At 67.6% G+C, this 57,671-nt stretch carries 48 protein-coding genes and 2 pseudogenes (1 of these 50 running past the window's edge); 18 read left to right on the top strand and 32 right to left on the bottom strand.

Annotated features, from left to right (window positions below; genetic code table 11):
* On the top strand, window positions 1-2,250 hold the 3' portion of the coding sequence (locus tag MJ777_RS05165) for a hypothetical protein (RefSeq protein ID WP_239373601.1). The gene continues 2,100 nt to the left of window position 1, outside the view; only the last 2,250 of its 4,350 coding nucleotides appear in the window; its start codon lies beyond the left edge, outside the window; its stop codon occupies window positions 2,248-2,250.
* Window positions 2,251-2,273: 23 nt separating this feature from the next.
* Window positions 2,274-3,293, top strand: a complete 1,020-nt coding sequence (locus tag MJ777_RS05160) for a nucleoside hydrolase (protein WP_239373599.1) — start codon at window positions 2,274-2,276, stop codon at window positions 3,291-3,293.
* 281 nt (window positions 3,294-3,574) lie between these two features.
* Here the strand turns inward: MJ777_RS05160 and MJ777_RS05155 are convergent, their stop codons facing one another.
* The gene (locus tag MJ777_RS05155) at window positions 3,575-4,021 is read right to left on the bottom strand and encodes a hypothetical protein (protein WP_239373598.1); all 447 of its coding nucleotides are present in this window, start codon (window positions 4,019-4,021) and stop codon (window positions 3,575-3,577) included.
* Between MJ777_RS05155 and MJ777_RS23015 the strand changes: the two genes are divergently transcribed.
* Window positions 3,909-4,868 carry an SMI1/KNR4 family protein gene (locus tag MJ777_RS23015; protein WP_370652649.1) on the top strand — a complete coding sequence of 320 codons (960 nt, stop codon included), beginning with the start codon at window positions 3,909-3,911 and terminating at the stop codon, window positions 4,866-4,868. The two genes, MJ777_RS05155 and MJ777_RS23015, sit on opposite strands and share 113 nt — an antisense overlap.
* Here the strand turns inward: MJ777_RS23015 and MJ777_RS05145 are convergent.
* Window positions 4,832-5,206: pseudogene (locus tag MJ777_RS05145) on the bottom strand (LCP family protein); the annotation flags it as partial. The gene MJ777_RS23015 and the pseudogene MJ777_RS05145 sit on opposite strands and share 37 nt — an antisense overlap.
* Before the next feature lie 28 nt (window positions 5,207-5,234).
* Between MJ777_RS05145 and MJ777_RS05140 the strand changes: the two are divergent.
* Window positions 5,235-6,053, top strand: a complete 819-nt coding sequence (locus tag MJ777_RS05140) for a glycosyltransferase (protein ID WP_239373594.1) — start codon at window positions 5,235-5,237, stop codon at window positions 6,051-6,053.
* 40 nt (window positions 6,054-6,093) lie between these two features.
* On the opposite strand, the gene MJ777_RS05135 is transcribed toward MJ777_RS05140, so the two are convergent.
* Window positions 6,094-7,653 carry an MFS transporter gene (locus MJ777_RS05135; protein WP_239309120.1) on the bottom strand — a complete coding sequence of 520 codons (1,560 nt, stop codon included), beginning with the start codon at window positions 7,651-7,653 and terminating at the stop codon, window positions 6,094-6,096.
* 204 nt (window positions 7,654-7,857) lie between these two features.
* Between MJ777_RS05135 and MJ777_RS05130 the strand changes: the two genes are divergently transcribed.
* Together MJ777_RS05130 and MJ777_RS05125 are read left to right on the top strand one after the other, a co-directional pair.
* Entirely contained in the window at window positions 7,858-9,126 is a 1,269-nt protein-coding gene (locus MJ777_RS05130) for a cytochrome P450 (RefSeq protein WP_370652648.1), read from the top strand.
* A 62-nt stretch (window positions 9,127-9,188) separates the two neighbouring features.
* The gene (locus tag MJ777_RS05125) at window positions 9,189-10,424 is read left to right on the top strand and encodes a cytochrome P450 (RefSeq protein WP_239373592.1); all 1,236 of its coding nucleotides are present in this window, start codon (window positions 9,189-9,191) and stop codon (window positions 10,422-10,424) included.
* Between the two features lie 13 nt (window positions 10,425-10,437).
* On the opposite strand, the gene MJ777_RS05120 is transcribed toward MJ777_RS05125, so the two are convergent.
* The 5 genes from MJ777_RS05120 to MJ777_RS05100 form a co-directional block, all read right to left on the bottom strand.
* Entirely contained in the window at window positions 10,438-11,439 is a 1,002-nt protein-coding gene (locus MJ777_RS05120) for an SPFH domain-containing protein (RefSeq protein WP_239373590.1), read from the bottom strand.
* Between the two features lie 217 nt (window positions 11,440-11,656).
* Window positions 11,657-12,049 carry a type II toxin-antitoxin system VapC family toxin gene (locus MJ777_RS05115; protein WP_239309114.1) on the bottom strand — a complete coding sequence of 131 codons (393 nt, stop codon included), beginning with the start codon at window positions 12,047-12,049 and terminating at the stop codon, window positions 11,657-11,659.
* Window positions 12,046-12,282, bottom strand: coding sequence for a hypothetical protein (locus tag MJ777_RS05110; RefSeq protein WP_239346118.1), 237 nt, complete (start codon window positions 12,280-12,282; stop codon window positions 12,046-12,048). The genes MJ777_RS05115 and MJ777_RS05110 overlap by 4 nt, the downstream gene beginning before the upstream one ends.
* Before the next feature lie 69 nt (window positions 12,283-12,351).
* Window positions 12,352-12,864: an NUDIX hydrolase gene (locus MJ777_RS05105; protein WP_239309112.1), complete on the bottom strand. Its 513-nt coding sequence runs from the start codon at window positions 12,862-12,864 to the stop codon at window positions 12,352-12,354.
* 70 nt (window positions 12,865-12,934) lie between these two features.
* Window positions 12,935-14,590, bottom strand: a complete 1,656-nt coding sequence (locus MJ777_RS05100) for an acyl-CoA synthetase (protein ID WP_239373588.1) — start codon at window positions 14,588-14,590, stop codon at window positions 12,935-12,937.
* Between MJ777_RS05100 and nagA the strand changes: the two genes are divergently transcribed.
* Complete coding sequence (gene nagA / locus MJ777_RS05095; protein ID WP_239373586.1) at window positions 14,589-15,809, top strand: N-acetylglucosamine-6-phosphate deacetylase; 1,221 nt, start codon at window positions 14,589-14,591, stop codon at window positions 15,807-15,809. The two genes, MJ777_RS05100 and nagA, sit on opposite strands and share 2 nt — an antisense overlap.
* On the opposite strand, the gene MJ777_RS05090 is transcribed toward nagA, so the two are convergent.
* The 3 genes from MJ777_RS05090 to MJ777_RS05080 all read right to left on the bottom strand — a co-directional run bounded on the left by MJ777_RS05090 (window position 15,799) and on the right by MJ777_RS05080 (window position 21,678).
* Complete coding sequence (locus MJ777_RS05090; RefSeq protein WP_239373584.1) at window positions 15,799-17,187, bottom strand: right-handed parallel beta-helix repeat-containing protein; 1,389 nt, start codon at window positions 17,185-17,187, stop codon at window positions 15,799-15,801. The two genes, nagA and MJ777_RS05090, sit on opposite strands and share 11 nt — an antisense overlap.
* A gap of 635 nt (window positions 17,188-17,822) precedes the next feature.
* On the bottom strand, window positions 17,823-20,405 hold the full coding sequence (locus tag MJ777_RS05085; protein WP_239373582.1) for an Hsp70 family protein: 2,583 nt from the start codon (window positions 20,403-20,405) through the stop codon (window positions 17,823-17,825).
* A gap of 79 nt (window positions 20,406-20,484) precedes the next feature.
* On the bottom strand, window positions 20,485-21,678 hold the full coding sequence (locus MJ777_RS05080; RefSeq protein WP_239373577.1) for a hypothetical protein: 1,194 nt from the start codon (window positions 21,676-21,678) through the stop codon (window positions 20,485-20,487).
* Window positions 21,679-21,953: 275 nt separating this feature from the next.
* On the opposite strand from MJ777_RS05080, the gene MJ777_RS05075 reads away from it, so the two are divergent.
* The 5 genes from MJ777_RS05075 (at window position 21,954) to MJ777_RS05055 (ending at window position 31,714) form a co-directional block, all read left to right on the top strand.
* Window positions 21,954-22,937 (top strand): MoxR family ATPase, encoded by a 984-nt coding sequence (locus tag MJ777_RS05075; protein ID WP_239373576.1) that lies wholly within the window; start codon window positions 21,954-21,956, stop codon window positions 22,935-22,937.
* Between the two features lie 18 nt (window positions 22,938-22,955).
* The gene (locus tag MJ777_RS05070) at window positions 22,956-24,083 is read left to right on the top strand and encodes a DUF58 domain-containing protein (RefSeq protein ID WP_370652647.1); all 1,128 of its coding nucleotides are present in this window, start codon (window positions 22,956-22,958) and stop codon (window positions 24,081-24,083) included.
* On the top strand, window positions 24,059-26,410 hold the full coding sequence (locus MJ777_RS05065) for a transglutaminaseTgpA domain-containing protein (protein WP_239373574.1): 2,352 nt from the start codon (window positions 24,059-24,061) through the stop codon (window positions 26,408-26,410). Before MJ777_RS05070 ends, MJ777_RS05065 begins: the two co-directional genes overlap by 25 nt.
* 80 nt (window positions 26,411-26,490) lie before the next feature.
* Window positions 26,491-29,433, top strand: coding sequence for a PKD domain-containing protein (locus tag MJ777_RS05060; RefSeq protein WP_239373573.1), 2,943 nt, complete (start codon window positions 26,491-26,493; stop codon window positions 29,431-29,433).
* Window positions 29,434-29,512: 79 nt separating this feature from the next.
* Entirely contained in the window at window positions 29,513-31,714 is a 2,202-nt protein-coding gene (locus MJ777_RS05055; RefSeq protein ID WP_239373572.1) for a PKD domain-containing protein, read from the top strand.
* An 88-nt stretch (window positions 31,715-31,802) separates the two neighbouring features.
* Here MJ777_RS05055 and MJ777_RS05050 read toward each other — a convergent pair whose 3' ends face one another.
* Window positions 31,803-31,940, bottom strand: coding sequence for a hypothetical protein (locus MJ777_RS05050; protein WP_239373571.1), 138 nt, complete (start codon window positions 31,938-31,940; stop codon window positions 31,803-31,805).
* A 113-nt stretch (window positions 31,941-32,053) separates the two neighbouring features.
* Here MJ777_RS05050 and MJ777_RS05045 point away from each other — a divergent pair, with 113 nt between their 5' ends.
* From MJ777_RS05045 to MJ777_RS05025, 5 genes are all read left to right on the top strand, one after another.
* Entirely contained in the window at window positions 32,054-32,281 is a 228-nt protein-coding gene (locus MJ777_RS05045; protein WP_239373570.1) for a hypothetical protein, read from the top strand.
* Window positions 32,282-32,293: 12 nt separating this feature from the next.
* Window positions 32,294-32,764 carry a hypothetical protein gene (locus MJ777_RS05040; protein ID WP_239373569.1) on the top strand — a complete coding sequence of 157 codons (471 nt, stop codon included), beginning with the start codon at window positions 32,294-32,296 and terminating at the stop codon, window positions 32,762-32,764.
* Between the two features lie 175 nt (window positions 32,765-32,939).
* Window positions 32,940-34,193 (top strand): septum formation family protein, encoded by a 1,254-nt coding sequence (locus tag MJ777_RS05035; protein WP_239373568.1) that lies wholly within the window; start codon window positions 32,940-32,942, stop codon window positions 34,191-34,193.
* A gap of 320 nt (window positions 34,194-34,513) precedes the next feature.
* A complete protein-coding gene (locus MJ777_RS05030; RefSeq protein WP_239346070.1) occupies window positions 34,514-35,452 on the top strand; it encodes a hypothetical protein in 939 nt (312 codons plus the stop codon).
* A 629-nt stretch (window positions 35,453-36,081) separates the two neighbouring features.
* Window positions 36,082-36,855, top strand: coding sequence for an SH3 domain-containing protein (locus MJ777_RS05025; protein ID WP_239373567.1), 774 nt, complete (start codon window positions 36,082-36,084; stop codon window positions 36,853-36,855).
* 207 nt (window positions 36,856-37,062) lie between these two features.
* Here MJ777_RS05025 and MJ777_RS05020 read toward each other — a convergent pair whose 3' ends face one another.
* The 8 genes from MJ777_RS05020 to MJ777_RS04985 form a co-directional block, all read right to left on the bottom strand.
* Window positions 37,063-37,605, bottom strand: coding sequence for a DUF6036 family nucleotidyltransferase (locus MJ777_RS05020; protein WP_239373566.1), 543 nt, complete (start codon window positions 37,603-37,605; stop codon window positions 37,063-37,065).
* Window positions 37,602-38,105: an excisionase family DNA-binding protein gene (locus MJ777_RS05015; protein WP_239346075.1), complete on the bottom strand. Its 504-nt coding sequence runs from the start codon at window positions 38,103-38,105 to the stop codon at window positions 37,602-37,604. The genes MJ777_RS05020 and MJ777_RS05015 overlap by 4 nt, the downstream gene beginning before the upstream one ends.
* Window positions 38,106-38,293: 188 nt before the next feature.
* The gene (locus MJ777_RS05010) at window positions 38,294-39,871 is read right to left on the bottom strand and encodes an ATP-binding protein (RefSeq protein WP_239373565.1); all 1,578 of its coding nucleotides are present in this window, start codon (window positions 39,869-39,871) and stop codon (window positions 38,294-38,296) included.
* A 162-nt stretch (window positions 39,872-40,033) separates the two neighbouring features.
* Window positions 40,034-41,089, bottom strand: a complete 1,056-nt coding sequence (locus MJ777_RS05005; RefSeq protein WP_370651670.1) for a type III polyketide synthase — start codon at window positions 41,087-41,089, stop codon at window positions 40,034-40,036.
* A gap of 481 nt (window positions 41,090-41,570) precedes the next feature.
* Window positions 41,571-42,515: a UbiA family prenyltransferase gene (locus tag MJ777_RS05000; RefSeq protein ID WP_239373555.1), complete on the bottom strand. Its 945-nt coding sequence runs from the start codon at window positions 42,513-42,515 to the stop codon at window positions 41,571-41,573.
* Between the two features lie 3 nt (window positions 42,516-42,518).
* Entirely contained in the window at window positions 42,519-44,993 is a 2,475-nt protein-coding gene (locus tag MJ777_RS04995) for an ATP-binding cassette domain-containing protein (RefSeq protein ID WP_239373553.1), read from the bottom strand.
* 308 nt (window positions 44,994-45,301) lie between these two features.
* Window positions 45,302-46,870: a dynamin family protein gene (locus MJ777_RS04990; RefSeq protein ID WP_239373544.1), complete on the bottom strand. Its 1,569-nt coding sequence runs from the start codon at window positions 46,868-46,870 to the stop codon at window positions 45,302-45,304.
* Window positions 46,867-48,717 (bottom strand): dynamin family protein, encoded by a 1,851-nt coding sequence (locus tag MJ777_RS04985; RefSeq protein ID WP_239373542.1) that lies wholly within the window; start codon window positions 48,715-48,717, stop codon window positions 46,867-46,869. The genes MJ777_RS04990 and MJ777_RS04985 overlap by 4 nt, the downstream gene beginning before the upstream one ends.
* Window positions 48,718-49,228: 511 nt before the next feature.
* Between MJ777_RS04985 and MJ777_RS04980 the strand changes: the two genes are divergently transcribed.
* A complete protein-coding gene (locus tag MJ777_RS04980) occupies window positions 49,229-49,870 on the top strand; it encodes a response regulator transcription factor (RefSeq protein ID WP_239373540.1) in 642 nt (213 codons plus the stop codon).
* Window positions 49,871-50,061: 191 nt separating this feature from the next.
* On the opposite strand, the gene MJ777_RS04975 is transcribed toward MJ777_RS04980, so the two are convergent.
* The 12 genes and pseudogenes from MJ777_RS04975 to MJ777_RS22850 all read right to left on the bottom strand — a co-directional run.
* Window positions 50,062-51,231, bottom strand: coding sequence for an RNA polymerase sigma factor (locus MJ777_RS04975; protein WP_239373626.1), 1,170 nt, complete (start codon window positions 51,229-51,231; stop codon window positions 50,062-50,064).
* A gap of 8 nt (window positions 51,232-51,239) precedes the next feature.
* Entirely contained in the window at window positions 51,240-51,647 is a 408-nt protein-coding gene (locus MJ777_RS04970) for a YciI family protein (RefSeq protein WP_239313092.1), read from the bottom strand.
* 258 nt (window positions 51,648-51,905) lie between these two features.
* Window positions 51,906-52,061 (bottom strand): annotated as a pseudogene (locus MJ777_RS23010) (3-oxoadipate CoA-transferase); the annotation flags it as partial.
* A gap of 282 nt (window positions 52,062-52,343) precedes the next feature.
* Window positions 52,344-52,643 carry a hypothetical protein gene (locus tag MJ777_RS04965; protein WP_239373538.1) on the bottom strand — a complete coding sequence of 100 codons (300 nt, stop codon included), beginning with the start codon at window positions 52,641-52,643 and terminating at the stop codon, window positions 52,344-52,346.
* Between the two features lie 337 nt (window positions 52,644-52,980).
* Window positions 52,981-54,504 carry an ISL3 family transposase gene (locus MJ777_RS04960; protein ID WP_370652650.1) on the bottom strand — a complete coding sequence of 508 codons (1,524 nt, stop codon included), beginning with the start codon at window positions 54,502-54,504 and terminating at the stop codon, window positions 52,981-52,983.
* Between the two features lie 259 nt (window positions 54,505-54,763).
* Window positions 54,764-55,051, bottom strand: coding sequence for a type II toxin-antitoxin system RelE/ParE family toxin (locus tag MJ777_RS04955; RefSeq protein WP_239347477.1), 288 nt, complete (start codon window positions 55,049-55,051; stop codon window positions 54,764-54,766).
* Window positions 55,048-55,347, bottom strand: coding sequence for a type II toxin-antitoxin system Phd/YefM family antitoxin (locus MJ777_RS04950; protein ID WP_239347479.1), 300 nt, complete (start codon window positions 55,345-55,347; stop codon window positions 55,048-55,050). Before MJ777_RS04950 ends, MJ777_RS04955 begins: the two co-directional genes overlap by 4 nt.
* Before the next feature lie 194 nt (window positions 55,348-55,541).
* Window positions 55,542-55,754, bottom strand: coding sequence for a hypothetical protein (locus MJ777_RS04945; protein ID WP_239373536.1), 213 nt, complete (start codon window positions 55,752-55,754; stop codon window positions 55,542-55,544).
* Window positions 55,755-55,952: 198 nt separating this feature from the next.
* Window positions 55,953-56,216 (bottom strand): type II toxin-antitoxin system RelE/ParE family toxin, encoded by a 264-nt coding sequence (locus MJ777_RS04940; RefSeq protein ID WP_239347481.1) that lies wholly within the window; start codon window positions 56,214-56,216, stop codon window positions 55,953-55,955.
* Window positions 56,213-56,503: a type II toxin-antitoxin system Phd/YefM family antitoxin gene (locus tag MJ777_RS04935; protein ID WP_239373534.1), complete on the bottom strand. Its 291-nt coding sequence runs from the start codon at window positions 56,501-56,503 to the stop codon at window positions 56,213-56,215. Before MJ777_RS04935 ends, MJ777_RS04940 begins: the two co-directional genes overlap by 4 nt.
* Before the next feature lie 185 nt (window positions 56,504-56,688).
* Window positions 56,689-57,075: a hypothetical protein gene (locus MJ777_RS04930; RefSeq protein ID WP_239373532.1), complete on the bottom strand. Its 387-nt coding sequence runs from the start codon at window positions 57,073-57,075 to the stop codon at window positions 56,689-56,691.
* On the bottom strand, window positions 57,075-57,671 hold a 597-nt coding region (locus MJ777_RS22850; protein ID WP_305039364.1), incomplete at its 5' end, for an RHS repeat-associated core domain-containing protein. The genes MJ777_RS22850 and MJ777_RS04930, both read right to left, overlap by 1 nt.

Raw genomic sequence — 57,671 nt, 5'->3', positions numbered from 1 at the left:
CAGTCCCGGCAGCTCGCGGCCGTGGAGCACGAGGTGCACGTGCAACGCGGCATGCGCTATCTCGACCTGGAACACGAACTCGACCACGTGCGCCAGATGACCGACCCGCGGCGCTTCCCGGATGGGCCCCTGCCGACCGAGATCGTCGGCAAGCCCAAGATCATTCCGCCGCAGTTGAAGAACTGGCAGAACGCCATCGTGGAGTACCACGTGCGGCTGACGGAGTTCATCCGGCTGGCGGAGCGTGGCGTGGACCCGGAGATTCTCGTGAAGCACATGAGCGGGGTCGACGAATGGCGAGGAATCTACCAGAAGACCGGTATCGACGGAGGGCGCGCGAGCAAGCAGGTTGCCTGGACACGGGAGCACTTCCCCGACATCCGCGATCTTGAGGCCCGGGCGAACGAGCTGCGTTCGGGCCGAGGCCCCGAACCGGGCAGGCCGATCGCGCTGGAACGCGGACCGGCATCCACCAACGACGACGGCGGCCTGCTGCAGAAGAGTGCGGGTGCGCCGTCCGGCGGCGATGGCCCCCCGCGGCCGCCGGGCGACGGGCTGCCGCACCTGCCCGAGGACGGCGGGGCCATCCCGCCTCAGCCGTCGCCGGATCCGGCCGGGCCGGCGCCACCGCACGAGGCGCCGCACGACCCCGCTCCGCTGGCGTCGCTGGAGGAGCCCATCGGCGCGGACGTACCGGTTGTGAGCGCGGACCAGGTCAGTTTCCGCGATGTGGCGCCGGCCCAGCCGGCCGAACCCCGGGCGCTGACCCCCGAATGGGTGCGGGACACCCTCGCTGCGCCGAAGATGCCCGAGCAGATCGTGCGGTGGGTGCGGGAGCACCTCATGGAGCCGGCCGAAGACGGCACGATGGTGCCGAAATCCGCGGTGGAGATTGACGCGACGATCGCCCGGCTCCAGGCCGAGGCGGCGCAGGCCGTGGCCGTGCGTCCGGCGTCCGGGCCGGACGCACCGCCACCGGCCCCCGATACGCCGTCTGCCGGAGAGCCTGGTCACGATGGTGGATCTCGTGGACCCCACCCACCAGCCGTTGGTGCCGTCGCCGACCGGTTGGGCATCTCCGATCCGACGGCGCTGGAGGCGCTGGACAGGGCGTATCACGTCGCATATGAGTACAGCGCCCCCTTCATCGTCGACGTCGCACAGCGCATGTTGACCGATCTACGCATGGACGTGGCTCACAACCCGGAGACCGTTGTCGTCTTCGTGGGGCGCGACGGACATAGCCTTGCGGTCGCCCTCGAGCGCCTCGACCCAGACTTCTTCCACTCACACGGTAAGGAGGTCGTACTCTCCAGGGCGCTCGTGGAGTCAGCTGTCCTGGACGTCGAGCAAAATCTCGAGGTCGGCTATCCGCAGTTATCCGATTTCCGGCAGGCCGCCGGAAAGGTCGATCCAGCCGACATTCCAGGCGCTCGTGCCCGGCTGACGGAGTATTTGCAGAGCCGCGGGATCCCGGTAGGGGAGGAGGGCAGCAAGCTAGTCCTCATCGACACGAGTTACAAGGGCACCGTGCAGGAACTGTTGGCCGCGCTCTATCCGGAGACATCGTTCACCGGCCGCTACGCGTTCTTCGGGGAGTCGCCGCTCGATCCACACCCGGGAAGCAAGGTAGGTTACGCTGTGAACCTTCGCGTGCCGGACAGCAACAGCGGTCGCCCAGTGTCGACATTGCTCGGTGATCCTGCTCTCACGTTCTCGCATCAGGACGCGATCGGGAGCATTGAGGAGACGCTGCACGGCGGGCTCGGCAGCCCGCGGGGGTTCGGTTCGGACAGCGTCCCGCTGCAGCGGCCACAACATCTCGAGCCGGATCCGCTCAAGGGACTCAATCCAGCCAAAGTCGCGCCGCCGTTCACTGACCCGCTCGTTCGGGAGGCGGTGAAGGATATCAACCTTATTGCAGTGCTCAACTTCGCCGAACACATTGTTGCCGTCCGCGACTCCGGCGGCGACTGGCTTGGAGAGCTCAATCATGGATCGCATCGGTACCGCGATCAGATCCGCAATTGGATAGCCAATTCTGGACGGGCGGACCCTGTTTTCGTCGAAGTTATGAACTCCTTCGTACGGCGGGCCGACAAGGCTGTCGTGGCACGGTTGGCGGATCTGTTGCAGCGGTCTGACCGCACACCCGAGCAGATACTCGATACGTGGCGTCGCTACGATCAACTCCCTACGCTGGATGAACGGAAGGCATTCGTTGACTCGTTGTCGGCGGATCAGCCTTGATCTACATGGTGAGAGGTGCAGCAGTGGCGCAGAGCGAGTGGGACCGAGTGGAAGCGGAGCGTGAGGAACTGGCCGCGCGCGCCGAACGGTATGCGAATTTGGGCCTAGGTATTCACGCGGAATTGCTGCGTGCCGGTGGTCCGGTCCCGCCGTCGTTGACGAACCGGCCGATCATTGTCGATACCGACATAGGTGGGGATCCGGACGATGCCGTCGCTATGGTGGCCGCGGCGTTGACCGTGCCGGAGCTGAAGCTGGTTGTGACCGGGGACGAGATCGGAGGGGAACGAGCGCGGTTTGCCCGCTACCTGCTTGATCTGTGTGGGCGGCCGGATGTCGTCGTGGTCGCTGGACGGCAGCTTCGTGAGGGGGCGTACTTCACAGCTTCGGGTCTCGTCCCGGATTCTGTTGCCAGCGCGGATACCGATGTGCTGCGGATGGCTGAGGCTGCGTGTGCTGACGGCGGCCTGGTCCGGTGGGTCGGGATGGGGCCGTTGTCGAACCTGGCGGACGTGTTGGACGTACGACCGCGACTGGCCCGGAGTTTTGTGCTCACCCAGATGGGCGGTGCGGTGAGGTACCGGGATCCGTCCCGTGCCGAGCACAACATCCGACTTGATCCACAGGCGGCGCGCGATGTGCTTGCCATCATATCGAGACCGCGGTTCGTGACATCCGATGTGACGTTCACCGCGGAGATCGAGATTGACGCCCGGTCCGGTCTTTACCGGCGGTTCGCCGCGCCAGGGGCGCCTGCGTGGGCGGAGGTGCTGCGGGCACACTTTGACCAGTGGTTTGCAAGGTACCACCCGGGTTCCATGCAGCACGACGCCCTGACCCTCAGCGCCGCCCTTCAGCTACCGTTTGTCGACTTCCACATGCGGCGCATTGCGTTTGACTCGGCGGGGCGGATGACCGTCGGCGATGGGAAGGAGGTGTTCCTCAGCCGCAAGGCCGCGTACGCTCCCTTCCTCCATTGGCTTGAGCGGGGGCTTTCGGCCTCGACCGTCCGTACGCCCCAGAGCCACAAGCCACCACACTGAGAAGGATATCGAGCGTCGCGACGCCGGTCAGCGCCGCCGACGTAGTGACGCCGGGCGAGCCGTTAGAGCATACGAGTGGCCAGGTCGTCCCCTGCGTAACTCCGAGCACCCGTCCATGGGCGGCACGGTGCTGCACCGCAGTGCGATCGACTCGACCAACCCTGCACACAGCCTGGAGCACCTTCTGCCCCTGGACGCCGAAGGCGCTCCCCAGGTCGATCATCGCCTTCGCCTGCGGGGACGCGGTCGGGCTTCGCGGACGACCCGTCGGATTCCCTGACTCAGGTCGCAGAGCGAGTCGGGATCGGGCGGGCCGTGGCGGTCAGCGTCGCCTCGCACGTCGGGAGGATCGACGCCTTCTGATCGACGATTTCACCATCGACTGTGAGGATGCACTGCACCTGGGGGAGCCCGGTGCCCAGCGGGGCGGGCGCCATTGGAGTCGCGACGGCATTCCCTGAGATCGCCACCAACATGACATCGGGATACCGCACGGTGACCTGCTTGGCCCACGACGGCGCGGTGGACTCCTCGTGCTTCTGCCTCCCTGTGGAGTCGGTGTAGTTCAGCGTGATCATAAAATTGGACCCGCCCTGCGCATACAACTGGTAGAGGATGACGTGCTCCACCGTCTTCGCGGGTTGTGGACCTGACTCGCCCCCTCCGCCGAAGGTGCCGCAGCCGGCCATGAACACCAGCGTCGTGGCGACTGTCAACAGCCGTCGCATCGAGCCTCCTTACCTACTAGCTTCAGCGTGGAAACGGCTGGCATCGGGACAGTTTCAGCCTTCCATGCGGGCGGCTGAGAAGGAGAGTGACGGTGTACTTCAAGGAACCGTTCCACCGTCGCGGCGACCCGGCATGATTCCCGGCGGCCGATACGCGTTCCAGATCGTCCATGCAGGCTCGCCGATGCTGCGCATCCGGTACCGTGACGGCATTTTGGCCGGGCCGCACGGCTTCCCCGACTGGATCCCGTACGCACGCGCCGTCGTCCAGCTGCCCCCCTGCTCACCCGATCTCGGCGTGGACGAGGCGCGCGTGGTGGACGTGCTCACCGCCAACAACACCATGGCCGCCGGCGGAGATACGCTCTGGGCGGACGTGTGCCCGGGCGCCACCCCGGCCGGGTGGACCTGGGCGCACCTGCCGGCGGTGTGGTCGCGGACACGCCGGATCGCCCTCGTCCCCGTCGAACTGCACGGCGCGTACAGGCATCTGGGTGGTGTGAGCACCGGCAGCGCCGATCGGGCCAGGCGGGGTCTGGCGATGCACGGCGGGACACCACCGCGGATCCGGCTCACCCACCGGCTGTCCGGCGAGGTGCTGGAGAGGCTGGAGGAGCGTCTCGGGTACGGCCTGCCCGCCGGGTACCGGTCGTTTCTGCTTCGGACGAACGGCGGATGCCCAGCCTGGCCGGCCGTGCATCCCGGCTTCGGCTTCGTCGCCGATCAGCCGTTCTTCGGCATGGCCCGCCAGGACTGGCTCCAGGACCTGGCATACGCGAACGCCTGGTTCGGCGACCGGCTCACATCCGAGTCCCCGTCGGGGAACGCGAAGCGCTCACGCGCGTAGTCCAGCGCAGCCGCGCCATCCATGAGCTGTTTACCCTTGGCGAACCCACGCCGACCGGACGGATCGAGGGAGTGGGTGGAGGTGAAGCTCTGCTCAACGTCGATCTCGACGCCGTCCAGCGCGTCGACGATTTCCTTGAATCCAGCGAAGTCGACGAGTACGACGTGATCGATGCGTACGCCGGTGAAACTCTCCACCGTCTGCACCGTCAACGGCAAGCCTCCCCAGGCGTAAGCTGCGTTGATCTTAGCGTCGGTGTTGCCATACCTACCATCCTTCGACCGGGGAACGTGTACCCACGTATCGCGGGGGATGGAGATCAGCTGCGCACTCGACCGCCAACCCGTGAGCAACGAGCGGCTGCGTGTGGCGTACATCCTTCTCGGAGCGCCCGGTTACAGCGAGACCTTCATCTCGGCGGAGGTCCACGCGGTCCGCGCGGCCGGCGTCGAGGTTGAGCTCTTTGCCATCCGTAAGGGCGACGGCGGTTCCCGCCTTGCGCAGGCCGCTCTCGTGTCGTGCGCGTTGGTCCGTCGTCCGCTGAAGGTGTTCACCCATGCGTTCGGACTCGGCCCGTCATACGGGGCGCGGGCTTTTCTCGCCGGAGCGTCCGCCGTGTCGCTGCTCAGGGACATCGCAACATTCGATCCAGACGTCGTTCACGCTCATTTCGTGAATCTCCCCACGGCGGTTGCCGTTCTGACCGCCGACGACCTCGGCAAGCCGGCCACGGCTACCGCACACGCAGCCGACTTCATGCTGGAGCGGAAGCCGGGCGCTCTCGAACGGCGGATCAGGCGGCTGGACCATCTGTTCGCCGTCTCGGCGGCTGCCTTCCGGCAACTGAATGACCGTGGCGTGAGCATGTCGGAGGTTCCCCACAGCATCGTCCGAGCCTCGTTCGACGGAGTGTTCGGTGAGACCGCGGGACTCGGTGAGACCGCGGGACTCGGTGAGACCGCGGGACTCGGTGAGACCGCGCTCGTCGACCACACGTGTGGATGGCTTGTACCGCCGATCGATCCCGAGGCCGTGGCCGACGCGATCAGAAATATGATCCGGTCACCTGAGGAGGCCGCACTCCGCGCGTCGGCTCTGCGCTGTCGGATCAGGTCCGAGTTCTCCCCCGAGTTGCAGGCCACCAGGCTCATTGATACGTGGCGCCGCCTTGCTGATAGCACGTGAGCGGATACCCCGGTGACGGCGCGGCCGGTCGGGTCGGTGTTCATCGTCCAGCCGACGGCGGATCCGTCCCGGCCGTGGCGAGACTGAGCGCGGGCGGCTGCGATTCGTCCGGGCCGCACAACGGCGCGGCCTCCAGCGGACAGCGGTGGACGGCGACGGCGGGCGCCCGCGTGGGGGCCGGCCGGCGGATCGTGAGGAAGGCGAGCAGGCCGCCGGTCACGCACATCCCCGCTGTGATCGACATGGCGGTGTGGAAGCCAGCTACCAGCTTGTCGGGGTTGTGGTAGGCGCTTGTCGAGATGCCCGCGACGACGGGCAGCGCGGCCACGGCAACGAGACCGGCCGCGCGGGAGACGTCGTTGTTGACCGCGGAAGCCACCCCCGCGTGTGCGTCGCTGGCGGCGGCGAGGACCGTGGATGTCAGCGGTGCCACCGTCAGCGACAGCCCCAGCCCGAACACGGCCATCGCCGGCAGTACCGTGCCGATGTACGTGCTGGTGACGTCGACCCGGGTGAGCAGCGCCAGGCCGGTACCGGCGACGATGGGGCCGACGGTCATGGGCAGGCGGGGCCCGATGCGTTGGGCCAGGCGCCCGGCCCTGGCCGACAGGGTGAGCATCAGGATCGTGACCGGGAGCAGGGCCGCGCCGGCCTCGATCGGAGAGAACCCGACGGCGTTCTGCAGGACGACCGGAAGCAGGAAGATCGAGCCTCCCAGCGCGGCGTAGACGACGAACGTCACCAGATTGGCGGCGCTGAACTGGCGGGAGGAGAAGATCTCCAGCGGCAGCATCGGATGGGGGCTGCGCCTTTCCACCACGACCATCGCCACCAGGGCCGCCACCCCGCCGACACCGGTGACGAGCACGGTCAGCGATCCCCAGCCCAGGCTGCTGCCCTCGGTGAGCGCATAGATCACGCCGGCCAGGCCCAGCGCGGCCAGGGCCGCCCCGGGCAGATCGAGCCCGGTGGCTGGACGGGGATTGCGGGTTTCCGGCACATGGCGCAGCGCCACCCAGACCACGACGGCGCCGAGGGGCAGATTGATCAGAAAGATCAGCCGCCAGGAGACCGCCTGGACCAGCCAGCCCCCGAGGAAGGGGCCGATCGCGATGGCGACGCCACCCAGGCCTGACCAGGCGCCGATGGCCGCCGAGCGGTCCTCGGGACGAAAGCTCGCCTCGATGATCGCGAGGCTGCCAGGGGCCAGCAGGGCGCCGCCGACCCCCTGCAGCGCCCGGGCCGCGATCAACAGGCCGGCTGTGGGTGCGACCGCGCACAGCATGGAGGCGGCGGCGAACCACAGCACGCCGATGAGGAACACCCTGCGGCGGCCGTAGCTGTCGCCGAGCGAACCGCCGAGCAGCAGGAAGCCGGCGAGGGTGAGCGTGTAGGCGTTGACCGTCCACTGTAGCCCCGACAGGCCGGTCCCGAGGTCGGCGCCGATCCGGGGAAGGGCGATGTTGACGACGGTGGCGTCGAGCGCGGCGATGCTCGACCCGAGCACGGTGGCGAGCAACACCCAGCGTCCGGCCGGCGAAGCGTAGCGAAGGTTGGTATCCGTAGCCCTATTCTCCAGCACATCGACGCGGCCGGCCACTGGACAGCCGGCCACTGGACAACGGGCGTTTGAACGGGCGACGGCTGTTTGGGCAACCGCGGTGCCACAGCCAATCAAGCGATAGCGACCAGGACACGAATCTTGACCATCGGCGCTTGCGGGAGCCAGCATGGCGCGTGTCCTTCGCGAGTACCGCTTTCGGCTGACTACACCGCCGGTTCTTCGCACCGAACGGAGCTGCACGTGGACCTCGCCGGCACTGGGCGCACCGCCACAACCGCGGTGGAAGACATCACCGGGGTTCAGCACGCTGTTATTAACGCTTTTAGCCCCGGCTGGCGGCACGACCCCTACCGAAGCTATGACATTCTGCGGGCGGCCGGCCCGTTTGTCCCGGGGCCGCTCGGCCCGTCGCTCGTTCCCGGCTATGCCGAATGCGACGCGATACTGCAGAATCCGGCCTGGAGCCACGCCGAGGAGTCCGAGCTGCTCCACCCGGACAGTGACGTGGAGCTGCCGGGCTCCTTCCTCTGGATGGAGCCCCCGGACCACACGCGGCTGCGGGGGCTGGTGAGCAAGGCGTTCACCCCCCGCCGGATCGAGGGGATGCGCGGGCACGCCGAGCAGGTCGTGGCGAGCCTGCTCGAGCGGGCGTTGGCCGACGGCGAGGTGGACCTGGTCGAGGCGCTGGCCTACCCGTTGCCGTTGACGATGGTGTGCGAGCTGCTCGGCGTGCCCGCGAGCGAGCACGCCGCCATCCGCCGGATGTCGGCCGGTATTGCCCGCGGGCTCGATCCCGACGCCCTGATGTCCCCGGACGAGCTCGCGAACCGGACGGCCGCCGTGGGGGAGTTCCTGGATTTCTTCGGCGCGCTGGTCGCGGACCGCCGGGCCCGGCCCCGCCAGGACCTCATCAGCGCACTTGCGCAGGTCGAGGCCGAGGACGAGGACGACCGCCTGACAGCCGCGGAAATGCTCGGCACCCTGCTCGTGCTGGTCGTCGCCGGGCACGAGACCACGGTCAACCTCATCAGTAACGGGATACTCGCGCTGATCCGCCATCCCGACCAGTTCGAGCTCCTGCGCCAGAGGCCGGGCCTCGCGCTGCCGGCAGTGGACGAGATGCTGCGTTATGACGCTCCCGCGCAGCTGACGACCCGCACAGCACGCCAGGAGATCACCCTTTCCGGGCACACGTTCGCTCCCGGGGACAGCCTCATCCTGATGCTCGGCTCCGCGAACCGGGACCCGGACGCCTTCACCGACCCCGACCGCCTGGATCTGACCCGATACGCCCAGCGGGCGCGGGTGAACCGCCATCTGGCCTTCGGGCTGGGGCTGCACTACTGCATCGGTGCGTCGTTGGTACGGCTCGAAGTGGAGGTCGCGCTGCGTGCCATCGCCCGGCGGGTGTCCGCGATCACACTGCTCGCCGATCCACCCCCCTACCGCCCGAACCTCGTGGTCCGTGGCATGTCGGAACTTCCCGTGCGCCTGACCGCGGCCGTCTGAGCACGGCCCACACCGTGTTCGGCTCGGATGGGTCGCCCGAACGACAAGGAGCAGGACTGACAATGACGACGCTGAGTCCCAGTCCCGTCGAGTTCGACGCATTCGATCCCGCCAGCCGCGCCGATCCCTATCCGAGCTACCAGCGGGTCCGGGCGGCAGCCGGGCTGCCGCCTTTCTTTCTTCACGACGTCCAGGTCGCGCTGGTCGGCCGGTACGACGACTGCGCCGCGATCCTGCAGAGCCAGGACTGGGGCCACGGCCACGAGGACGGGCTGAGCCCCTTCTGGGACCAGGCGGCATCCCTGCCCGGCTCCTTCATCCGGATGGATCCCCCGGACCACCGCCGGCTGCGTCGGCTGGTCAACAAGGCGTTCAGCGCGCGCATGGTCGCGGGTCTCGCGCCGATGATCGACGAACTGGTGGGCCGGCTGGTCGACGCGGCACTCGACGCCGGTGAGATCGACGTCATCCGGGACCTGTCGGGGCCGTTGGCGGTCACCATGGTCGCTGGCCGGCTGCTCGGCGTCCCCGAGGCCGACCGGCCGGCGCTGCGGGCCTGGGAGCTGGCGATCGCCCGTGGCACCGACCCGGACGGCCTGCTCTCACCCCAGGACGTCGCCGCTCGGAGCAAGGCCGGCCAGGAGGTCGTCGCCTACCTGCACGCCCTGATCGCCGAGCGGCGGGCGCGTCCCACCGACGACCTGCTGAGCATGCTTGTCGGGGTGGAGGAAGCCGGCGAGGTCCTCACCGCGGCCGAGGTGCTCGGTATCTGCGTGCTCCTGCTGGTCGCGGGTATGGAGACGAGCATCAACCTCATCGGTAACGGCATGATCGCCCTGCTGCGCAACCCCGGCCAGCTCGCGCTGCTGCGCGAGCGGCCGGAGCTGACCCCGGTGGCCGTCGAGGAGATGCTCCGGTACGACACGCCGACCCAGTTCACCATGCGGGTCGCGCTCACCGAGACGACCGTTGGCGAGCACACCTTCGCCCGCGGTGACGGCGTCATTGTCCTGATGGCTTCCGCAGGTCGGGACCAGACCGTCTACACCGATCCCGACCGTTTCGACATCACCCGGTACGCGGCTTCCCCGGCTCCGCGCCGGCACCTCGGCTTCAGCCTCGGGCTGCACTACTGCCTGGGCGCGCCCCTGGCCCGGATGGAGGCCGAAACCGCGATCCGCACGCTCATCCAGCGGGCTCCCGCACTGTCTTTGGCCACTGACACGCTCACCTATCTGCCCAGCCTCATCCATCGCGGGGTGGCATCGCTCCCACTCAGCTTTGCCACCGCCGACTGACTGTCCCGTGGCGCTACCGCTGAGGAGATGTGATCGCGAAACCGGAACCCGGCGCGAAGGTCGTCACCGTCGGTGGAATGGCCTTGAGCTGGTCGATCGCCGCGCATGCCGGGCACTGCGCATAGCCGGCCTGGCGTTCCCGGTTGGCCTCGGCGTCCGCGCGGGCCTGCGCCACCCTTGCCTGTGCCTCGGTGACAGCGGCGAAGGCGGCCTGTGCCTTGTTCACGGCATCCTGGATCTGCTGCGGCAGCGTGATGCGCACCAGGTTGAATTTCAGGTCGACAAGGAAGGGCGCGCTCAGCGTTTCGACGAGGTCCCGAGCGAGCGATTCATTGATCGCGGTCTGTACTTTCGCGAGGTTGGCGTTGTTCGACCCCGCGGCCACGGCCGGCGGCGCGCCGGTGCCGGTACTCTGGTTCGCGCCGAGCTGGACGAGCGCGCAGCTGGAGACGAGCTCGGCACAGTCGAAGGTATTCACCTGCTGCCGCAGGGCGTTGTCAATCACCGGCCGGATGATGGTGTCGAGAAACGCCGACCAGCCCTTGTCACCCTCGTACGCGGCGTAGTAGTCGTTGCCGGCCAGCCTGCGGAACTTGCGGGTGCCGAACTTGTCGTCGAACGTGCGGATTGTGTCGTGGTCGAGGTTGAGGGTGAAGTAGAGAGTTCCCTCGATGCCCATCTCGACGCCGTCCTTGGACGGCACCCGTACCACGTCCTCGCCCGTGCGGTCACCGCGGTTCGGGTCGGCGGTGATCGTGTAGAAACGCTGCTGGGCGGGATACTTGTGGGCATCGGAATACAGCCCGATCCAGGTCCGTGCCGAGGCGGGGTCGAGGATCTGCCTGATCCGGTGGTTGTCGAGCGGACCGCCGTTGCGTATCACCGCGATCTCTCCACCGGTGGTCTTGTCGAACGAGCCGAGCGCGCTGAGGCCCAGCACGAGCAGAGAGACGGTGACGATACCCGCGGTAAGGAAAGCGATAATCCTGACGAAGATCCTCCTCTGCGCGCCCATTCCTGCCATCGGCACCGCCCCCCGATCATGGTTGTGTAGGTATGGGAGTCAACGCCACGCCCGACAGCCCTGGCGGACGCCCAACAGCCCCACCGATACTAGCCGAAAACGTCTGCTTTATACCGGAACTATGTGACGGTGGGGTGAGCCCCGCGGGTGTGAGCGGTGATCAGCGCGGGGGATATGTTCGTCCGGAGGGCCCGATGAGCCGGGGCGGTTACGGGGTCGCAAAGGCGCAGCGCGGTCCCGCGGCCTTCGTCAACCGGAGGTCCAGCGTGGCGAGCCTCGCGTCCAGCGACTCGGCGAGTGCCACGTACCAGCTGTCGTAGGCGGTGACATTCTCCCGCAGCTCCCACACCCTTGTGGCGAACGGCTCGTAGGCGAACAGCTCGACCCGCAGACTCAGCAGGTCCGCATGGGCCAGGGCCGCGGTATCCGCCGTGATCTCGCCGGCCATGACAGCTCGCCGCAGCACATTGGCGGCCTCCACCGGCATGAGATGGGGCGCGGCCAGGTCATCGGTGGCGAGTAGGTGGTCCGCCCAGGTTCCAACATGGCCGCTGTCGACGAGTGCCGTGACCACGAAACCGGAGTCGATGACGAGGGTCACCGGCGGTCGGCGTCACGGTGGCCGAGGATCGACTCCGCCGACAGCCGGCTGCCAACGCGCTGCTTGCGATCACGGATCCGTGCAAGCAGCACCTCCGCGTCCGGCCGCCGGGCCAGTTCGATCAGCTGAGAACGCACGTACTCCTGCAGCGAACGGCCGCTGAGCGCAGCCCGGGAGGCAAGCTCGTCGCGAGTCTCGTCGGGCACGTCCCGAATGGTGATCGCAGTGGCCATAGCAGCACTATGCTGCTAGCGGCAGCCAATGGCAAGCGAGCGGTAGGTGACCATCGACTGCGGCGGTGGTCAGTCCGTCGGGGCCTGCGGTGGCCGTCCGTGCTGGAGGTACACGGTCCGACCCGTGCGCAGGGCGTGCATGCAGGCACGGATGCGCCGGGCCATGTACGGGGCGAGGAACTGGTCGTACTCGTCGGGGGCGCACAGCCGCCAGGCGGTGAGCTCGTCCGCCTGCAGGCACAGACCGTGTTCAATGTCGTCTGCCGTGAGCGGTCCGCCGTCGAACAGGAAGTTGACCAGCGCCGGCCTGCCGTCCTCCTGAGGCGGTACCCAGTCGACTCCTACCAGCCGTCCAGGGCGGACATCCAGCCCGAGTTCTTCCTTGATCTCCCGCCGTGCGGTGTCCCACGGGTACTCACCCGGATCCATGTGGCCGCCGGGGATGAGCCAGGTGTCGTCGCGGTACGACGGCTGGACGAGCAGGACCCGGCCTTCGGGATCGTGAAAGAGGGCAGCGGCCCCCGCGATCGAGTGGGGGAGCGTCGCGTAGAACTCGGCCGGTGGCAGTCGTCCGCTGGTCATGCCCTATGACCCTAGTTGCCCCATGACCATTGGGCCGCCGGTGGTGGGAGCCCCGGATCCTGAAACCGGATTACGTCGTGCGGGCGTCGTTCTGTCCGGCACGACGAAGTTCGATACGCCGGATCTTGCCGGTGAGGGTCTTCGGCAGGCTGTCGACGAAATCGATCAGACGTGGGTAGGCGTAGGCGCTGAGCCTGTCACGGACATGCTGTTGTATCCCCCTGGCCAGCTCCGCCGAGGGCTCGTGACCGTCGGCGAGCACGACGAAGGCCTTGACAACGTGGCCTCGGCGTTCGTCCGGGACGCCGATCACAGCAGCCTCGGCGACCGCCGGATGCTCCAGGCAGGCGGACTCCACCTCGAACGGCCCGATCCGGTAGCCGGCTGCGATGATCAGGTCGTCGGCGCGCCCTTCGAACCAGAAGTAGCCGTCCTCGTCGAGGCTGGCCGCGTCACCGGTGTGGAACCACTCGCCGCCGAACACCCGCTCGGTGTCGTCCGGGCGGTTCCAGTATCCGAGCGGGTAGTGCGGGTTGGAGCGTGACTCCAGGCAGATCTCGCCACGCTCGCCCGGGCCCACCGGACGCCCGTTCTCGTCGAGGATCGCCACCTTCCAGCCGGGCAGCGGTTTGCCCATGGAGCCGTCCCGAACATCCATGAACGGGTAGTTACCGACCATCGGATAGCTCTCGGTCATCCCGTAGTAGTCGAGGACGGTGACGCCGTACTGCTCTCGGAACCAGCGGATCGCCTCCGGGTTGAGCGGCTCGCCAGCGGAGCACACGATGCGCAACCGCTGGGGATAACGCGTGCCGGCGTCGGCGATGCCCATCATCGACCGCATCGCCGTCGGCGTGGTGAACACGTTCGTCACCTCGTGCCGGGCGAGGAAGCCCAGTTGCCTGTGCGGGTCGAAACCGCCTTCGCGCTGGTAGACGCACTGCACCGCGCCCAGGCGCCAGGGGCCCAGCAGCGGGGCGATGCCGGCTGCCCACGCCCATTCACCCATGCCGTGAAAACGTTCACCGTCGCGCACGTCGTGGCAGTGGACGAACTCGTTGTGGGCAAGGAGGTAGCGGTGCGCATGCACAATGCCCTTGGCCACGCCGGTTGTGCCGGAGGTGTAATACAGCTGCGCCGGGTCGTCCGCATGCGTGTCCACCGTCTCGTGTTCGGTGGGGTGGCCGGTGAGCAGGTCGTCGTCCAGGACGAGGACACGCACGCCCATCCCGGCGAAGCGGGGTGCGTTGGCCCTGTTGGTGATGAGCACGGCGGCCTGCGCATCCGTGAGCCGGTGGCGGATCCCGTCGTCGCCGTAAAGAACGCTCATCGACAGCAGGAGCGCACCGAGCTTCCAGACGCCGAAGAACACCCCGGCGGTTTCCGGCGATGGGGGCAGGACCACGGCCACGCGGTCCGTGCGTGCGACCCCTGCCGCGGTGAGGGCGTGCGCTGCCTGAGCCGCGAGGTCCTGCAGCTCGCCCCAGGACACATCGGCGCGGTATCCGTCGAAACGTTCGTAGACCATCGCCAGCTTGCCGCGGGGATGTTTGTCGCAGACGTCGGCCGCGATGTTGTAACGCTCGGGAACGTCCCAGCGGTGCTCGGCACATGCCTGCGCGTACGACATCCGAAAGGTACCGGCCATGGATGTGTCTCCCTCGGTTGACGATGTGCCAGCGTCCAGGTAGTCGACCTTGACCGGTACGGTTTTGAGGATGCCCATGAGTATGTCACGGTGTGTGCTGGCCGGAGCCCGAGTGGTGACTCCGGAGGGTGTCCTGGATCCAGGCTGGGTCGAGGTTGACGGAGGGCGCATCGCCGCGGTCGGCGCTGGCAGACCGGCGGGCCGGGCTGGACAGCCGGTCGTAGATCTTGGCGGTGCCTGGTTGTTGCCGGGGTTCATCGATCTGCACGTGCACGGTGGCGGTGGTCACGACGTCGCCACCTCAGCGGCGGAGATGGCCGCGGCGGTGGCGTTCCACCGCGCGCACGGCACCACCCGCACGCTCGTGTCGCTGGTGACCGCGCCTGCCGACAGGCTCGCGGAGCAGCTGTCATGGGCTGCCGGCCTGGTCGGGCGCGGTGCGTGCGCGGACGGCCATGTGGTCGGGGCGCATCTGGAGGGGCCGTTTCTCTCGGCCGCGCGCTGCGGTGCGCAGGCCCCGGAACATCTGCTCGCCCCGGATCGGGCGGTGTTCGCCAGCTTGGTCCGGGCGGCCGGGGGCGCGCTGCGGGCCATCACGGTCGCGCCCGAGCTGCCCGCCGCCCTCGACATCATCACCGATGCCGTGGCGGGCGGGATCGTGGCCGCCGTCGGGCACACCGACGCCACCTACGAGCAGGCAGCCGCCGCGTTCGCGGCCGGCGCGAGCCTGACCACTCATCTGTTCAACGCTATGCGGCCGCTGCATCATCGGGAGCCTGGCCCGGTCGGAGCCGCCCTCGATGCCGGCGTCGCCTGTGAGCTGATCAATGATGGTGTCCATGTGCACCCGTCCGTCGCGCGGATGACCGCCCGCGATCGGCACCGGCTTGTCCTGGTCACCGACGCCATAGATGCGGCTGGCGTCGGTGACGGTGACTACGTCCTCGGTGGGCAGGCTGTGCGGGTACGCGGCGGCCAAGCGCGGCTCGCGCGTTCGGGCGTGCTTGCGGGCAGCACGCTCACGATGGACGAGGCGGTGCGCCGCACGGTCATCGACACGGGCCTGCCGGTCGAGGCGGCCGCGGCCGCGGCGGCGACGAACCCGGCCCGTGTGCTCGGCCTGGCCGACAGGTGCGGAGCGATCGCCGCCGGGCTGGACGCCGACCTCGTGGTCCTCGACGCTGGTTTTCGCCTTGTCCGGGTCATGGCCCACGGGGTGTGGTCGCAGCCCCGGGGTTTCGTGCCCCGCGGTTCCACCAGCCCCGCGGCGGCGGACGGCGCTCCGGTCATGGATTGACGCAGGTCACGTCCTTGGAGGCGAAACCACTACCTCCGGTCACCTTGTTGGACGCGCAGTCAATTTTGTTGTTTGTCGTTTTCGGATTGTGAATCCAGAAGCCGACGCCGGTGGCTCCGCCGAGGTCCACGATATTGTCGGCGAAGACGTTTCCGTCGCCGGAGCCCAGTGACTCACCGTTGGTTGTGATCACATGGGTCTGGAAGCCGTCCTTGAGTGCCGACGGCCCGCTTACCGTACCCCTGTTACCGGTAATCATATAGTTGTTGCCTTTCACGTCTACCCAGGAGTCCGCCCAGCTCCCCGACATGCCGACCGCGTCGAAGGAGTTGTTCTGGATCACGCCGCCGGTCGTGCCCTCCTTGATGTCGATGTTCTCGGCACCGGTGTGACGGATGGTGTTTCCGATCACCTGGTTGTAGTCGGACGTATCCGGCTTGCCACCCGTGTAACGACCCCAGTTGGAGACGGCGGAGCCCAGGTAGATGCCCTCGCCGAAGCTGGGGGTCTTTACCCCCGTGTTTTCCACCAGGCAGTTGGTCACCACGTTGTAGCTGGAAAAAGCCCGCAGGTGGATGCCTTCCTGCCCGACGTCGTGAACGTACAGACCGTCGATCGTCACATGGCTGGAACCGTCGAGCACCACACCCTTGGTCGCTTCCGTCACGGTGAACCCCTGGAGCTTCCAGTAGCTTGCTCCCAGGAGGTTCAGGCCGTAACCTCCGCCCGCGCCACCGCCGTCGAGTACGGCGTTACGGGATCCACGCAGTGTGATGGGTGCGGCTTCGGTGCCAGAGACCCGGATGTTGAATCGCCCCGGGCTCGTCGGGGTACCACTAGGCTTGCTCTTGGCATTGTAGTCTTTCGCGTCCTTGCCCGAGTAACGGCCATCGGCCATCGTGATGGTCATTCCCGGGTGTGCGGTGTTGAGCGCGTCTATCAGGCTCGTGACATTGGTCACCGTCACCTCCGTTCCAGGCGCGACTGGGTCCAGCGCCGGCGCGGCCGGCACGGGCGGCGAGGACTGTGACTGGGAGCCGTCTTCCTGGTCCGGGCCCGGTGCTGCCGAGGGCGTGGCCGTCCCGCCGGCTGTGCCTTCGCCTATCCGGAAGTTCGCCCGGGAACGGTGTGTCCGCCGGGACTGGTCCCCGTCCTTCTCGTAGGTCTCCGCGATCAGCGAGTGCTTGCCCTCGCCCAGGCCAGCCACCTTCACAACTCCAGGATTCACCGTGGTGAGGGATTTCCCGTCAAGCGTGAAGCGGATGTCCGCTCCGTCATCTGTGCCCGCGAGCCCCGCGTAGAAGGTCGAAGCGGCAGGAAGGGCCTGGTTGTCGAGGCTTTTAACGTCGCTCGACAGGTCGCCGGAACCGGAGAACACCAGCTGCGCTTCCCCCGCGGATGGCTGGGCGGGGAGCTGAGCGGATGGCTGGACGGGGTTCCGGCATGCGGTTACCAAAAGTAGTATTGCTCCTACGAAGAGCAATGATGCGGATTGGGCCGTCCGCTGGACCAAGCTCCCGCCCGTAAAAGCCGCGAACATACACGTCCCTCGCATCTCGATGTGTTGAGGCAGGGAGAGTATAGGTGTTCCATGCGATGGGCGATCGCATCCCTCAATGGGATGCCTCTTTGATCTGCTTCGGGCGAACGATACGCACTGAACCACGGAGTCGATGGCCGGGTTCGTTCAACAACGTTCTGTTCAGCTGGTCGAGCCGCCAGCCAATGTTATTGGTATCGTACGGCTGGCTGGTCAGATATTTGCGTCATGTGGCACACCATAGGTGCGCCACATGGACATCTGCGCGGCGCTTGGGCCGATGTAGCCGCGGAACTTGGCCAGCAGCTGCCGCTCGGGGCCGGGCTGGCCGTGGCGCTCGGCCCACCACGACGGCAGCAGGCATGGCCGCCACCTGTTTCACCTGCGCCAGCTGTGGCTCGGATGTGGTGCTGCCCGACAGCCTGCCCCCGCTGCCCCCGCCCGCATCGACCGCCATCCCGCTGATGCCCTCCTCAGCGGGGCTGGTCGATCGCGATGGTCCATCCTGACGCTCTGGGCATGCCAGCGGCGTCGGAAGTGCCGGCCGCGACGATGGTTGCGCCGGTGACCGATGCTGTATTGAGCCTGATGTCATTGCGCGTGGCGTCCGGTGTTCCGGGCGGCGCGATGATGTCCTGCCGTTGACAGTCCCGCAGCTGCTCGTCACAGAGCCAGACAACCGGCCGGCGCCTGCCGGGGGTGTCGAGGATCGACCCGCCGGCAAGAACACGGCGGTCCGCCGTGGCAGCCAGGAGCGTGACGACCGCGTCGGCGGGCAGGCCGGTTTGAACGTCCTGCCAGCTTCTCCCGTCCGCTGACCGCCGGAAGTGGGCTGACGTACCTGCTCCCTCCGGCTCCTGACCCACCGCGAGCAGCACGCCACCGGGCAGGAGCACGACCCGGTCGAATATCTGGGTGCCTGGCCCCCCGGCTCCGGTCACCGTTTCCCGCCGCCAGGCCAGGCCGTCGGTGGAGCGCCACACGGCGCCGTCTCCGTCACGATCAGTACCGCGGTCGATGCCGACAGCCAGCAGCCCGCCGGTCACCGCCACCACATCGCGCAGCTGCCCCGGGCTGCCGGTGAGATCGCCACCGACCACCCGCCAGGCCCGCCCGTCCGGGGAGTCCCAGGCTGTCGGCACGGCCTGGGACGGCCCCGAGCCCGCCGGCGCTGTCCACCCGACCGCCGCGAGCCGGCCACCGACGCTGGCGACACCGGTGATCGCGCCCGGCCCGGAACCGGCGGGGGAAGTGATCGCGGCGGGGGCCCAGCCCGAAGCTCCGTCTGTGAACCACGCCGCCGGTCCGCCGTCAGGCCCGCTGACGGACCCGCCGCCGGGATCTCCGGGCCCGCTGCCGACAGCCACCCGAGCGCCGTGCGGGCTGCCGGTGAGCCCGTACACGGCTGTGCCGGGCGCGGCATCCGGCGTCAGCGGGCCTCCCGTGAGCCGGGCGACCGTCGAGGACGCGGGGGCCGGCACCGGTGCGCCGCCGCCAGGGCTGGGGGCAGGCTGGACGGGTGGTGCCGACCGCCCGCTCACCGCGACAGCAGCGGTGATCGCCGCGATCGCCACCAGCGCGACCAGCGCACCCACCCGGGCCACCCGCCGGCTCTGTTTCCGGTAGACCTCGTCCGACGCCCCGATGCGCACGCGCAGCGGCTCGTCCCGGTCGGTGAGGCGGCCGGCACGGGCGCGCACCCGCGCCGGTACCAGGGGCTGGTCGTACGGTTCGTCGAGGCCCGCCTGAGCGAGGTCGACCTCGACGGCGACGGCTGGCCGTCCAGCGTGCGGAAGCGGCGCCAGCAGGCCGGCGGCCAGGTCGGCGATGGTGTCGCTGCCCGCGCCGGCGCTGCCCGCGTCGGGGACGGGGACGGGGTTGGCCTCGGCCTCGACATCGACATCGACATCGGTCCGGGGAGCGGAGGGCTGTGTCACGGGCCGGAGTCCCGGCGGTTGTCGTGACAGCCGGGACCCGCCGGCGATCGCCGCGCCGAGGCAGACAGCGAACTTTGGATGCGCGTCCAACGCCACCGGCACGCGGAACTCCCGCTCGACCATGCGGGCGACCAGGGGAATGCGGCTTGACCCACCGACCAGCAGGATGCGCTTGAGGCCCATGGGCTCCACCCCGGCGGCCCGGCAGGTCCGCCGGAACGTATCGAGGGTCCGCAGCACCATGATCCGGATGGATTCGTCCAGATCGTCACGGGTGATCCGGACAGTGCGGTTGCAAGCCGGGATGATCACTTGGATCTCGGCCTCGGTATCGACGGACAGCGTCTCCTTGGCCATCACGGCCGAAGCCTCGACCTGGGCAACCGCCCGTGCCGTGGTGGGATCGGTGAGGTCCTGGCGTTGCCACGCCGGGCCGATCGTCCGCGCGATGTGCGCGAGGACAGCGTCGTCGATGTCGATACCGCCGATGTCATCGTCACCGCCGGGTTCGCCGCACAGCTCGAAGCCGCCGTTGGTCTTTCGCAGCACCGTCGCGTCAAACGTGCCGCCGCCGAGATCGTAGACACCGAGCAGATCGCCGGGGTCGAGCCTGTCCTGCGCGGCGTAGTGCCCGGCCGCCGCCACCGGCTCCGGGAGCAGCCCGACTTCGGTGAGCCCGGCCAGGCCGGCGGCCTGTTCCAGCAGGTCCCGACGGTGGCCCGACCAGGTGGCGGGACACGTCAGGATGACCCGGGCCGGCGCCTGCGACTCCTGTTCGACGACCTTGCCGACGACAAACCGGATCATGTCGGCGACGAGCGCGGGCAGCTCCACCTGGGTGTCGGCGAGATGTACCGGTACGTCATCGCCGAACCTGCGTTTGAACTCCCTGGCCACCCGGGACGGCTCGGTGATGGCGCGCTGTTCCGCGGCTTCTCCGATCAACATCACCCCGTCGGCGCGCAGGAACAGCACGGACGGTATGGCTCGGGCACGTTCACCGAGGTCGACGACCTCGGCTCGGCCATCCCGCCAGAGCGCGGCTGCGGTGAACGTGGTGCCGACGTCGATCCCGAGCGCATAGGCCGTGCGGCGGGCGCTGCCGGGGCGCACAGTCATGAGGCGGCGGCCGAGGCGAGCATCGTAGGGAGTGTGAGCGAGTGAGGAGCGCAGCGGCGGGCGCTGCCGGGGTGCACAGTCATGAGGCGGTGTCCACGACGATGCAGTAAGCGTTCTTCATGGATTGCCGAAGCGCAGGCAGCGCTTTCGCGCAGTAACCCGTCGCGTCCGCATAACCGGCGAATCCGTCTTTGAGGACCACGTACTCGCCCACACCGGGTTCGCCGGGCGGTTCGTGAAGCCGCTGGGACCGGCGGCTGTCCATCAGCTGAACTTTTCCCACGCCGGGCACCTGCTGTATGTCGCTGGTGAACTGCTCGGCGGCCTGTCTGTCGGTTGCCGCCTTGTCGTCGGTTGGGAACGTGCGGAAGATGACATAGGCCCCTTGCGGCTCTATTGGTTCAGCGGCGTTGGTCGAGCTGGCACTGGCCGTCGGAGCGGCACCGGGGCTTGCGGTGGTCGGGCCGGCAGGCGCGAAGGACGCGGTCATCCGTGCGGCTGGCTCCGATGTCCTGGTCGCGACTCGTCCGAGCAGGACCGCGCCCGCTGCCGCGGCCACGCCGACCAGCAGCGCCACCCCGGCCACTCTGACCGCGGCCCGGGGCAGGACCGGGAGCTGTTCGAAGGCGGCGTCAAGCCAGCCCTCGGCACTCTGTTGATCGGTTTCGTCCATCCGGGCGTAGCCGAGGCGGACCGGGTGGCGTGCCACGGTGCCGCGCAGGAATGGGCGTACCGCCCGTGCCTTGAGAAAGGCTTCGCCGTACCCGCCGGGTGCGATGTCGAGCTGTTTTGGGGCGAGGGCGAAGCCAAGCGCGCCGTCCCCGTCCGGAACAGACAGGCAGAGCCGGGCCGGGGCGGTGCCACGATTATCGAACCGCGCGATCCAACGGGCTGTCCACCGTCCACGCCGCACCTTTACCGTGGTGATCGCGGCCGTGATCTCGTGAAGCGCGCTGACCGCGATGTCGCCTTCTTCGACAGCCACCCAGCCGCGGTTTTCCCGTGAACGGCACCGTAACGCGAACGGCACGTTTCCCACGGGTGCCCCTGGGCCGGCCGGCGGCCGGAACAGCAGGCGAACGGTGTATTCGACGCCGGGGGTGACCGAGACTTCCCGCGGGACGACGTCGGCCCACCGCGCCGCCGCGCCCAGCACGTCGAAGGTGTACTGCTCGATGAGGTCGCCGTCGTAGCGGACCGTCGCTGTCGTCTGTGCCTGTTCACCCGGCCGGACCTGTAACCGGGTGTGGTGAAGACGAAGTTCCGGATCCATACCAGCTCCGCCCGTGCCGCCCCGCCCGTTACCGGCGATGGAATGACTCGACCATACGGCCGCGCGACGCCGCTGGCAGGCGCGGGCCGGCATCGGTCACCTGCCGGTACCACGGGAGCACCCGACAGCGCGCGTAACTGTGCCCTTTTGGCTTCTGCCGCACGGCTGGGACGGCTCCTACACTTCCGGGGTCTCCGCGTGCGTGAAAAAACCGTGATCGCGTACTCGCTGGCCTGCTAACATCGCGTTGTCTTGTGATTCTTGGGGGGAAGTCCATGACAGACCCGTCGGCGAGTGCGTCCGAAGTCGCCTGGTTCGCCGAACGGTACGAGGAGCTCGTTCGTAACGTCGAGCTTTTCGTGCGGGGCAAGCCAGAGGTGATCCGCCTTGCTCTGGTGTGCATGGCGGCCGAGGGCCACCTGCTCATCGACGATGTTCCCGGGGTCGGTAAGACCTCCCTTGCCAAGGCCATCGCGAATTCGATCGACGACGGGAGGATGCGCCGGATTCAGTTCACCCCCGACCTCCTTCCGACCGACGTCACCGGGGTGCAGGTCTGGGACGAGCGCACCCGGGAGTTCGAGTTCCGGCCCGGCGCGGTGTTCGGGAACATCGTGCTGGCTGACGAGGTCAACCGTGCCTCGCCGAAGACGCAGGCGGCGCTCCTGGAGGTCATGGAGGAACGCCAGGTCACGGTGGACAGCACCTCCTACGAGGTGCCCCGGCCTTTCATGGTCATCGCCACCCAGAACCCGGTGGAGCACGGCGGTACCTACGATCTGCCCGAAGCACAGATCGATCGGTTCATGATCCGGACGGGAATCGGCTATCCGCGCCACGAGGCCGAGGTGGAGATCCTGGAGAACCGGGCCCGCGGCCAGACGCTCAACGAAGTGAACCCGGTGCTCTCCAGCGGCGAGGTGCTCCGGATGACCGACATCGCGCGCCGCGTCCATCTCTCTCCGGCCGTACTCGGCTACATCGTCACGATCACCGCGGCGACCAGGCGGCTGCCTGAGCTGCGCCTTGGGGTGAGCCCACGCGGCGGGCTCGCGCTCGCGGTCGCGGCGCAGGCACACGCGGCGGCCGACGGCCGGTCGTTTGTCACGCCGGACGACGTGCGGACGCTCGTCCCGTTCGTGCTGGGTCACCGGATGCTGGTGAAGCCCGAGGCGGAGCTGGCCGGAAGCACCGCGGAAAGCCTTCTCGGCGGGCTCACGGCGTCGGTACCGGTGCCGGATCAGCGAGTGGCTCACTAAATGATCACAAGGTCCGGCGTGGCCGTGGCCGTGGCGGTGGTCGTCCTCGGGCTTTCCGGCGCGCTGCTGGACTACCCGGAGCTGGTCGTGTTCGCGCTCGGGGGCCTCGCCGCGCTGCTCCTCGCGGCCGCTTGGATGATCATGACGCCGGACATCATGGTCGTCCGGGAGATCCAGCCGCTGCGGGTGGCCGAGGGCGAGGGCGCCCGGGGGCTGCTCACCGTGACGAACGCCGCGCGCCGCCGCAGCCCTCCGTTCCTCGCCAGTGAGGCCGTGGGCGAGCGCCACGTCGCGGTGTCGCTGCCGAGTCTGGGGCCGGGGCGCGCGTTCGCGACCGCCTACCCGCTGCCGACGGATCGCCGTGGCGTGTACCAGGTGGGTCCGCTGACGATCGGCCACAGCGACCCGCTGCGGCTCATGCATGTCGGGCGTTCCTACGCCTCCCCGTCAGAACTCACAGTGCATCCACGGTTGCATCTGGTGGCACCGCTGCCCACCGGCGGCTCCCGGGACATGGACGGGCCGACCTCGAGCACGGCGCCGCTCGGCGGAGTCGCCTTCCACAGCCTGCGGGAATACGTCCGCGGTGACGATCTGCGGCTCATCCACTGGCGGTCGACCGCCCGCGCCGGAAAGCTCATGGTCCGTCACAACGTGGTGCCCAACGAGCCGCGGCTGATGGTGGTGCTCGACACCAGCACCGCCCCCTACACCCAGGACTACTTCGAAGACGCGGTGCGCGTCGCAGCCTCGCTCGCGATCTCTGCCCGTGACCACGGCTTTCCGGTCGAGGTACGGACCACCGGCGGGTTGCGCGCGGTGGCTGACCGCGCGGCCATCGATCGGGCGTCGATCCTTGACCTGTTCGCTGATGTGCGCGTCACCGATGACGACCCCGGGCTCGCGGCGCTGCTGGGCATGCTGCCCACGGACGATGGAGTGGCACTCGGTGTGGTGACCGGGCAGGCCCCGGCGGGGATGCTCGCGAGCATTTCCACGGTCCGTAACCGGTTCACGATGGCGAGCCTCGTCCAGGTCGGTGAGGAGCACGCGCGGCCCGGCCCCTCGGTGCAGGGAGCGATGGTCGTGAATGTGCGGACCAGCGAGGATTTCGCAGCCGGGTGGAACGCGAGGGTACGCCGGTGAGCGCGGCACGGTCACCGGTGCCGCCGGTGCCGCCGGTGCCGCCGGCGCGGGGTGAGCCGCGGCCGGCAGGGGCGCGGATCGGCCAGGTTCTGCTTGTCGCGGCTGTGATGCTGCTCGTCGCCATGGTGTTCGGCCCGTTCTTCGCCGGCGCCGGCTATCTTGTACCGCTCGGTGGCGCTGTCCTGCTCGCCGCGGTCGTGTCGGCCCTCGCGTCGGTGCGGATCCGCCGCCTTGATGTCACGCTGGTGGTGGCGACCAGCGCTGGCCTGCTGTTCAGCCTGCTCGCGCTCTTCCCGTCCCAGTGGGGGAGCGGGCTGCCGGGTTCGCTGTTCTCGGCGTTCGGCCGCGGGCTGCGTGACGGCTGGGCGCGCATGCTCACCGTGGGCCTCCCGGCGGACCCGACCGGGGAGCTGCTGACCGTCCCGGCGTTGTTGCTGTGGGTCGCGACTGCCGTCGCGGTCGTCCTCGCGCTGCGGACCGGCGTCGTGCTCGCGCCGCTGCTGCCGCCGATCGTCGCGTTCGCCGCCGGTCTGTTCGCCGTCGCGGCACGCGGGCGGTCACAGGTGTGGCTGGCCGGCGCCATCCTGCTGGCCGGGGGAGCGCTGGCCCTCGTGCGGGCCTCCGGGCACGGCTCCACCGCTTCCGCCGGGGCCGGCGCTACCGGCAGCGGGCGACGCCTGCGCCAGCTGACGTCTGGCCGACTGGCGTTCGGGATCCCGGTGCTGGTCGTCCTCGCCGCCGTCGGCACCCTCGGCACGATGATCCTTCCGATCGCGGATGGCTCTGACCGTTTCGATCCGCGTGACCACCGTCATCCCCCGGTCACGGTGTCCTCGGCGCTGAACCCGTTGGTGAACGTCAAGAGCCAGCTGTTGGCGGAGTCCGTGGAGACGCTGTTCACCGTCCACCTGGCCTCGACCGCGCCCGTGGCGGTGGACCGCATCCGGACGGCCGCTCTCGGCGACTTCGACGGCGCCAGCTGGACAGACGGCGCGACCTATGTGGCGACCGGCCGGACGCTGCCCGACGCTTTGGCCAAGGAGACCACGCACGGCACCACCGTGGACGCCGAGGTCACCGTCGACCGGCTTGACGGGGTGTTCCTGCCCTCGCTCGGACGTCCCGTCAGTATCGCCGGCAGCGGCAGCGGCGTGGGCGCAACGGCGGCGTTCGCGCCGGATTCCGGTGTGCTGGCGATGACGACATCCCCAGCGCCTGGCCTGCGTTACGTGCTGCGCTCGGTGGTTCCCAATCCCACCGCGGCGGAGAAGGCGGCGGCCAGGCCATTGGATGATCCATCCGTTCGCCGTTACCGTACGCTACCGGGAGTCGTCCCGACCGGCCTGACGCAGCTGACCGACGGCATCATTGACAGCGCGAAGAACCCATATGACAGGCTTGTCAGGATTCAGGACTATCTTCGGGACCCGGCCAGGTTTCCCTATGATCTTCAGGCTGCGCCTGGTCACTCCTACGGCGCTGTCGTCCGGATGCTCGATGTCGACACCACACAGTTCCGCCGCAGCTATGCCGAGCAACATGCGGCCGCGTTCGCGTTGATGGCGCGGATCGCGGGTTTCCCGTCCCGCGTCGCCGTCGGCTATGTGCTTGACCAGCGCTCCTCGACCGGGCCGAACACCTTCACCGTGACCACCCGTAACGCTCATGCGTGGCCCGAGGTCAACCTCGCCGGCCTCGGATGGGTGGCCTTCGAGCCGACCGACGTACGTGATCTGCGGCGGATGCCGCCGCCCGATCCGAACCCTTCCGGCGGCGGCGGGGCGAGCCAGACGCCCCCGTCCCCGGCCGAGCCGGCGCCGCCGGTGATTCAGCCAGAACTCTCCCCCGCCGGTGCGCCCGGTGGTGGGGGCGGCGGCGGTGCGGCTCGGACGACCGCCTGGTTCGGGCTCGCCGTTCTTCTTGGCATTGTGTTGTTCTTGCTACTGATTGTGGGCGAGAAAACGCGACGGCGCCGGCGGCGGCAACGCTTCGGGTCGCCGGCCGCCCGGGTCGGGGGCGCCTGGCGTGAGGTGCGGGACAGGTTGTCCGAATGCGGCCTGCCCAGGTCGCGGACTCTGACCACGCGCGACGTGGTGGAGCGGGCCGGCGAGCTGCGCGCCGTGGGCGAGGCGGGGGAGCGGGTCGGGCAGCTGGTGCCGGTGGTGAACGCGGCGCTGTTCGCCGAGATCGAACCTGGTGAGGCCGACGCCCGGCGCGCCTGGGAACTCACCCGGCTCGCCGCCCGCGAGCTGAACCGGGCGGGCGGGCTGCCGCGGCGGGTGCGGGCGCTCTTCGATCCCAGGCCGCTGCTTCCCGGCGGTGGCTGATGGTTGTTTGTCCGACATATTCCGAGGTCCAGATTTTCTGATGGTCAGATGTTCTGACAGGTTGACGTGAGGTGACGGGGATGCGACCGCAACGGCTGATGCGTCCGGCGTGGGGTGCGCGTTGGGTGCCGGCGGCGCTGGCCGGTGTCGTCATCCTGGGTGCGTTGGTGGCTGCCGGCTGGTCGGGGAACGCTCCGGCGCGGTCGGTGGCGTTGGCTGACGGGTCGGCGTGGCTGGTGTCGTCGAACGGTCAGGCCGCGCTGGTGGACGGGTCGTCCGCGCAGGTAGTGGCCCAGGTGAAGGTCGGTGCGGGTGGTGTGGATCTGGCCGCGGCGCAGTCCGGCGCGGACGCGTACGTGTCGAACGCGTCGGACGGGAGCGTGCGGCGGGTCGACGGGGCCACGTTCGCCGTGTCCACCGCTGTCCGTTTTGCTAATGCGGGGCAGGCGGTGGCGGTGTACCCGGGGCGGCAGGCGGTGTATGCGGTGACTGAGCAGTCGGGTCTGGTGACGACGGCTGATCCTGTCACGTTGGCGGTACGGGGGCAGCAGTCGCTGGCCGCGCGGGTACTGCCCGGGGCGGCGCAGGTGGATGCCGCGGGGCGGCTGTGGCTGGTGGATGGCAACACCGGTGATCTGATCTGGCTTGACGGCGGCGGGCGGCACACCCGGCGGGGCGCTGTCGACCCGGCGCGGACGATGCTGGTGCGGTCGGGTGATCAGGTTGTGCTTGTGGATGTTGTCGGGCGGACGGCGCGCCCGTTGCGCGGTGACGGTGGCACCGATGCCGGCGCGTGCGTGGACACGCAGGCCGGCGACAGTACGGTCACGGTGGCCGGGTCGACCTCAGGCGGGCGAGTGTATGCGGCGAGTGGCCGTCGTGGGGTGCTGTTGGTGTCGGATCTGTCGCATGGGTCCTGTGACACGGCGGTGGATCTGCGTGCCGCCGGTCATGAGCTGGGAGCGCCGCGGGAGGCGGCCGGCCGGGTGTTCATCCCGGATTTCACCGCGGGCCAGGTGATCGTGGTGGATGTCGCGGCGCGGCACTTGGTCGCGAATCCTCAGGTGCTCTCGGCGGGGACGCGGTTCGAGCTGGTGTCGCAGGGCTCGTTCGTGTTCTACAACGATCCGCGCAGTGCCCAGGCCGGGGTTGTGCGCCTCGACGGTTCGTTTCACAAGACTGAGAAGTACAGCTCCAAGGATCCTGGCAACGGGGTGGTTCAGGGGCCGGGCCCGGGGAATTCGGCAAATTCATCTACTCAGACACAAGCCACCATACATGCGACGACTCAATCGACCGGTCAGGCACAGCCCAAGGGGGACGTGCGGATCCAGGTGTCATCGACCCAGGTCATGGTCAACCAGCCGGTGATACTGCGGGTCGTCGCGGCTGACGGCGCCATCGTCGCCGCCGTCCAGTGGGTGTTCGGGGATGACGCGATGGGGGCGGGCATCCAGGTCAGTCATTCCTGGTCGAAGCCTGGTGCCTACACTGTGCGGGCGCAGGCCCGGCTCGCCGACGGCCGTCAGGTCACCCCCACCGTCACGATCACCGTGGCCGGTGCCGATGCCAACAACAGGGATGTCAACCACGGTGACCTCGGCGGTGATGCGGGCGGTGACGGAAACACGAACACCGGACGCACGAACACCGGAAACGAGACGCTGGCCGCGCGGCTGACCGTGACTCCGTCGAGTGGCCCCGCGCCCTTGGACGTGACGGCCGATGCGTCCCGGTCGACCAAGGGGACGTCGGAGATCGCGACCTACACTTTCGATTTCGGTGACCGGACCGGACAGGTCGGCCCCCAGCCTGGCGCCACGGCCACCCACCGTTTCACCCAAGCCGGGTCCTATACCGTCACACTGACGGTGACCGACAGCGGTGGCGCGACAGCTGCCCGAAGTGCCTCCGTCGTCGTCGGCGCGGTCGAAACCGGGCCGACCGCCAGGCTCTCGGTCACCCGTGTCGCGGGGAGCGGGCCGTTGGACGCCATAGCGGATGCTTCAGGCTCGACGGCCGGCTCGGCCCGTATCGAGAGCTACGAGTTCTCTTTCGGTGACGGGGCTCAGTCCGGGAAGCAGACGGCTCCGACGGCGGCCCATCTCTATTCCACCCCGGGCACATATAACCCGAGCGTCACGGTGACCGACGCGTCCGGCCGGAAGGACACGTTCACCACCCAGTACATCGCGCAGCAGCTCACGCTCGCGGTGACGGTGACCGGGAACGGGGCCGGCAAGGTGACCGGCCCCGACGAGCTGTTCTGCCCGGACGTGTGCCAGGCGCATCTGAACCCCGGGACTCAGGCGACCCTGTCGGCCGCGGCCGTATCGGGCTCGACGTTCGGCGGATGGTCGGGTGACTGTACCGGGACCGCGACGACGTGCACCGTCACCATGGATAAGGCGCGCAACGTCACCGCCCGCTTCGACACGACCGGGCCGAGTACCTACGGGCTCTCCGTGAACATAAACGGCGGCGCCAGTGATGTCTATCTTAACGGTTCGCTTCTGTGTGAGACCGCCTCATTGACGTACACGAGCGCGAGTTGCGCAACTCGCGTGAATACGGGGGAGCAGGTAACGCTGACGGCCAGGCCCGGAGCTGGGTGGAATTTCAGCGGATGGTCCGGCGACTGTAGCGGGACTGGTACCTGTACTTTCATCATGAATAATGATCATAGTGTAACGGCGACCTTCGCTCAGCAGGACCAGCCGCCGACGGCGAAGCTTACCTGGAGCTACTACAGGAATAACCCGGCGGGCAACGGCTATACCCCGGTCGAGGCCCTCCTTGACGCGTCTGGATCAGCGGACAACGACGCGACGCCGATCCGGGACTACACGTTTGATTTCGGTGATGGCAGCCCTCGGGTGACACAGACTAATCCGACTGTGCCCCACACCTATAATTGGAGTGGCACTGCCAAGAGCAAGACGTATTACGCAACGGTGTACGTCACTGATACCGCTGGGAAGACCAGTTCGGCGCAGACATCCATTACGGTGATCTGCTGTTGACCTCTCCTTTGGATAAGGGAATATGGTGACGACGATGGGGCGATTGGGACGTCATGGGCGGGTGTGGGCTGCCCGTTGGATGGTGGCTGTCTCGGCTGGCGTTGTCATCGTGGGTGCGTTGGTGGCTGCCGGCTGGTCGGGGAAGGCGTCGGCGCGGTCGGTGGCGTTGGCTGACGGGTCGGCGTGGCTGGTGTCGTCAAACGGTCAGGCCGCGCTGGTGGACGGGTCGTCCGCGCAGGTGGTGACTCAGGTGACGGTTCCCTCCGCCGGTGCGGGGGCGCTGGCCGCCACGCAGTCAGGGTCGGACGCCTACGTGTCAAGCACGGCTGACGGCAGTGTGCGGCGGGTCGACGGTGCCACGTTCGCCGTGTCGGCCGGGGTCCGGTTCGGCAATCCGGGCGAGCCGTTCGCCGTCTATGCCGGGCGGCAGGCGGTGTTCGCGGTCGGGGAGCGGACCGGGTCGGTGAGCACGGCCGATCCGCGGACGCTGCGGAAGCTACGGGACGATCAGTCGCTGGCGGCGCGGATCCCCGCGGGTGGTGCGTTGGTTGACGGGGCGGGCCGGCTGTGGGTGGTCGACGGCGACACCGGGAAGATAGTCCGGCTGGACGCCGCCGGCCGCCACGATGTGCCGGGGACGGTTGATCCGGCCCGCTCTGCCCTGGTGCCGGTCGGTAACCGGGTGGCGGTCGTTGACGTTGGCGCGCGGACGGTTCGGACACTGGGCGATGACGGCCTTTCCGCTCCGGTGGCGTGTGTGGATGTGCGGGCGGGAGACACCACGGTCCGGGTGGCCGGGTCGGCCACGGGAGACCAGGTGTACGCGGTGTCCGGGCAGCGGGGCGTGCTGCTCGTGTCGAACCTGTCGCGGAAATCCTGCGAGAACACCGTCATCGACCTGAAAATGGCGGGTAATGAGCTGGGGGTGCCGCGGGAGGCGGCCGGGAAGGTGTTCGTCCCGAATCTGACCACGGGTCAGGTGAGTGTGGTCGATATCGCCAGCCGGAGTGTGGTCACGAAGAAAGTGCTGGATCCACCGGCGCGGTTCGAACTGGTGCCGCAGGGCTCGTTCGTGTTCTACAACGATCCGGCGACCGCCAGGGCGGGGGTCATCCGGCTGGACGGTTCCGTTCGGGAGATCCGCAAGTACGATCCGAAGAATCCGGGCGCGGGTGTCGTCCCCGGTTCCGGATCGGGGAATCCGCCGCAATCCCCGCCAACCCGACCACCGGTCACGTCACCGTCGGCAACCCCGCAGCCGGCTCAGACGGTATCGACAAAGGGAGATGTCAGAATTCAGCTGTCGGCAACCGAGGTCACCGTCAGCCAGCCGGTGGCGTTGCGGGTGGTCGCCACGAATGGCGCAATCGTCGCCTCCGTGGCATGGGCGTTCGGCGATGAGGCGCCTGTCTCCGGCGTCCAGGTCAGCCATTCCTGGCCGAAGCCCGGTGTCTATACGGTGCAGGCGCAGACCCGGCTCACCGACGGCCGCCAGGCCACCCCCACCGCTACGATCACCGTGCTCCCCGATTCGCAGCCGGTGATCCCACCGACGCCACATCCCACGGACAGTCCCGACCACCCGACCACCACCCCGACGCCCACGCCAAGTCCGACCACCACGTCCACACCAAGTCCGACTTCTACACCAACCCCCACTCCTATTCCATCGCAGACTCCCGCGCCTGGAAAGCCGGTCGTCTCTGTGGTGCTGGTCGGCAACGGCCCGAAGACAACCGCAACCGTAACCGCGGCTACCAACGGCGGTCCTACCACCACGGTGGCGCTCGCCGTGACACCGCTGGCCGCGGGGGAGACCGTTACCTCTACTGGGCCAACCACCTACGCTATGAGCCTTGCCACCTGCGGCCCGCGCACCTACACCGCGACCGCCACCGGCCCCGGTGGCCAAACCACTACCACCACGACCTACGGCAAATGCCCACCCCCTGGTGCTATCGCCTTTTCCGACATTAATGGGGAGCGTGGTGTAGTGTGGCAAAGTACTAATTCCGATGGTACTAGGGTTATCAAAACTTATTGGGAATCACCCATTTCTGCACAGGGCGAAACTGTGGAAGATTACCTCGTGAGTTACTATGATCCTTATGGTAAGCTAGTTGGACGTCATTTCACGACGCAGACCGTTGACACTTTTGATGCATTTCCTCCGCCATCATGTAACAACGGAGTCAAAGTTTCGACTGTGACAGTGGTAGCTCGCAACTCAAGCGGCTCTGGGCCGTCGACTGAGGGCGCGTTGGATGACGAGTGCCAATAGCTGTCGAGGCTGGCGTCACGCTGGTCGGCATGTGTGCAGGAGCAGTACGGTTACTAAGTGGTTGGCGCTGGAAGTCCTTCGGGGGCGGTCAAGCGGCCTTGGCGAGGGATGATGTGCTGGCCGCGTCCGCTTGCGGGATCCGGGCGAGTTGCCGTTCGAGATCAGCGGCGGTGTACTTCCACGTGAACGGCGTGGCAGTGATGTTGTAGCGGGCGACGAACGCCATCAGGGTGTTCCCGAGCACGTCGAGGTCGGCGAAGTCGCAGGGCGAGACAACCTTCCGTTGGACGAACGAGAAAAAATCTCCGCCTGGTTCAGCCAGGAGGCGTGCTTCGGCCTGTGGATCAGGGTGCAGGCTGGGTGGGCGTTGGTGAGCCGGCCTACCTCACTCAGTTGGCAGGGCTTTCTAGTTGGCAGGGCTTTCAGCCGGTGGACGACGGCGTCGGCTGCCTGGCGGAGCTCCCCGCGGAGGGCTGGGCGGGAGAAGGGTGCCCACCGCTGGTCGCCGGGCCTGGCATCGTCGTGGCCTTCGGTGCCGACGCGCACGTACCCGGTGAGCATTCCTGAAGGACATACGGTGTGCCCTGCGGGGACTGCCCCGGTGGCCAGGCGATGTTCGTCGCCGACGACAAGATCGTCCCCGCCGGTGGTAGCGGTTTCATGGACGGAGGCGGGAGAGGCGGAATCTGGTGCACTGACGACCGGTTCGTCGTCCCCGCACCCACGACGGTCCGCCGGCCGTCGCTGCCGGTGCCCGCCGAACCGCTGTCGGGCACACCTGGCGCCGGATCCGCGGAACTCGCCTCGGGCGGCGGTGTCCCCGTGGCCGCCGGGACCGGCGGAACCGTCGCATCACCGACCGGCGGTGCCGTCGTCACCGGCGCGGAAGCTATCGGTGTCCGCACGGGCCCGCGGGCGGTCTTCGGGTGCGGCGAACAGCCCGCGAGCAGAACCAGCGTGCCCACAGCCGCCAACCCGACGCCGACAGCAGATCGCGCTCCGGATACAGGAGAGCGCAACTTTTCCCCTGGCCTGGGACGAGTCATGTGAATCAGCATATTGAATGTAAAGTCCGGTGGTGCATACGGCCGGCGTATGCACCACCGGGTGGCCGGTGGGCCGGGTAGGCCCCTGGCAGGCGGGATCCCCACAGGACGATCCCGCCCCGGTCGGTGGCGGGGCCTGAAACAACTGTGATCGTTACGTGGTTCTGGAGCTGACTGACATGTCCGGGGGCAGGGGCGGTTCCGCGGGTAGGCGCGGTTCTGAAGGCGGCGGCGGTTCTGAGAACGGGGGGCCTGAGGAGGCTCCGGACGACGATCCGTTCGCTGGGCTGGTCCTCGACGCTGACTTCATTGCCGGGGCGAGGACCTATGAGGCGCCCGCCCGGACCCGTGCGGCGCTCGCCCGTTTCGGGGCCAAGACCGATCTGGGGCGGTCGTGGTCACCGCATCCGCGGTCCGGGTTCCGCCGTGCGGCGTCGTCCCGGCGCCGGAGGTTCGTCGCGGCCCTAACCGGGCTCGTCCTCCTGCTTACGGCTGGCTATGCCGTCGTCCGGTCGGGGAGCTGGCCGTCGGCCCACTCCAGCGCCGCCCGGACGGGGCGAACGCCGACGCCGACGGCGAGCCCGAGCCCCGACGTGGTCGAGCTCAACAGACAATCATACGCCCGCGGGCGTTGCTACACATGGAAGCAGGATGCCGACCACGCCACCGCGGACGAAGTGCCCTGCTCGTCGCCACACCTGTTCGAGGCGGTCAAAGAGACGAACATCGCCCCCGACTATCCGTCCGGTAACGCATACCCGACCGAGACACAGTGGCACGATATGACAGATCGCTACTGTGGACCGATCACCCGCGGTTTCCTCGGTTACCCGCTCGACCCGTACGGCCGATTCACCAACGGGGGCATCCGTCCTGTCCGATACAGCTGGGACATGGGCGATCGGTACCTGGTGTGCGGGCTGATCGCCGCTGGTAACGATTCCGCCCCGAACCGGTTTGTCGCCTTCAGCGGTGTGGTCGAGGGTACGGACCAGGCATGGGTCTATCCGGCCGGAACATGCCTGCAACTGACGGCGACCGAGACCAAGGGCCAGGTTCCGTGCGCCGTGCCGCACCAGGCGGAAGTCACCGGAGCGACCACCCTGCCGGGCGCCGCGAACAGTGAGCCCCCGTCCGAGGCTGCCTTTGATGAGCTGGTCGGCTCACGCTGCGAAGTGGCGGCCAGACGGTACCTGGGACGGCCGTTCCAGGAGACCTCGACCATGCGGATCGGCTGGCTGTACCTTGCCGCCGAAAGCTGGCGTGCTGGCACCCGCACCGTGACCTGCACTGTCAGCTTCTTCGACGCGTCGGGCCAGCCCGCCGCGATCACCGGCGCACTGTCGCATGCCGGCGGGGCCGTCACGGCCTCGCTGCGGTCGCCGTCACCCCGGCCCGAATCCACACGACAGGGTCCCGAGGCCCCGGTATGAGCACGAGGCCGGCACGTACGGCCGTCGCCCTCTGCCGCGGGTTCGGCGACACTCACGATCAGCTATACGACGTGGGAGTAGCCTGATCTGGACCCGTACTGCTGGCATGTGACTGATTTCCTAGAGCCGCGACCAACGGGGAGGGTCGGATGTGGGATGCGTCGATACGGTCACAGAGCCCGCCGGGACGCCGTGAGCAGGCCCCTCCGGTCGTCGCACGCCGCTCCTACGAGAGAGTGTCGCGTTTCCGGCCTCCTCACGATGATAGGACCGGAGCCTGGCATCGTGGGTGCGATACTGCGCGTATGAGGCGACAGCTGATGGCAGGCCGGCTCGCCGAGCGACAGCCGCCATGCGCACCGCCTGCGCCGGAACCGATGTTCCGCTCCTTTGCGCAGCTTCAGCGGATGGCGGGTAATCAGGCTGTTTCGGCACTGGTCATTCAGCGCCAGCAGGCGCGGCGACGCCGTTTGCAGGTGCCACCCACAGCCCTGGTGTCGATCGTCGTTCGTGATCGCGGCATCGATGCGGGCGGTGCCACCTACGCTGACGATCTCGAAGCAGCCAAACGAATCCTCATGGGAATGCGCAACGCCGCTGAGTGGACGCTGGTGCTGGCGATCCACGGTTCCCAGGATCGACTCGGAGCACAGGCACCACCTGACTGGCAGCGTAACGCCCGCTTCTATGACGCGGCGGCCGTCAACGCGCTGTTCGGGGGCGATCCGGCGTTCGTGCGATGGCGCGATCAGCATGGACCGGCTCGTCTGGTGATGCTGTCATGTCAGGTGAGCGCCCGTTTCGAACGTACGTTGATTGCGAACCTGACCCGTCCGGCCGGCACTGGCCAGACCAGGCAGTCCCCGCAGGGGCTTGGTGAAGGTTGCCGTCCGATGATCACCATCGAGCAGCTAGTATACGACAATCCCCGACTCGGCTTCGGCAACGCAACGATCGTCACCCGTGCTCAGTGGAACCGGATTCCGGCAGACGACCGGGTCGGTCTGGAGCAGCAGTTGCAGGACTTCAACAACGAGTTCGGCTACTTCGGTGGGCCGCCGGTACCCGCCTCGGAGGTGCTACATTACTACTTCGATCTTCCGCCACGGGGAGGTTGGGCCAAGGTCGAAGTGGGTGTCGGTCCGCACGGCTCGGAAACGCCCACCGGCATACCGTTTTGGAACCGGTCGTCGGGTCCGCGCAGAGCAGAGTTCAATCGCCTGTGCGACCGTGGGATTGGTCATCTGCCTAGCCGATGACCTCGTTGCGGGTGCGAGCATCCCGTTCGATCAGGTGAGATGAACGATTGCGGTTACCGGATCTCGACGTGAGGAGGGGATCGGTGATGGTGGCTGAGTGGGAACATCGCACGCCTGCGTTTCGGCCGATAGCGCGTGTTCCGCGCACCCGACCGGGGCGCGCGGAATCGGGCGCCGGCTACCGGGCTTCCCATTCCGCCGGGCTTCTCGGTCTTCAATCAGCAGCCGGCAACACTGCCGTGTCCCACCTGCTGAACCCCTCCACACCGGGCCGGGTAACGGCAGGTCCCGCCGTCCAGCGGTGCGGATGCGCTATGTCGGCCGGGTGCTCGTGCGACGAGGGCACCGGCGTCGCGCGGGTCGATCGGTCCGTCGTGCTCCAGCGCCAGGCACTTGCCCCTCTGCTCGGTGCGCCGTGCACGCCCTATTCGTCCGTGAGGGAGGCTACAGCCGCTCATACTGCCGTCGCCGCCAGCTATCTGTCGTACGCCATGTCGATGTTCGGGCCGGAGACGGCCGGCATCTGGATGGATTACCTATCCCGTGCACTTCCGCTGCCGCGTCCGGCTCGCAGGTTTGCCACGCCCGGTGGCGAGATAGTTGAAGGCTTCCGGTCTCACCCGAAGTCTGTGAATGCCGAGGCCGGGCTGCTCGACGTGGCTGCGGCGGCACTGCGCTCCTCGCCCCGGCGGTTGCCGCCCAACACACCGGTGACAATTCCACTGTCCGACCTGGTGGCGCCGGGGACTGTCTGGACGCTGCTCAACCGGGGCGGCTCGCTCGAGATGAGTTTCGATGCCCCGGCCACGACGATCGCGGGCAACATCGCCGGGGGCGTCGGCTCCGGCGTCGATCCGGACACCCGTAACGCCTGGGGCGAGGTCGTTGTCACCAACCAGGTAGATCCGACCGGCGCCACTCTGAACGTCGTGATCAGTCCACGTCTGATCTTTGCGGTACACGACACGGTCGACTTCTGCCCGGGAGCTCTCGGCGGCGCCGCCGCACAGATCGAAACGATTCCGATGTCCAGGTTGGAGGCCACCGGAGCCATATTCGGCGCACCCTTTGCCGGGGATGTCCCCTTCGATGTCATCTATGACGGCCCTGGCCGGTCCCAAAGCTACGGAACATCGATACCGACGACCCCCGCACCTCCCGCACCGACTCCCACCGAGATCCCGCGACGTCCGAAAAGAACGGGCCCGGCCCATACAATCGGAACGTTCCTGCGGATACGTTCCGGCCCTGGTACCAATCATCCGATAGTCGGCCGGTTGCCTCAGCGGGGAACACGCATCACCGTTGTTGATCAGGAGTCGGGTACCGAAGTACGCGGCAATTCCGCGTGGGACCGGATCGACCGCGGCTGGGTATCGGACTTCTACGTCGAGTTCGACTGAGCTGTCGTCCGCACGACGGGGACCACCAAGCGATCTACCGCAAGAGCCAGAAATCGCCGGATCGGCGGCGATCATTGATGTGCCTGTGTCGCGATCGACGATCAGTTGTCACGGCCTGTTGTGGTACGCAAACCTCTGTAGGTGCGGCGGCGTGGCGGGTGGGCTGCGAGCCAATTTTCGTTGAGCCGGCCTGGCCGATTGGTTGAGCTATGAGGCGGGAAGGTGCGTCGTAACCCAGGCGCGGAGTCGTTGCATGATCATAGGATGGGCTTCGAGTGTCTCGATGCGGTCGCAGAGAATATCCGGATCGACGAGTCGCTCGCGAACCAGGGCATCGGCGAATGCGAAGTCCTTCGCGCGTCCGGCCACCAGCTTGGACACCACACAGTCGTGTGGGTCCAGGCAGTGTCCTCGTCCGGGTGCCGTATTCGGTGTCTCCACGACAATTACGCGTTCACGCCATCCTTCGGGTAGGACGGCCGTCGAGACGCTGACACCCTGGGCGTAGTAGCCGAATGTTTCATGAAAGGGTGAAAGTTCCCCGATCGCGCCGTCGACCAGATCCGCCTTCGCCTCGTCGACATCGTCGAAGAAGGCGATGTCGACCTCGATCGATGCTGTCGCTTCTTCTGGCAGTCGGTCTTCGGGAATAGCCCCGAGAAGCGACTGACTGCCGATAACGAGAATTTCTTGATCAGCGGCGATGCGTGACGCAGCCCGGAGCACGTGCTCGAGGTGTTCGCGTCTCACGCGGCGTGCTCGCGGTGCCAGCAGGAACGGAAGGCGGTCAGGGCCGCCTGTCGCTCCTGCTCGGACAGCACACCCGCGAACGGTGAGTTCTGCCGAAGCTCAACAGCCCGTGGTGACCGCGACACCAGCACGTCGAAGACGGCCTCGGCCCCTGCGTCCAGCGCTGTCTGCCACTGGCTGAGCCAGCGTGCCGCCATGCCGGTCGGATGCACCCGCTGTAGTTTCTCCAGGTTCGCTCGTGCCTTGTTCAAGGTCCCGTCGGGGTCGAGCGCCAAGCGGCCCGCCACCGCGCGGTGCAACCACAACCCACGCGCCTGGTCACGGGTCAGCGTGCCGCCGCCAAAGGCCTCGACGTTCGCACGGCGAAGCCGCCGATGGCTGCCCACCGTCTCGAATGGCAGCATCCCACGTCGACATAGATCAACCACGTGTTGACGGGACGTACCCAGTAGCATCGCGGCCTGCCCAGTGGTCAGCCACGCCTGTCCGGCCATCACCATGCTCACGCGCGCCATGATCTCTTATATCCCCAAAAAACACAAACCGATCTTTGTTCCCACCGTACTGCCCGCTGGTGGCCACGTCTTCGCAGGTGAGGTTCGGCGTAGTTCGGCGCAGGTGGTGACGGCGCGGTAGCTGGCGTCTTGGGCTCGGCTCACGCCGGGTGGGGTGCGACCGGCCGGGTGGGTCAGGCGCGCAGAAGGGTGACCGCATGGCCGGATGGGGTGGTGGCCTGGTGGAAGGTCGTGCGGTCGGTGATGGCCGTGGCGTCGGGTCGGCGGTCGAACACCACGAGGACGCCGGTGTCGAGGCCCAGTCGGTTCAGGTAGCCGTCGAGCTGCGTGAGGCCCCTGGTGAGTGGGTCGGGCTCGCCCTTACGCCATACCTTGAGTTCGATCGCTTCCCGCTGCCAGCGGCGCTTACCGTCTGAGGACCGGTAGGGCCAGCGGACGAGTAGGTCGATGCGTCCCCGTCCGATCCCATACTCCCGCTCAACGTGCCCGCCGCCGTTGACGACGCGCTGCAGGTAACCCATGAGCACCAGTTGTGGGGCGACCTCGTGGTAGACCATCCCTGCGGTGAGTACCTCGCCGTGTTCGCGCCAGAACTCGGCGAACTCGCGCAGCAGCATGCCGATGTCGAACCGCCCGTCCGGGAGCACGAAGTTGCGTGGGTCGGCGACGACGTTCGCCTCCACGTTGGCCCCGAGCACCCGGGCGATGACCTCGTGGTAGATCGGATTGGCGATGCGCAGGGGGTGGGTCGACGCGACCAGACCGAGGTCGCGTACGTACTGCAGGTCGTCGTCGTACGGGTCGAGCTGCGCGAGTGTGCCGGCCATTATCGGCTCGACGACCCGGCGTACCCGTGGCTCGACGAGCCGGGCGGCCAGCGAGTCGAGGTGGGTGGCGCGTTCGAGGATGAGCCGCTCCTTGGCCGTTTCCACGTGATCCAGAGTGATTCGTTCCGTGGCGGGAATCGCGAGTTCCTCGACGATCTCCCGGGCGAGCGCGTTGACCAACCACGGCTGCCCGGCGGTCAGCTCGATCGCCCGGTCCACCGCCTCCGGTGCGAACTGCTGACCAGTCTCGGTGGTGTGCTGCCCATAGAGCTCGCGCACCTCCTCGGGCGAGAAGTCCCCGACCCGCAGGGACTTGACCTTGATATTGAAGGGACTTGCTGTACCCAGCCGGTTTGGGTCGCCACCGGAGGCGACTTTGTAGTCCCGTACATCCCGCAGCCCGCACAGCGCCACCGACGCCGGGAACCCGTCCGGGCGCTCGTTGTAACCGGCCCGGAGCTGGCGCAAAACGCTGATCAGGCTCTGGCCGCGCAGGGCGTCGATCTCGTCGAAGAACAACACCAGCGGCCGTGGGCAGCTACGTGCCCACGCCGCGAGCGCTGTCGTCAGCAGGTCGGCATCTGGTGCATCCGGCCATTGCGGCGGCCGAAGCTCGGGCGTCAAAGCAGCCTTGGCTCGCCGGCTTACCTCGTGAAGGAGGCCACGCTGCGCGGCGCCGTAGTCGTCGCCGGCGGCCTCGCCGAGCTCACAGGAGAAGTGCAGCGCCGCGTAGTCGCCCATGGCGGTCAGCTCCTCCGCCAGCGCCCGCAATGCGGTCGTCTTCCCGGTCTGGCGGGGCGCGTGGACCACGAAATAACCCAGTTGCTCCACCAGGCCGGGTGCCTCCGGCAGCCGCAGCGATGCCGGGATCATGTAGTGGAACGCGGGCAGGCACGGCCCCGCTGTGTTGAACCAACGTCCCATGGATCAGTACCTTCCGGCGGCACGCGGCAACGGTTGTCACCTGACAGCCTACGGGGCGTGGTGTTTCCGTCCGGATGTCGGAATGACTGGCAGGCGGCCGATCTTGCAATGGCGCGGATCCTGGTGGGGCAGGCGTCCAGGGCAGACATCCGGGTCAGGCGTTTACCGTGCTTTCAGCAGCACGTTCCACAGAGTCAGGCCTGGGCCGAAGGCCATCGCCACCACGGGGTCGCCGGGGCGTAGCTGCCCCTTGCGCCGGATCAGCTGGAGAACCAGCGGAACTGTCGCCGACGAGCAGTTGCCGCGGATGTCAAGGATCTCGTGGGTTGCGGCGGTCTGGTCGGCGCGTAACCCGAGTTTCTCCGCGACCACACTCACGATGCGTGGCCCACCGGGGTGTATCGCCCATCCCGCGATGTCCTCGACGCCGAGTCCGTGCCGGCCGAGCAGTTCCTCGGTCGTCTTCTCGACGTGCAGCGCCAGCCTGTCGGGCACCTTTGCCGACAGGCTCATCCGGAAGCCGTGGTCGGTGACCGTCCAGGTCATCAGCGACGCCGACGAGGGGTCGGTGACAGCCTCGGTGTCGATGACCTCCAGCCCACCGGAGACATCCGGTTCCAGCACCAGGGCGCAGGCGGCGTCCCCGAACAGCGCGTGCGCGACGATCTGCTCGACATCGTTCTCCGCCCCGGGCGCGAACGGCTGTACGTGCAGCGACGGCAGCTCGATGCACAGGACCACCGCGGGCCGTCCCCGCGTACGCACGTAGTCGGTGGCGGTCGACAGCGCGGGCAGCGCCGCGTAACAGCCCATGTGGCCGATGAGGAGCCGCTGGGTGCTGGCTGGCATTCCGAGCTCGGTGGCCAACGTGATGTCGAGCCCTGGGGTCGCGTAGCCGGTGCAGGAGACCACGACGAACAGGCCGACGTCAGCGGGATGCAGGCCGGCGTCGGTGAGCGCGCCGACGACCGCCTCCCGGCCCAGCGGATGTGCCGCGGTGACGTACCGGCGCATCCGGGCACCGGTGGTCCACGCGCTGACATCCTCCGTCCGGGGATCGACCGCGCCATGGCGGGTGCTCACGCCGCAGCCGAGGAAAATCCTTCGCGCGGTCCGGTTTCCGTTGTAACGACGAGTGAACACATCGTCCCACAACGCTTGTTGGTCCATTGCCGGCGGGAACGCCATGCCCTGCCCGGTGAGTACCGCCGTGTGCATCCGGTTGGTGCCCGTGGCTTCCGGCGCGGCCTGCTGCCGCTGCCGTGGTGGCCGGGCCGTTCGCGGCAGGGACGCCGGCGGTTTCGGCCCGACGATGGCACTCGCGTTTGTTTGTGCTTGGCTGGACATCCGGCGTTACCCCTCCATACACCGAGAACAAAGTAGAGGTCGTCCGTCGACGGCGTGCGGAACCCGGACGCCTGGGCTGGCGAAAGTGGCTTCGGACTGGTGTGACGGACCAGTCCGGACACCGCCTTTGCCAGCCGATGTCGATCAACGCTCTCTGCGTGTCCGCCTTATAATGCGCATGGTGAGCCGGCGACGTTGACTCGATGACGATTTCGTCATGTCTGTTATAAGTCACCGTATGCCGCCGACATTATGCGTACCGGGGCTTGACATGCGAACCATACTGGGTTCGGGCTGGTCGCTGGTTTCCGGATCGACGTGTTCGGATGTGCTCCGATGTGTCCAGGCGCGTTCAGACCAGGTTGGGCCCGGCTGCCACCAGCAACGCCACATCGATGAGCGCGACCGCGAGGACGACCCGAAAAGCTCCGCGGCCGATCGGCCGCGAATCATTCTGGTCGGATTCTCCCGATTTCCCGAATTCGCCGGCTGTTCCCGGAAGATCTGGCTGGTCCCGTTCGGTGGATACGCCCGCGGTCACCGGCCCGGGACGCCGTACCGGCACGCTCACCAGGACCGCGGTGACGGCGGCCCCGGTCACGGCGAGCCCCGCGATCGCCGCCGGACCGACCGATGACCCCGGGCCGAAAGCGATTACCACGGACGCGGCGGCGAGCAGCGCCACGGCCAGCCACAACGACCAGCGCGCCCCGACCCGGTGCGGCACGCCGCGCATACCGGCGCGCAGGTCCTCGGCGAGGTCGGGCAGAACGTTGGCAAAGTGCCCCCCGCAGCCCAGCAGGGCACCGGCGAGCAGCAGCCACCAGGCGGGCCGCGGATGGCCCGGCAGCCCGAGGACGATGAAGGCGGGCAGGAGCGCATAGGCGACGGCGAACGGGATCAGCGACGCCGCCGTGCCCTTCACCCCCATGTTGTACAGCCAGGCCAGGGCGACCGCGATCAGGTGCGCGGTGGCCGCCCGCCACCCGGACAGCAGGGACAGCGGTACGCACGCCAGCAGACTGACCAGCGCGGCAACGCCCACCGTCCGGGCTGGCAGGGCGCCGAGCGCCACCGGCTTGTCCTCCCGTCCGCTGGACGAGTCTTGGGCACGGTCGAAGTAGTCGTTACTCCATCCGATCGACAGCTGGCCGGTGCCCACGGCGAGGGCCACCGCGACGACACCTGCCACCGACCGCCCGGAGGAGGCCGCGAGGGCGGCGGCGATCAGCGTGACCGCGGCGGAGGGCTCTGGATGGCATGTGCGCGCGAGGCCGCGGACGGTTGGGTAGCCCATGGATCACGAAGTCTTTCTTCCGCTGGTCAGCTTGCCCCGGCGCGTGCCCGCCTTGGGATCGAGACGCCGTAGTAACAGCGCGCAGGCGGCCACGGCCAGACAGCCGACAGCGAAGCCCGCCACGATGTCCGTGAGGTAGATGTGCGCGGCATGCACCCACAGCGGATCGACCGGGCCGCGGGAGAAGGGCACGTTGCCGAGTTTCACCACATCATTGAGGTCCGCCGAGGACGCGATCGCCGCGTAGCCCCAGCGGGCCGGCATGAGATAGCCGATCTGTTGCAGGCCCAGTTTGCCTTCCAGCGGGACGAGCCCGCCGCTGAAGACGACCTGTGACATGGTGGTCATCACCAGCAGCGGCATGGTCTTGTCCGCGTTGTCGACCCAGGCGGAAATCGCCAGGCCGAGCATTGCGGACGATATCGAGATCATGGCCACCGCCAGGATGACCTCCAGCATGGGGGAACTGAGCACGACCGCCTGGCGCGGCGTGCGGTTGGTCATTCCTATGATGGCGAAAACAATGCTCTGCAGGGCGGTTATGATGACGAGAACAACGATCTTCGACCCGAGGTATGCGGTGATCGACAGGCCGATGGCACGTTCCCGCCGGTAGATTGCCTTCTCCTTGACGATCTCCCGGATTGAGTTTGCCATTCCCATGAAACAGGCGCAGAGCACGACCACGATGAGCAGCATCTGCGCATCGACGTTCGGTATGCCGTTGGGTAACGGGTCCAGGCGGTGTGGTGCCGGTCCGACCCGGGGCAGTATGCCCAGCAGGAACGGAAATGCCGCGATCAGCCAGAGATAGGACCGGTCCGAGGCGATGACGCTCAGCTGGCGGCGGCTCAGCGTCGCTATCTGCGAGAAGACGGACTGCTGCCGCGCGCTCGGCAGCGCCGCTGGTGTCGGGCGCGCGGGCGGTGCGGTGACCGACGCCGGGACGAAGTACTCGGAGTGCCGGAACCGGTCCGCCAGCTCGGTTGGTACCGCGCTTTCCAACATCTGGAAGACGTCCGGCCAGGAGTCCTTCTCGAGGAACGTGAGCGCGTTTCCCGGCGGGCCGAAGTAAGCGGTACGCCCGCCCTTGGCGAGGACAAGAATATAGTCGCAGATATCGAGCTGTGCGACACTGTGGGTCACCACCACGATGGTCCGGCCATCGTCGGCCAGCGTCCGCAGGGCGCCCATCACGTTCTGGTCCATGCCGGGATCGAGGCCGGAGGTGGGCTCGTCCAGAAACAGCAGTGTTGGTCTGGTCAGTAGTTCCAGCGCCACACTGGTGCGTTTGCGCTGCCCGCCGGACAGATTCCGCACGGGGACATCCGCGCGCTCCTGGAGGCCCAGCTCGTGGAGAACCTCGTCGACCCGTTCCCGGCGCTCCTCCTTTGTGGTGTCCGGGGGGAAGCGCAGCCGCGCGCCGTATTCCAGCGCCTTGCGGACCGTCAGCGTGGTGTGGAGAAGATCGTCCTGCGGCACATGCCCGATTCGTCGGCGCAGTTCGCCGTATTCAGCGTACATGTCCCGGCCGGCATAGCGGACGGCGCCTTTGTCGGCCGGCCGGAAACCGGTCAGCGCGTTCAGCAGGGTGGACTTGCCCGAGCCACTGGGGCCGATGACGGCCAGCAGCGCCCGGCCGGGCAGCCGGAAGCTCACGTCATGCATGATCTGCATGTCCTTGACGAAGACATTGAGGCCGTCGGCCTCGAAGGTGACGTCCCCGGAGTCGAGGTATTCGACCAGGGTCTCGCCTTCGAGCTGGAAAAGATGATGCCCGACGGCGATGATGTCACGCTGGGCGACCGCCTCGCGGCTGATCTTCCGTCCGTTGAGGAACGTTCCGTTCGCGGAGTCGAGATCGACGACATGTACCCCGCTCTGGCCGACGAAAATCTCGGCGTGGCGCCGGGAGGCCAGCAGGTCCGCCACGACGATGTCGTTGTCGTTGGACCGTCCTATCGACATCGTCCCCCGGCGCAGCGGATAGGTGTTCCGCCGGCCGTGTTCGCGTTCCAGCCGCGCCGCGCCGTCGGGTCCCGTGGCGGTCGTCTGCCGGTCGCGTTCGTACTCGGGGCTGCTGCGCCAGACTGTCGACATCTCCGAGCGCGGATCGAACTTCGGTGGTTCCGTGATGCTCGGTATGTCCGGCGGGAGCAGTACGTCCGGTAGGAGTGGTATGTCCGGCAGGACGGGCAGAACCGCGAGCTCGGGGCCGTCGGGCGCGCCGAGCCGGAGCCGTATCTCTCCCTGCACGGCAACCTGCTTGACCCGTTGTCCATCCACCCAGGTCCCGTAGGAGCTGACGTCCTGTGCGGTCCACTCGGTATCGGTGCGTGTGATCACCACGTGCCGGCGCGAGACCTGGCGATCTATCAACACCAGGTCGGAGCCCTTTCCCCGGCCCACCACAAAAGGCCGGTCGCCTGTTATGATCACTTCCCCGGTGCTGCTGACGATTTTCAGCGGCGTCGACACGCCGTTCCCCTTTCGACCGTGCGTCGCAACCCAGCGCGGGCGTGTCCGCACCGTCCTGGCCAGCTGTTCACCGCATGAAATGATTTTATATTGATCCGGCTGGTATGTTCCAACCTATATAGCTGGTATATACCGCTCGACGAGATTCGAGCGGTATCCAGCATGGCACAGCGGAGCGCGCCGCCCGGTCAGTACGGTGAAGTCCACGGTTGGCCGGGTGTGCGGCCGTCGCCAGGGTCCGCGAGTTCTCTCGCGGTGAGCGCGGTGGGCGCGGTGAGCTCGCGGGCCGGTCCATGTGTCATCCGTTGTCATCCGTTGCCGGCGAGCAGGCCTTCACAGGTGCGGCGAAGGGTCGCGGCGGCGCGGCGCAGCGGGCGGGGGGCGAGCCGGTTCTCGCTCAGTCTGCGGTAGTGGTCGAGCGCGGCACGCAGCGCGGCATGGACATCGGCGGCGGGGGTGTCAGGCGGCAGGCCGAGCCGGGCGGTGACGTCCCCGCCGGCTGCGCCCAGCAGCAGCTCCATCGCCTCCCGTTGGTCGTCGTCCACATCCGCGTCCGCCTCGCCGAGGCGCAGCTCGCCGAGCAGCCTGAGCTCGGCCAGGGCATGGGCACCAGCCTCGATCCGTTCCCGGCGGGTCCGCAGCGCCTCGGCGGAGCGGATGGGATAGGCGTCGAGGACGGCGTCCAGGCGGCGCAGCGCGGTCTGGGCCTTGAGGACGTCGGCCCGGTCGGTGAACTGACGTTCCAGCAGCGCCCGTAGCTCGGGCAGGCCGCTGCGCTGCTGGAGCTCCGCGACCAGCCCGGACGCGTCGGTGACCTGCCCGGTTTCGATCAGGGCGACGGCGATCCTGAGCCCGGCCAGCCCGAGCCCGGCCAGCAGCGCGGACCGGTCGCCGACGGCCGCCGCGATCCGTGGGTGCGCCGCGCGGAAGCGGTCGACCGACAGCAGCAGGGGGACACCGTCCACCGCCGGCTGGCCGGCGACGGACACCAGGGCTGCGAACTCGCGTTCGCCAAGCCAGCTGCCGCACTGGGCGAGCAGGCCCGCGACCGGGACGACCGTCTGTACCAGCGCTCGGACCCGGGGGTCGCGACCCATACCCGCCGTCACCCGGCGGGCCAGGTCAATCGATTCAGCCTGGCCCGGCGCTATCTCATCCGCGCGGGACAGGACACCCACGGCGTGCGCCGGGGCGGTGCCGCGCAGCCCGGTCTGGCGGAACGCCTCGAGGAAGCTCACGTCCGTGGTGTGCAGGTGCCGCATCAGGTAGATCACGGCGTCCGCTCCGCCGCCGTCATCGCCGTCCTGGTCCTCGTCCTTGTCCTGGGCTTCTTCCTCCGTGCCGGTTCCTGGTACGAGAAATGCGTGGCTTCGGCGTGACACCTCCGTCGACAGCGACGCGATACCCGGTGTGTCGATGAGCGTGAGCCGGCGTAGCTGTTCGCTCGGCAGCTCCACCCGCAGCCGTTCGACGTCCTCGGCGGCGTAGGCGCCCAGGTCGACAGGGGCGCCGCCCGGCGCTCGGCACAGTGGGATCTCCACCGGCCCGCCACCGCCACCGCCACCACCGGGATGGATGCTGCCCAAGATGCCCGCACCGCCGTCAGGCCGCGGATCAGCCCAGGCGGCGTGGCGTGGCCCGTAGCTGTACCAGGTCACCACCCGGGTGCACTCACCGGCGTCGGTGGCCGCGATCTGTTCGCCCACCAGCGCGTTGAGCAGGGTGGACTTCCCGGCCTTGACCCGACCGGCGATCGCGACACGCAGCGGGCCGTCCACAGAGCACAGCTCCTGGCGCAGGATGGCCTCGGCCGGGCTGCCCCGATACGCGTCGACGGCATCGGTCAGCAGCGCCCGGATGTCCGAGCGCAGGCTCACCGGTATCGCTCCGCAAGCGTCCGGATGCGGCTGATCTCCGCATCGAGCGCGGCGATCCGGGCCCGGCGTTCGGCGTCAGTCGCCTTGATCGAACGGGCCACCGAGGTGAGGTTGCGCCGGGCCGAGGTCGCCAGCTCGGCGGCCCGGTCCGTGAAGATGTTCACCAGCGCCTGGTCGATGTCCTGTTGCCTGCGCTTCGAGTGTTCGTACTCCAGCGACCAGGATTTCTGGAGGTAGTTCTCCCCCGCGCGGCGCGCCTGCGCCCGCTGGGCCGACAACTGGCTTTCCCGGGACGCGCGGAGCGTGCGGTGCGCGACCACGAGCATGACAGCCCCACCGGCCGGTGCCAGCAACGGGGCCAGCGAGAGCCCCGCGAGCGCCCCGAACGCACTGACGAGGTGGATGGGCATCATGCTGATCGCACCGCTGCGCAGAGCATTGCTCCACAGCGCTCCACGCCCGTAGGTACGGAACTGAGGGTCCAGGCCATCGGGTGCCGGTTGTCCGCAGGCTGGGGGGAGCATGGCGGAGATGTCGGGTACGGCACCGCTGGCTGTCTCATCGACCTGGAAGACAGCGGCAACACGCCTGGCCAGCGCCACCCCTTCAGCCTCCAGCATGTCACGGTGCGCCATGAGCGCACGGTTGTTCTGTTCGCACAGCCCGGCGTAGAGCTCATCCCAGGTCCGCGCGGGATCGTCATTGATCTCGACGGATTTTCTGAACTCGTCCTCAACGGCTCGCAGACGTTGGCTGAGATCGTCCGCGACACGCCGTTGCATGCGGGTGCTTCCTTCGCGCAACGTCCGCTGCCACCGTGCCGTCGCGCTGGTCATCGTCTGGGCATGAGCCTCGGCCGCCCTCAGCTGGCTCAGCAGCGCCCTGGTCGTCGCCGGGTCGTCGAGCGCCGCCCGTTCGGCCAGCGGTTCAGCCATGATCTGGGCCAGGCTGTCTCGCGCCCCTTCGTCCGCGTCACGCCGTGCCCGCTCCCGGCAGTGTTCGACCAGCTCCGAGCGGATGTGGACGGCGAAGGCCGGATAACCCGATTCGGTATCGATCTCGGGCAACGCGGCGCGCAGGCCGTGGTGGCGCAGCGGCGCGGAGAGCGGGAATACCGGCGCGTCGATCCCGGCCCGGCGCAGATGGCCGCGGTCGAGGTCGAGGATGTTTCGCCACTGCGGGTAGAAGTCAATTTTGGTGAGAGCGCAGACGACAACCGGGCAGATCTGTGCCGCCCTGCGCAGGAATTCCAGTTCAGGCGCGGAATACTCCTGGCTGGCGTCCGAGACGAACACGAGCGCGTCGGCGTCGGCGACGGTTTGCAGGGTCACGGCCGCGCGCGCGTCGGCGAGGCCGCCGTTCACTCCTGGGGTGTCGATGAGCGTCAGCCCGGCGGCCAGGATGTCACACGGGACGCCGATCTCCACGCCGCGGATGGCCGTCCGGTCGACGATGTCCTCCGGGGTGCCGAGCATCAGGCGGTGGGCCTCGGCGAGGCTGATCCGCGTTCGGGCCGGTGAGGCGGCACCATCCGGCTCGGTGATCGCGGTTGCTGTGGAGCTGGTCGCATGCCGGATCAGCGTAGGCACGACGGTCGTCTCGACGGGGTCAGCCGCGCAGGCCCGCATGTCCAGCAGCGCGTTGACCAGCTCGCTCTTTCCCTTTTTGAACTCACCGACGACCACGACCCGACAGGACGCCGCGGCCAGCCGCTCGCGTTCGTGGGCCAGCCGTGCCTGTAGGTCGGCGCGGCCGTGCCGACCGGCTTCGAGAATGACCGCATCCAGCAACGAGAGGACAGCCGGGCTGGCTGATGCGGCCGGGGGGCCGGCTGCGGCGGTGCTCACGGACACCTCAACGGACACCTCATGGGATGTACGGACGCTGACGACCTTATAATTTTCATCCGCATGGTGGATGTAGATCTTCCTGTAAGAGCGCCCGACAATAGGGTGTGGATCAAGGAGTGGGGTTGGGGTGCGTGCATCGCGAGGCGGCGGAGGGAGCCACCGGAGGTGTTGGGTGGCGACTGACGACAACGCGGCGAGGTGCGTGCCCTGGCCCCGCGACGCCGCGTCCCCTATTGCCGGGCGCTCTAAGCCCATGCCTTCCGCTGACTTCTGCCCTGACGGGCAGCCGCCCGATCCCCAGGACCCAGTCTGACCTGCACCTTGAGTCAGTTTTGAGTACGCCTTGAGTAGCCTTTGCGTGCGCCTGCGCGCCCATGAGCGCCCGTTGAGAGCGATGTGGGACACCTTGGGCCTGCCCACCACGACGAACAGCAGCCCGGCCAAAGGGCGCGTGACCATGGTTCCTGTCACGCGCTCGGCGGCTCCCAGGAGACCTCGGGGGATGTCCATGAGCCGACCGATACGCGTCCTGCTCCACGCCAACGATCCGATCACCCGGGCGGGTCTTGCCACGCAGCTCGTGGGCTACCCGGACGTCGATCTCGTCGATTCGGACGCGGACGTGTCCCACGGCGGCACCGGGACGATCGATGTCGCGCTGGCCAGCGTTGACGCCGTGGACAAACAGACTATCGATCTGATCCGCGGCCTGCACTGGGCGGGACGGCCGGTGGTGCTCATCGTGACCGATCTGGGTTCCTCGGATGTCACGGCAGCGGTGGAGGCGGGTGCGACGGGGCTGATCCGGCGAGCTTCCGCCACTCCGGGCCAGCTGCTGTCCGCAATTCGTGGAGCGGTGAACGGTGAGGGCTTCCTGCCGCCCGACTTGCTCGGCGGGTTGCTCAACCAGGTGCGCCAGGTCCAGACTCAGGTGCTCGCGCCACGCGGTCTCACCCTGTCGGGTATCTCCGAACGGGAGCGGGACGTGCTCCGGCTGGTCAGTGAGGGGTGTGACACCCGGGAGATCGGCCGTCAGCTCTCCTATTCGGAACGCACCGTCAAGAACGTTCTTCAGGACGTCACCCGCCGGTACGGCCTGCGTAACCGTTCCCACGCCGTCGCCTACGCGCTGCGTCAGGGCCTGCTGTAGCTCTTCTGCCCTCGACCGGCCGTTCGAGCACGCCCACACGGCCCATGACCTGGGGCATGTCGCGGTTCCCAACACGATCTGGGACGAGCCTGGGCCCCGCACGCGCGACGAGCGGGACCGGGCCGAGACCCACGCGCTTGTGACCGGCCAGCTCCTGTGACGAGTGTCGTCCTAGCCGATCGGCCAGGAGCTCACCGCCGGACGGCCTGTAAGGACAACCGGGACACTCCCGCATTGAGCCGGGCGGCTTGGCGGGTCAGGTGGTCGCGCTCAGCGAGGTTGGAGGCCTTGTGGGCAGCCTCGGCGTACAGCCGTGCCGCCGCCGCCAGGTCGCCGTCGCGTTCATGGAGGTACGCCGCGGCGGCGGCGTAGCGAGGCAGGGAGTCGTCCAGCGCCGCGAGTGCCCTCAGCCCGGCGCGTGGTCCGTCGACCTCGCCGACGGCCACCGCCCGGTTGAGCCGAACGACCGGGCTGTCGGTCAGGCGCGTAAGTTCGTCATACCATTCGAGGATCTGTGTCCAGTCGGTGTCCTCGGCGGTGGGCGCGTCAGCGTGGAGCGCCGCGATGGCAGCCTGGGCCTGGAACTCGCCCAGCCGGTCGCGGGCGAGGGCCGCCTGCAGGATCATGACGCCCTCGGCGATCGACGTGGTGTCCCATTGGCTGCGGTCCTGCTCAGCGAGTGGCACCAGGCTGCCGTCGGGCGCGGTCCGGGTGTCGCGCCGGGCGTGGTGGAGCAGCATGAGGGCGAGTAGTCCCGCCACCTCGGGGTGGTCGATCGCTGCCGCGAGCTGCCGGGTGAGCCGGATGGCCTCGGCGGCGAGGTCGACATCGCCGGAGTAGCCCTCGTTGAAGACCAGGTAGAGGACGCGCAGCACGGTGGCGACGTCGCCCGGCTGGTCCAGCCGCACGCCGGAGACGGTGCGTTTGGCCCGGCTGATGCGTTGCGCCATGGTCGTCTCGGGCACCAGGTAGGCATGGGCGATCTGGCGGGTGGTCAGCCCGCCGACAGCGCGCAGGGTGAGCGCGACCGCGGACGACGGCGTCAGCGACGGGTGGGCACACAGGAAGTACAGCAGGAGCGTGTCGTCCACCGCGGGCGTGGACCCGGGCGCCGGCCACTGGTCGACAACATCTTCGCGCCGACGCCGGGCGGCATCCGCCCGGGTCGCGTCGAGGAACTTGCGCCAGGCCACGGTGACCAGCCAGCCCTTCAGGTCCCGCGGCTGGTCAGCCGGCCAGACGCGGATCGTCTCGACCAGCGCGTCCTGCACGGCGTCCTCGGCCGCCGCGAAATCAGCTCCGCGACGGACGAGGATCCCGAGCACACTTGGCGTGAGGCCCCGGAGCAGAGCCTCGTCCATCTGCGCGGTCACTGCGTGATGGTGGGCGGCGCGGTCAGGAACGGGCGGAGTTCGAGCCACTCGTGGATCGGCTTTCCGCCCGCCCCGGGGGCGGCCGACAGCTCGCCGGCCAGCTCGACGGCACGCTCGTAGCTGTCGACGTCGATCACCATCCAACCGGCGATGAGGTCCTTGGTCTCGGCGAACGGGCCGTCGGTGACCGGTGGGCGCCCCTCGCCGTCGTACCGGACGAACGTCCCCGTGGGGGCGAGCGCCTGACCGTCGACGAACTCGCCGGTCCCCTCGAGCCGGGCCGCGAAGTCGCGCATGTACTGCATGTGTGCCGAGATCTCCTGCGGCGTCCACTGGTCCATGGGCACGTCGTTGACCGGAGCCGGAGCGCCGCGGTAGTGCTTGAGCAGCAGGTACTTGGCCATCATGTTCCTCCTCGGTGCTGGTGCGACCCATCGTGGCTACATTCACCGCGGGGACGGAGCCAGTCATGGTTTCTCGACATCACCGTCCAGAAAATTTTTGGCTCTCGCGGATGAGCGGATGAGCGGATGAGCCGGCTCGCGGCCTGCGGATCCGCGGCGCGGCGCGAGGTAGGGCGAAGCGACACCTTTCAAGATCACTTGTGCGGTGTGCTACCGAAGCGCATGACCTACGTCGCTCCGCTTCGGTTCACATGCAGCGACACGGCCGACGCAGCCGACGCCGGTAAGGGGACATGTGCAGGCCGGCACGAGTTTTGGGGCACAATCCCTGGCAAACAGGGTCATCATCACGTAGATGTCCCTCGCGCCGATGGCCAGGTCCCGCGCGCCACCGATGGCTGGGATGGCCTCCGGTCCGCAGGTTCCCGCCGGCCCATGCCCTTGCCGTGCCTTGCCGCTGGCTCATGTTCCGTGATTCCTTTACTTTGCGTTGCCAGCGTCGACAGCACACGGCGCCATCAGGGCCGGTCGAACGGAAGATCGCATGAGTCGAGAGCCGCCGCCGTCTGGCCATTCGCTACGGACACCACCCACGGCTTCCTCGGGATTTTTTCACCGTAACACCGACCCGCCGGAAGCAGTTCACCAAATTGGACATGCTATAATTTGCGCCGTAATCAATGTTCCAACTGGTAGTTATCTAACGATATCTAATCCAACTGCCTTCAAAATGTCAGCAAGCCATACAAAGCCATAAGTCATGACTTTTGATGAATCGGCCAAAATGGACTCCAAGTTGGACAGAGATTCGCCGAGCTGTCCGATAGTCAAATCTGTCGGTTCTGAATAAACATTGTAAAGAGCCTCTTTGGGAATCGACCAGAAATAGTCTTTATCAAAAGATATTTCCGGACCGGCTTCCTGTCGTAGATGCTCAATCAGAAGATTGAATACGATTTGGAGCTTCTCAAGTGAGACGGATATTTGCTCACTCATTGGCACCACCCTCAAGAATTTTGGCAATCTGATTCTGAAAGGATGATATCTCCTGCTCCAGATGGCGTATTCGCCCGTCGATGATTCGTTGCCGGATTGCCGGCGTCGGTGCACGTCTCAGCAGGCCTTGATTGTCAAAGGCGTCAGGATTTGCTCTGTACGACCGTAATTTATCCTGATGTGCGCTAATTTGTCGCTGAAGCGAATTAACGGCGCGTTGTTCAGATAAGGTCAGTTTGTAAGGGGCGAGGCCGAGGGGGTCGAGCCAGCCCAGGGGAGGGACTGTAAAACTAACGGCTCTGCCAAGATTCCGGTGGTGACAGGCGGTGAGAGATATTCATGAGAGCAGGATCCGTTGCCGGAGCAGGGAGAAACCAGCACGGCCGTACATCTGCCTTTTGATCAGTTTCGTCTTTGTGTTGGCACCCTCCATGGGGCCGTTGCTGGAGGGCAGGGTCAGTCCGGCGACGATGGCGTCGTGGTCGTTCTCGAGGCCGGCGACGAAGGCATGCAGGGCGGGCAGATCGTCGTCCCGCACGGTTGTGATCCACGCGTCGAGGGTCTCGCCGCGACGCCCGGTGAGCAGGGTCGCGAACGCGCCTATTCGGACGGCCAGGACGGTCATCTGCGGACAGCATGCGACCCGGTCGTCCCGGTGCCGCCGCCGGTGATCGGGCAGGTCCTCGGGTCTGCTCATGAGCCAGGCGACCAGCCGACGCGGGGACGGCGGGGTGCGTGCGGGATCGGCGCGCCCCTGTGTGAGGTAGCGCACGAGCAGGGTGGCGCTACCCGGATAGCCCTGCTCGCGGATCTCAGCCAGCAGGCGGGTGACCGCCACGCCGGGTTCGTCGGCCAGACGGCGGCGCAGATGGTCGCGGTAGGGGTCGACCAGTGTGCGCCGGTACTGCGGGGACGCGTGCGGGGACTCCGCCGATTCGGCTCGGGCATAGCGTGTGACGGTGTTGCGCGCCCAGCCCAGACGGCGAGCGCATGCCAGCAGCCCGACGCCCTGCGCGAGCAGGGTATGAACGGCGGCGTGCCGGCTGCGGGTGCACTCCTCACGGACAGTGATCATGTGGGGTGGTCCGGCATGCCAGCAGGGGCTGTGGGCGACCACGCTCTTCGCCACGGCCTCGCCGAGGTTGTGCCACACGTGCCAGCGGTCGGCGACCTGCACCGCCTCGGGGGCACCCTGGCGGATCGCCTCGGCAGAGGCCGCCGACCCGTCGCGGCACACCACACGCACCCCAGGATGATCGCGCAGCCAGGCCGTCAGGGTGGTGGCGCGGCGGTCGGGCAGCACATCCACGCGCCGGTGGCTGACGGCGTCGATCAGCACGGTCGCATACCGGTGCCGACGCCGCAGCGCGACGTCGTCCACGCTCAGTACCTCCGGGATCGGCCCGGCGGTGATCGGGGTTGTCAGGAGCAGGTGCAGCACGGTCGTCCGCGACACGGTCACGGTGAGGCTGCCCGCCAGCCCCGCGCCCGCGCGACCGGCCAGCGCCACCCCCACCCGTGCGATCAGCGCACCCAGCGACGGGCTGCGGCGGGCATAGCGCTCCGCCAGACCGGGCACCTGCTCGCGGAAAGTCTGCCGCGGGCAGGTCAGGTTGCCGCAGACCAGCCGCCGCACGGTCAGCTCGATCACCACCGGTCTGCCCCCGACCGGAAGATCCGCAAGGCGGCGGCGGTGATAGCCGTGCACCCGGGTGGTGCGTGTCCCGCATCGCGGACAGGCCACCGGATCCGCCCGGGTCCGCGCGACGACCCGCACGATCTGCCCCTCATCAACGACCCGATCGATGAGCACCGCGGCGAGCTGAGGAAAGACGACCTTCAGTAACTCGATGTCACACAGTATCGACGATACCTGTACAGTAACCGCCTGTCACCACCGGAATCTTGGCAGAGCCAGAAAGTTGACAGTCCCGACGTGGACCGTGGAACCGTCCCAGCCGTGGTCGCATGTGACGCTGTGGCGGGCGTCGAGGTCGTAGGGGGAGATCAGGCGGTCTTTGCCGGGTGGGAAACCGTATGACCTGGTGTATCGATTCTCATGCAGTCGGAGAACCATTCAAGATTATTTGATGCGCAACCGGGGCTGTCAGGTCTCCCGGTCAGCGTGAGCGGTACGCGTCGGACCGATGCTCGACGGCGGTCACGGTAACGGTGCGGTTTTCCTCATCGATGTTGTACAACACCCGGTAGCTGCCCCGCCGAGCGGACCAGGTGCCCTCATATGGTGGGAGCAGGAGGCGTTTGCCGAGCCGGTGAGGGTTGTCCAGGAGCGTGGTCGTGATGAACTCGTGGACGGCTACCGCAATCTTTTCGGGCAATCGGCCGGCGAGAGCGCGTGCCGCGGGGCCGGTGATCAGAAGTTCGAACGGCTCGCTGGCCTCGCTCACGTCGTGCGATGCCGCTCAGCGCTCCGCGCCCGTTTCGCCATGAGCACGGTGAGCTCCTCGGCGTCGAGGACATCGCCGGCCTCGACTGCCTCTTGGGACTCCGCGAGTTGCCGCATCGCCTCCCGGCTCGCCAGCACATCCAGTGTCTCCTCCAGCGCCGCGAGGTCATCGGGGGAGATCAGGACCGCTACGGCATGCCCATGGCGGGTGATCTCCACCCGCTCATGAGTCCGTTCCACCTCATCAATGAGTTCCGACAGGCGGTTTCGCGCATCGGTGAACGGTATGACAGTCATGCCATCGAAGATACCAAGAACTGGCGCGAAATAAAGGCAGATCGTTAGTGTGATGGGCGCGGATCACGGTCTCGCTCCTGCTCGTGCCCGTGCCCGCAGCCGTCACAGGGTGGGAGTCGCATACAAGTTGGGCGTGTCCGACCTTCAGCTGCCGCCCTGGGATGTCGATACATCCCAGGGCCTGACGCCCACGCTCAAACGGTCTTATCCCATGCCTGGTTGACCGAGGCATCAGCCGCGCTCCACGCTTCCGCTTCGACCAGGTAGTCGGCCCAGCCGTCAGGATCCTGCACACGGAAGCGGTCCATCACGGCAACGGCCTTGAGCTGCCAGTGTTCGTCAAGCAACCGGCGCACGGCTTCATCCGCAGTGGCACCCATGAAATCCTCGGTGGCGACCCGAAGCACCCGATCCCTGGTCTCGGGGCTCACCCGCATCATGGTCGTCATATCGCCGAGTTTACGTCGCCGTAAACCTTCCTACGACCAACAAGCCCGCCCTGAATGATCACATAACGTGGCGCCGACAGTGGCTCAGCGCCCGCCAAGCCCCGCTTACGCACCTCAGGCACTGGCTCGTGGCCAACATCCGGCTATGGCATACGATCAGATTCGGCGGTAGACCTCGCGACGGTGGGCGACACGGACAACAAGGACGAGTAGGACGTCGTCATGCACCTCGTAGATCACGCGATAGTCGGCAAGTCTGATCCGTAACGCACCTGGCCGGCCTTCGAGCGCTTTCACGCCGACCGGCCTGGGGTTGTCGACGAGACCGCTGATGACTGGGCGCAGGCGTTGTTGGATCTGTGGGGGCAGCCCGCGGAACTGGCGGGCAGCGGCAGCCGACCATTCGATCTTGTATGTCACGAACGTTCAAGCTCGGCTTGCAAGCCGTCCCAGGAGACCGTCTCGCCCTCGCCGCGTTCGCGGTCAGCGGCGAGAACTGCCCGGAGATCCTCCAGCTCTTCCCCGGCCTCGACGAGACGACGAAGTTCGTCGATCGGCAGGATCGCGGCGGTCGGCGTGCCGTTACGGGTGAGGTAGACGACGTTTCCCTCGTGGACGCGGTTGACCAGCTCGCCAAGGCGTGAGCGTGCTTCAGCAAGTCCGATCTCGGCGTCCGTGGCGTGAAGATTGGTTGTGCGAGCAGGCATAGCCATGGTCGAAGTGTACAACCCGATCTCCGATCCTGCCCGGCCGTGACCGACAGAGCGGACTGCGGCCGATCAGCCGAGACGGTACGGACCTGTTTAATGATTGCCCAGCCAGCATACTTGCCAGGAATATCGATCCGGACCTGGCACATCCAGCCGGGCCGCCTCCGCCCAGGATTCGCCGCTCAAACGCCCGTTGGGTAGATCTCAATGTCGCGAACGGTTAAGCTCACGTCCCGCCCAACCACACCCAGCGGAGCCTCGCCAGTGGTGTCGACGAGCACGATCCCACTCCCGAAGCGGAGGGTGAGGACTCCGTCCTTGTCTAGATCCTCTACGACGCCGCGAAACACCATGGCTTGATCCAGAACATCCACGATCGTTCCAGGTTGCGGGTCGACCACGATTTCACTCCAGTCGATCTCTTCGTGTACTTCCACCTCGACATCGACGGCGACACCGGCCACTTGGGCGCCATCCCCCCGCCAGGAGGCAATACCGCGGCCACCTTCGGCCGTAAACAGGACTCGGTCCCCATCCTGAATGACGGACTCCAATAGAACCACCCGCATCACCAGGCCCCCTTCGGGAATGGCACACGCACCACAACGTTATCCACGAACCATGTGTTGGCCCCTTTATCAAAGTTCCAGGTCTCCTCGTGGTAGTGGAACTTTGTGGGAGAACTACCCATCTCGTGCGGGCCAAATCGGATACTCCGCGTTCCGTCTGCCGACACGATCCTGTTGGCATCGGGCAGCCCTGTGCGAGGGTGAAGATTCGTGGTCGGGCCATCCCCAAGGAACTCATCCCAGCGGGCAACCGCCTCATTGGGCTTCAGAGACCGGGGGGCAATTGTCTCTGTCTCTACAACCGTGGGCGCGGAGTTTGCGGCGTTTGGCACGTATGGTGCGAGGCCGAGGGGATCGAGCCAGCCCAGGGGATTGTGGACGTAGGTGTGGGGGTTGGGGGCGGGGGCGAGACCGAGGGGGTCGGTGGAGTCGTAGCGGGCGGTCTCGGGATCGTAGTAGCGGTGGTAGTTGTAGTTCAGGCCGGTTTCGGGGTCGTGGTACTGGCCGGGGAAACGTAGCGGACAGTCGAGGTCACCGGCGGCCGGTGGCGGGCTGGCGCCCCACAGGGTGGTCCGGGCCTGCCAGGCAAGGTCGCC

It is taken from the genome of Protofrankia sp. Cj5 (assembly GCF_917627405.1).
GTDB lineage: Bacteria > Actinomycetota > Actinomycetes > Frankiales > Frankiaceae > Protofrankia.
Note: the sequence above shows the minus strand (reverse complement) of the source record. Positions and strands in the feature narration are given on the sequence as shown.

Bases quoted from the DNA above. Each gene is read 5' to 3' on its own strand.
- MJ777_RS05100 (WP_239373588.1), bottom strand. From the start codon at position 14,590: ATGGGCATCCTCAAAACCGTACCGGTCAAGGTCGACTACCTGGACGCT.
- MJ777_RS04930 (WP_239373532.1), bottom strand. From the start codon at position 57,075: ATGCGGGTGGTTCTATTGGAGTCCGTCATTCAGGATGGGGACCGAGTC.
- MJ777_RS05010 (WP_239373565.1), bottom strand. From the start codon at position 39,871: ATGGGACGTTGGTTCAACACAGCGGGGCCGTGCCTGCCCGCGTTCCAC.
- MJ777_RS05155 (WP_239373598.1), bottom strand. From the start codon at position 4,021: ATGCGACGGCTGTTGACAGTCGCCACGACGCTGGTGTTCATGGCCGGC.
- MJ777_RS05105 (WP_239309112.1), bottom strand. From the start codon at position 12,864: ATGACCAGCGGACGACTGCCACCGGCCGAGTTCTACGCGACGCTCCCC.
- MJ777_RS05005 (WP_370651670.1), bottom strand. From the start codon at position 41,089: ATGCACACGGCGGTACTCACCGGGCAGGGCATGGCGTTCCCGCCGGCA.
- MJ777_RS05120 (WP_239373590.1), bottom strand. From the start codon at position 11,439: ATGGGCGCGCAGAGGAGGATCTTCGTCAGGATTATCGCTTTCCTTACC.
- MJ777_RS05000 (WP_239373555.1), bottom strand. From the start codon at position 42,515: ATGGGCTACCCAACCGTCCGCGGCCTCGCGCGCACATGCCATCCAGAG.
- MJ777_RS04970 (WP_239313092.1), bottom strand. From the start codon at position 51,647: ATGGCCAAGTACCTGCTGCTCAAGCACTACCGCGGCGCTCCGGCTCCG.
- MJ777_RS05080 (WP_239373577.1), bottom strand. From the start codon at position 21,678: ATGGATCCGGAACTTCGTCTTCACCACACCCGGTTACAGGTCCGGCCG.
- MJ777_RS04965 (WP_239373538.1), bottom strand. From the start codon at position 52,643: ATGAGTGAGCAAATATCCGTCTCACTTGAGAAGCTCCAAATCGTATTC.
- MJ777_RS05060 (WP_239373573.1), top strand. From the start codon at position 26,491: ATGCGACCGCAACGGCTGATGCGTCCGGCGTGGGGTGCGCGTTGGGTG.
- nagA (WP_239373586.1), top strand. From the start codon at position 14,589: ATGAGTATGTCACGGTGTGTGCTGGCCGGAGCCCGAGTGGTGACTCCG.
- MJ777_RS05050 (WP_239373571.1), bottom strand. From the start codon at position 31,940: ATGGCGTTCGTCGCCCGCTACAACATCACTGCCACGCCGTTCACGTGG.
- MJ777_RS05075 (WP_239373576.1), top strand. From the start codon at position 21,954: ATGACAGACCCGTCGGCGAGTGCGTCCGAAGTCGCCTGGTTCGCCGAA.
- MJ777_RS05110 (WP_239346118.1), bottom strand. From the start codon at position 12,282: ATGGCCACTGCGATCACCATTCGGGACGTGCCCGACGAGACTCGCGAC.
- MJ777_RS04935 (WP_239373534.1), bottom strand. From the start codon at position 56,503: ATGCCTGCTCGCACAACCAATCTTCACGCCACGGACGCCGAGATCGGA.
- MJ777_RS05125 (WP_239373592.1), top strand. From the start codon at position 9,189: ATGACGACGCTGAGTCCCAGTCCCGTCGAGTTCGACGCATTCGATCCC.
- MJ777_RS04975 (WP_239373626.1), bottom strand. From the start codon at position 51,231: ATGGACGAGGCTCTGCTCCGGGGCCTCACGCCAAGTGTGCTCGGGATC.
- MJ777_RS05030 (WP_239346070.1), top strand. From the start codon at position 34,514: ATGGCAGGCCGGCTCGCCGAGCGACAGCCGCCATGCGCACCGCCTGCG.
- MJ777_RS23015 (WP_370652649.1), top strand. From the start codon at position 3,909: ATGACGTGCTCCACCGTCTTCGCGGGTTGTGGACCTGACTCGCCCCCT.
- MJ777_RS05015 (WP_239346075.1), bottom strand. From the start codon at position 38,105: ATGGTGATGGCCGGACAGGCGTGGCTGACCACTGGGCAGGCCGCGATG.
- MJ777_RS04980 (WP_239373540.1), top strand. From the start codon at position 49,229: ATGAGCCGACCGATACGCGTCCTGCTCCACGCCAACGATCCGATCACC.
- MJ777_RS05035 (WP_239373568.1), top strand. From the start codon at position 32,940: ATGTCCGGGGGCAGGGGCGGTTCCGCGGGTAGGCGCGGTTCTGAAGGC.
- MJ777_RS05085 (WP_239373582.1), bottom strand. From the start codon at position 20,405: ATGACTGTGCGCCCCGGCAGCGCCCGCCGCACGGCCTATGCGCTCGGG.
- MJ777_RS04950 (WP_239347479.1), bottom strand. From the start codon at position 55,347: ATGACTGTCATACCGTTCACCGATGCGCGAAACCGCCTGTCGGAACTC.
- MJ777_RS05055 (WP_239373572.1), top strand. From the start codon at position 29,513: ATGGTGGCTGTCTCGGCTGGCGTTGTCATCGTGGGTGCGTTGGTGGCT.